Source organism: Variovorax sp. CF079, assembly GCF_900101545.1.
In the GTDB taxonomy this organism is placed as follows: Bacteria; Pseudomonadota; Gammaproteobacteria; order Burkholderiales; family Burkholderiaceae_C; genus Variovorax.
On the sequence record NZ_FMZU01000027.1, the window covers coordinates 1 to 56,979 of the forward strand.

At 68.4% G+C, this 56,979-nt stretch carries 51 protein-coding genes (1 of these 51 only partly in view); 41 read left to right on the forward strand and 10 right to left on the reverse strand.

Going from position 1 to position 56,979, the window contains the following annotated elements; translation table 11 throughout:
- The 4 genes from BLS74_RS29085 to BLS74_RS29100 all read left to right on the forward strand — a co-directional run.
- Positions 1-207 (forward strand): hemagglutinin repeat-containing protein (locus tag BLS74_RS29085; RefSeq protein WP_139191783.1); only part of this gene is annotated, 207 nt, incomplete at its 5' end.
- Positions 208-450: 243 nt separating this feature from the next.
- Complete coding sequence (locus tag BLS74_RS34110) at positions 451-1,149, forward strand: hypothetical protein (RefSeq protein WP_139191784.1); 699 nt, start codon at positions 451-453, stop codon at positions 1,147-1,149.
- A complete protein-coding gene (locus BLS74_RS29095) occupies positions 1,116-1,436 on the forward strand; it encodes a hypothetical protein (RefSeq protein ID WP_093110734.1) in 321 nt (106 codons plus the stop codon). The genes BLS74_RS34110 and BLS74_RS29095 overlap by 34 nt, the downstream gene beginning before the upstream one ends.
- Positions 1,437-1,447: 11 nt before the next feature.
- A complete protein-coding gene (locus tag BLS74_RS29100; protein ID WP_244504070.1) occupies positions 1,448-2,179 on the forward strand; it encodes a hypothetical protein in 732 nt (243 codons plus the stop codon).
- 22 nt (positions 2,180-2,201) lie between these two features.
- On the opposite strand, the gene BLS74_RS29105 is transcribed toward BLS74_RS29100, so the two are convergent.
- On the reverse strand, positions 2,202-2,576 hold the full coding sequence (locus BLS74_RS29105) for a VOC family protein (RefSeq protein WP_093110736.1): 375 nt from the start codon (positions 2,574-2,576) through the stop codon (positions 2,202-2,204).
- A 71-nt stretch (positions 2,577-2,647) separates the two neighbouring features.
- Between BLS74_RS29105 and BLS74_RS29110 the strand changes: the two genes are divergently transcribed.
- Positions 2,648-3,283 carry a LysE family translocator gene (locus tag BLS74_RS29110; RefSeq protein WP_093110738.1) on the forward strand — a complete coding sequence of 212 codons (636 nt, stop codon included), beginning with the start codon at positions 2,648-2,650 and terminating at the stop codon, positions 3,281-3,283.
- Positions 3,284-3,300: 17 nt separating this feature from the next.
- Here the strand turns inward: BLS74_RS29110 and BLS74_RS29115 are convergent, their stop codons facing one another.
- A complete protein-coding gene (locus BLS74_RS29115) occupies positions 3,301-3,576 on the reverse strand; it encodes a DUF4242 domain-containing protein (protein ID WP_093110740.1) in 276 nt (91 codons plus the stop codon).
- A gap of 177 nt (positions 3,577-3,753) precedes the next feature.
- On the opposite strand from BLS74_RS29115, the gene BLS74_RS29120 reads away from it, so the two are divergent.
- Both BLS74_RS29120 and BLS74_RS29125 read left to right on the forward strand, forming a co-directional pair.
- A complete protein-coding gene (locus BLS74_RS29120; RefSeq protein WP_093110742.1) occupies positions 3,754-4,839 on the forward strand; it encodes a CAP domain-containing protein in 1,086 nt (361 codons plus the stop codon).
- A gap of 68 nt (positions 4,840-4,907) precedes the next feature.
- On the forward strand, positions 4,908-5,927 hold the full coding sequence (locus BLS74_RS29125) for a Bug family tripartite tricarboxylate transporter substrate binding protein (protein ID WP_093110744.1): 1,020 nt from the start codon (positions 4,908-4,910) through the stop codon (positions 5,925-5,927).
- A 10-nt stretch (positions 5,928-5,937) separates the two neighbouring features.
- Here BLS74_RS29125 and BLS74_RS29130 read toward each other — a convergent pair whose 3' ends face one another.
- Entirely contained in the window at positions 5,938-7,410 is a 1,473-nt protein-coding gene (locus tag BLS74_RS29130) for a caspase family protein (RefSeq protein WP_093110746.1), read from the reverse strand.
- Positions 7,411-7,605: 195 nt separating this feature from the next.
- Between BLS74_RS29130 and tssK the strand changes: the two genes are divergently transcribed.
- The 24 genes from tssK to BLS74_RS29250 all read left to right on the forward strand — a co-directional run bounded on the left by tssK (position 7,606) and on the right by BLS74_RS29250 (position 41,659).
- Positions 7,606-8,937: a type VI secretion system baseplate subunit TssK gene (tssK, locus tag BLS74_RS29135; protein WP_093110748.1), complete on the forward strand. Its 1,332-nt coding sequence runs from the start codon at positions 7,606-7,608 to the stop codon at positions 8,935-8,937.
- Between the two features lie 33 nt (positions 8,938-8,970).
- On the forward strand, positions 8,971-10,299 hold the full coding sequence (locus BLS74_RS29140) for a DotU family type VI secretion system protein (protein WP_093110750.1): 1,329 nt from the start codon (positions 8,971-8,973) through the stop codon (positions 10,297-10,299).
- The gene (gene tssM / locus BLS74_RS29145) at positions 10,296-13,895 is read left to right on the forward strand and encodes a type VI secretion system membrane subunit TssM (protein WP_093110752.1); all 3,600 of its coding nucleotides are present in this window, start codon (positions 10,296-10,298) and stop codon (positions 13,893-13,895) included. Before BLS74_RS29140 ends, tssM begins: the two co-directional genes overlap by 4 nt.
- Positions 13,892-14,542 carry a type VI secretion system-associated protein TagF gene (gene tagF, locus BLS74_RS29150; protein ID WP_244504071.1) on the forward strand — a complete coding sequence of 217 codons (651 nt, stop codon included), beginning with the start codon at positions 13,892-13,894 and terminating at the stop codon, positions 14,540-14,542. The genes tssM and tagF overlap by 4 nt, the downstream gene beginning before the upstream one ends.
- Positions 14,543-14,597: 55 nt before the next feature.
- Entirely contained in the window at positions 14,598-16,472 is a 1,875-nt protein-coding gene (locus BLS74_RS29155; protein WP_093110754.1) for a serine/threonine-protein kinase, read from the forward strand.
- A 54-nt stretch (positions 16,473-16,526) separates the two neighbouring features.
- Positions 16,527-18,155 (forward strand): murein transglycosylase A, encoded by a 1,629-nt coding sequence (locus BLS74_RS29160; RefSeq protein WP_093110756.1) that lies wholly within the window; start codon positions 16,527-16,529, stop codon positions 18,153-18,155.
- A gap of 237 nt (positions 18,156-18,392) precedes the next feature.
- Entirely contained in the window at positions 18,393-19,157 is a 765-nt protein-coding gene (locus tag BLS74_RS29165; RefSeq protein WP_093110758.1) for a hypothetical protein, read from the forward strand.
- Between the two features lie 28 nt (positions 19,158-19,185).
- Positions 19,186-20,277 (forward strand): hypothetical protein, encoded by a 1,092-nt coding sequence (locus BLS74_RS29170; protein ID WP_093110760.1) that lies wholly within the window; start codon positions 19,186-19,188, stop codon positions 20,275-20,277.
- Complete coding sequence (locus BLS74_RS29175) at positions 20,274-22,244, forward strand: caspase family protein (RefSeq protein ID WP_244504072.1); 1,971 nt, start codon at positions 20,274-20,276, stop codon at positions 22,242-22,244. Before BLS74_RS29170 ends, BLS74_RS29175 begins: the two co-directional genes overlap by 4 nt.
- A 9-nt stretch (positions 22,245-22,253) precedes the next feature.
- Positions 22,254-22,808 (forward strand): type VI secretion system tube protein Hcp, encoded by a 555-nt coding sequence (locus BLS74_RS29180; RefSeq protein ID WP_093110762.1) that lies wholly within the window; start codon positions 22,254-22,256, stop codon positions 22,806-22,808.
- Positions 22,809-22,816: 8 nt separating this feature from the next.
- Positions 22,817-23,620: a type VI secretion system accessory protein TagJ gene (locus BLS74_RS29185; protein ID WP_093110764.1), complete on the forward strand. Its 804-nt coding sequence runs from the start codon at positions 22,817-22,819 to the stop codon at positions 23,618-23,620.
- The gene (gene tssE / locus BLS74_RS29190) at positions 23,613-24,128 is read left to right on the forward strand and encodes a type VI secretion system baseplate subunit TssE (protein WP_093110766.1); all 516 of its coding nucleotides are present in this window, start codon (positions 23,613-23,615) and stop codon (positions 24,126-24,128) included. Before BLS74_RS29185 ends, tssE begins: the two co-directional genes overlap by 8 nt.
- A gap of 7 nt (positions 24,129-24,135) precedes the next feature.
- Positions 24,136-26,040: a type VI secretion system baseplate subunit TssF gene (gene tssF / locus BLS74_RS29195; protein WP_093110768.1), complete on the forward strand. Its 1,905-nt coding sequence runs from the start codon at positions 24,136-24,138 to the stop codon at positions 26,038-26,040.
- The gene (gene tssG, locus BLS74_RS29200) at positions 26,004-27,095 is read left to right on the forward strand and encodes a type VI secretion system baseplate subunit TssG (RefSeq protein WP_093110770.1); all 1,092 of its coding nucleotides are present in this window, start codon (positions 26,004-26,006) and stop codon (positions 27,093-27,095) included. Before tssF ends, tssG begins: the two co-directional genes overlap by 37 nt.
- Before the next feature lie 43 nt (positions 27,096-27,138).
- A complete protein-coding gene (gene tssH, locus BLS74_RS29205; protein WP_093110772.1) occupies positions 27,139-29,811 on the forward strand; it encodes a type VI secretion system ATPase TssH in 2,673 nt (890 codons plus the stop codon).
- A 26-nt stretch (positions 29,812-29,837) separates the two neighbouring features.
- Positions 29,838-30,659, forward strand: coding sequence for a M35 family metalloendopeptidase (locus BLS74_RS29210; RefSeq protein ID WP_093110774.1), 822 nt, complete (start codon positions 29,838-29,840; stop codon positions 30,657-30,659).
- 28 nt (positions 30,660-30,687) lie between these two features.
- Entirely contained in the window at positions 30,688-32,055 is a 1,368-nt protein-coding gene (locus BLS74_RS29215; protein ID WP_093110776.1) for a tetratricopeptide repeat protein, read from the forward strand.
- 20 nt (positions 32,056-32,075) lie between these two features.
- A complete protein-coding gene (tssI, locus tag BLS74_RS29220; protein ID WP_093110778.1) occupies positions 32,076-34,448 on the forward strand; it encodes a type VI secretion system Vgr family protein in 2,373 nt (790 codons plus the stop codon).
- Positions 34,449-34,466: 18 nt separating this feature from the next.
- Entirely contained in the window at positions 34,467-37,118 is a 2,652-nt protein-coding gene (locus BLS74_RS29225) for a DUF2169 family type VI secretion system accessory protein (protein WP_093110780.1), read from the forward strand.
- Entirely contained in the window at positions 37,115-38,191 is a 1,077-nt protein-coding gene (locus BLS74_RS29230; protein ID WP_093110782.1) for a pentapeptide repeat-containing protein, read from the forward strand. The genes BLS74_RS29225 and BLS74_RS29230 overlap by 4 nt, the downstream gene beginning before the upstream one ends.
- A gap of 5 nt (positions 38,192-38,196) precedes the next feature.
- Entirely contained in the window at positions 38,197-38,835 is a 639-nt protein-coding gene (locus BLS74_RS29235; RefSeq protein WP_170855763.1) for a DUF3540 domain-containing protein, read from the forward strand.
- 10 nt (positions 38,836-38,845) lie between these two features.
- Positions 38,846-39,241: a DUF4150 domain-containing protein gene (locus BLS74_RS29240; RefSeq protein ID WP_093110786.1), complete on the forward strand. Its 396-nt coding sequence runs from the start codon at positions 38,846-38,848 to the stop codon at positions 39,239-39,241.
- Between the two features lie 23 nt (positions 39,242-39,264).
- The gene (tagH, locus tag BLS74_RS29245; RefSeq protein WP_093110788.1) at positions 39,265-40,860 is read left to right on the forward strand and encodes a type VI secretion system-associated FHA domain protein TagH; all 1,596 of its coding nucleotides are present in this window, start codon (positions 39,265-39,267) and stop codon (positions 40,858-40,860) included.
- A 22-nt stretch (positions 40,861-40,882) separates the two neighbouring features.
- A complete protein-coding gene (locus tag BLS74_RS29250; RefSeq protein WP_093110790.1) occupies positions 40,883-41,659 on the forward strand; it encodes a PP2C family protein-serine/threonine phosphatase in 777 nt (258 codons plus the stop codon).
- A gap of 45 nt (positions 41,660-41,704) precedes the next feature.
- On the opposite strand, the gene BLS74_RS29255 is transcribed toward BLS74_RS29250, so the two are convergent.
- The 4 genes from BLS74_RS29255 to tssA all read right to left on the reverse strand — a co-directional run bounded on the left by BLS74_RS29255 (position 41,705) and on the right by tssA (position 45,430).
- Positions 41,705-42,187 (reverse strand): Hcp family type VI secretion system effector, encoded by a 483-nt coding sequence (locus BLS74_RS29255; RefSeq protein WP_093110882.1) that lies wholly within the window; start codon positions 42,185-42,187, stop codon positions 41,705-41,707.
- A 126-nt stretch (positions 42,188-42,313) separates the two neighbouring features.
- Positions 42,314-43,810, reverse strand: coding sequence for a type VI secretion system contractile sheath large subunit (gene tssC / locus BLS74_RS29260; protein WP_093110792.1), 1,497 nt, complete (start codon positions 43,808-43,810; stop codon positions 42,314-42,316).
- 33 nt (positions 43,811-43,843) lie between these two features.
- Entirely contained in the window at positions 43,844-44,365 is a 522-nt protein-coding gene (gene tssB / locus BLS74_RS29265) for a type VI secretion system contractile sheath small subunit (protein WP_212733719.1), read from the reverse strand.
- A gap of 33 nt (positions 44,366-44,398) precedes the next feature.
- Entirely contained in the window at positions 44,399-45,430 is a 1,032-nt protein-coding gene (tssA, locus tag BLS74_RS29270) for a type VI secretion system protein TssA (RefSeq protein WP_093110796.1), read from the reverse strand.
- Between the two features lie 71 nt (positions 45,431-45,501).
- On the opposite strand from tssA, the gene tssJ reads away from it, so the two are divergent.
- Positions 45,502-46,059, forward strand: a complete 558-nt coding sequence (gene tssJ / locus BLS74_RS29275; protein WP_093110798.1) for a type VI secretion system lipoprotein TssJ — start codon at positions 45,502-45,504, stop codon at positions 46,057-46,059.
- A 6-nt stretch (positions 46,060-46,065) separates the two neighbouring features.
- Here tssJ and BLS74_RS29280 read toward each other — a convergent pair whose 3' ends face one another.
- On the reverse strand, positions 46,066-47,157 hold the full coding sequence (locus tag BLS74_RS29280) for a type VI secretion protein IcmF/TssM N-terminal domain-containing protein (protein WP_093110800.1): 1,092 nt from the start codon (positions 47,155-47,157) through the stop codon (positions 46,066-46,068).
- 24 nt (positions 47,158-47,181) lie between these two features.
- Positions 47,182-48,507 carry a DotU family type IV/VI secretion system protein gene (locus tag BLS74_RS29285; protein ID WP_093110802.1) on the reverse strand — a complete coding sequence of 442 codons (1,326 nt, stop codon included), beginning with the start codon at positions 48,505-48,507 and terminating at the stop codon, positions 47,182-47,184.
- Positions 48,508-48,744: 237 nt separating this feature from the next.
- On the opposite strand from BLS74_RS29285, the gene BLS74_RS29290 reads away from it, so the two are divergent.
- From BLS74_RS29290 to BLS74_RS29325, 8 genes are all read left to right on the forward strand, one after another.
- A complete protein-coding gene (locus BLS74_RS29290; protein ID WP_093110804.1) occupies positions 48,745-49,419 on the forward strand; it encodes a response regulator transcription factor in 675 nt (224 codons plus the stop codon).
- Between the two features lie 150 nt (positions 49,420-49,569).
- Entirely contained in the window at positions 49,570-50,268 is a 699-nt protein-coding gene (locus BLS74_RS34115; protein WP_139191785.1) for a hypothetical protein, read from the forward strand.
- Positions 50,269-50,451: 183 nt separating this feature from the next.
- The gene (locus tag BLS74_RS29300; RefSeq protein ID WP_093110808.1) at positions 50,452-51,042 is read left to right on the forward strand and encodes a DUF1266 domain-containing protein; all 591 of its coding nucleotides are present in this window, start codon (positions 50,452-50,454) and stop codon (positions 51,040-51,042) included.
- Between the two features lie 91 nt (positions 51,043-51,133).
- The gene (locus BLS74_RS29305) at positions 51,134-51,811 is read left to right on the forward strand and encodes a phosphoglycolate phosphatase (protein WP_093110810.1); all 678 of its coding nucleotides are present in this window, start codon (positions 51,134-51,136) and stop codon (positions 51,809-51,811) included.
- Positions 51,812-51,895: 84 nt separating this feature from the next.
- Positions 51,896-52,969: an NAD/NADP-dependent octopine/nopaline dehydrogenase family protein gene (locus tag BLS74_RS29310; RefSeq protein WP_093110886.1), complete on the forward strand. Its 1,074-nt coding sequence runs from the start codon at positions 51,896-51,898 to the stop codon at positions 52,967-52,969.
- Positions 52,959-53,963 (forward strand): 3-hydroxybutyryl-CoA dehydrogenase, encoded by a 1,005-nt coding sequence (locus tag BLS74_RS29315; RefSeq protein WP_093110884.1) that lies wholly within the window; start codon positions 52,959-52,961, stop codon positions 53,961-53,963. Before BLS74_RS29310 ends, BLS74_RS29315 begins: the two co-directional genes overlap by 11 nt.
- Entirely contained in the window at positions 53,963-54,763 is an 801-nt protein-coding gene (locus BLS74_RS29320) for an alpha/beta fold hydrolase (RefSeq protein ID WP_093110812.1), read from the forward strand. Before BLS74_RS29315 ends, BLS74_RS29320 begins: the two co-directional genes overlap by 1 nt.
- Positions 54,760-55,617 (forward strand): quinone oxidoreductase family protein, encoded by an 858-nt coding sequence (locus tag BLS74_RS29325; RefSeq protein WP_093110814.1) that lies wholly within the window; start codon positions 54,760-54,762, stop codon positions 55,615-55,617. The genes BLS74_RS29320 and BLS74_RS29325 overlap by 4 nt, the downstream gene beginning before the upstream one ends.
- A 91-nt stretch (positions 55,618-55,708) precedes the next feature.
- Here the strand turns inward: BLS74_RS29325 and BLS74_RS29330 are convergent, their stop codons facing one another.
- Entirely contained in the window at positions 55,709-56,188 is a 480-nt protein-coding gene (locus BLS74_RS29330) for a MarR family winged helix-turn-helix transcriptional regulator (RefSeq protein WP_093110816.1), read from the reverse strand.
- 137 nt (positions 56,189-56,325) lie between these two features.
- Here BLS74_RS29330 and BLS74_RS29335 point away from each other — a divergent pair, with 137 nt between their 5' ends.
- A protein-coding gene (locus tag BLS74_RS29335; RefSeq protein WP_093110818.1) for a thiamine pyrophosphate-dependent enzyme crosses the window boundary here: on the forward strand, positions 56,326-56,979 show its beginning. 1,530 nt of this gene lie beyond the right edge of the window; the window shows 654 of its 2,184 coding nt (coding positions 1-654); it begins with the start codon at positions 56,326-56,328; its stop codon lies off the right edge, out of view.

Genomic DNA, 56,979 nt, shown 5'->3' on the forward strand with positions numbered 1-56,979 from the left:
GACATCGGCGGCAACCTGAACATCGAGAGCCTGCAGGACATCACCAACTACGCGAGCCAGCAAAGCAGCGGCGGCGTCAACGTCAGCCTGTGCATCCCGCCCATCTGCTTCGGCGAGTACGTCTCGGCCACGGTCGACTACTCCAAGCAGAAGGTCGCACCGCCGGAGTACCAGCAACTCGATCGTGCCGGCAAGTCATTGCGTTAGCACGAATGACTTAAGACAGCCAGCGGCACCCCTCGCACGGCCGCGCATTCAATCACGAAAATCCGGAGATTCTTCGGGCGCGTCCGCAAACAGCAGGCGCGCGCACCAGAATGCGCGGCTTGAAGAAGGGGCGCTGGGGCAGGAATCACGTAGTGAAAGACCAGTGGTTCAGTCAACCGATTCGCGCGGCCAGCGCCGCGATACGCACAAACAGAGGGAGGCGCCGTTGCACGGCGCAAGTACATGAAGCCATTCCGCGCCGTCTTTTGCGCTGCAATCGCGCTCGCGCTTGCAGCTTGCGCATCCCGGAGTCCTGAGTCCGCAGGCTTCAGCAGCGAACCTTTGGTCGATGGCAACAGGCTCGAACGTCACAGCATCCTGCGGGCGGGCAATGAAGCCGCCTTCTCGACGCAGCAAGGGCGGCTCTCCAGCAACTTTGCAGTGTCTTGCGACGCGACCCAGGCATGGCTGCTGTTCGCATCATTGGGTGAACGACGTTACCCAGGCGGCAGCAAGCAGTACGCGGAGCGCCGCGAGTTAAAGGAAGAGACTGCACGTCAGCTCAAGGCCATCCCCGCAGTCCAGAGCGCATGCCGAACGGCGCCCGATTGGCGCGAAGTGCGCCGAAGCAGTGACGGCATCGTCACCTTGATCGACCTGAAAGGCATCCAGAGCGAGGATGGCGAGTTCACCTTCTGGGGTGCGTTCGACTATCTCCGAGTCGAATTCGATCCACCGTACCAGGCACCCTTTGGTCAGAAGCACGAGCGCTTTGGGCTCTCATGTGCCGAGGGGTCTTACCTCCAACTTAGGTTAGCGGCTACGACGTCGACGATCGAAACCGAATCACGGATGGCCTGCTCTTCAACACCAGAGCGCCGCGCACGTTCAGCGGCGACTGGAGCCGGATGGCGGTCGGCTCGCAGATCACCTACAGCGTGACGACCAAGTACTTCTATACCGCCGCTGGCGGTGGAGATTCAGACAACAAGTCCACCACCCAATGCAAGGTCATCTCAGAGACGGCTGCGACAGCACTGCATCCGGCGCTCGCAGGGCAAGCGAAGCAACTCGAATGCCGTGTCGTTGACGACAAGTACAAACAGGTTCAAACGGCCTACTACCTGCAGGACTATGGCTATGTCGTGCGGATGGAATCCAGCAAGACGGCGTTCTCCTACTACTCTCAAAAAATCACGGGGGTCGAAGACCTCACCAGCCTGCCTTGATCAAAGCCACCATGCGATTTTTCTCTTTCGTCACACCCGTCCTCGCGCTCTGCCTGCTTGCAGGCTGCGCCCGATCCCCCGTCACGCCCGACGAGCCCGTCCAGCCGCCAACGGTGAGGCGCATCCTGGTGATCCCGGTGACGCCCATCGCCAAGCTGCACACCGAGAACAAGGGCATCCCGATCGGCGTTCTGTGGCAGTCGATCGCCGACCGCATCAAGAGCTCGAACTTCAACGATCGCATGGAGGCCATGCGCAAGGACATGGGGCCGAGGATGACGGCTGCGCTGATCAGGCAACTGCGTACGCAGGGCTACGAAGCAGAAGTGATCGAGGGTATCCGCCGGCCGGCATCCTCACCTGACAGCATCGACTACACGCGCCTGCCGGTCACCGACCCGGTGCTGCACATCTACTTCAACGAAGTCGGCATTTATTCGTCTCGGTTTTCGATGGACTACGTGCCGCGCGTCAATTTGAGCGCCTATCTGATTCGTCCGCAGGATGCAGACACGCTCTATGGGGAGACCATCTACTACGGCGCCGATTCGAGAGGCACCGCATCCTGGAGCGTTCCAGCAGACGCCCGTCATCGCTGGGCGAGTTTCGACGAGATGGTCGGCAAGCCGCAGGAAGTGGCGGGGAGCTATGACGATGCGCTTGATGCACTGGCATCGAGGATCGCGCAGAACATTCGCGAGCAGTTCGAGCCGGCGCCTGCGCGGGTGTCTTCCGCGCCATGAACGGCGAGGTGATCGGCGACCCTCAAACGCCCTGTATCACCGCCATGATGTTCCCCTCCGTATCCGTGAACCACGCAGCCTTCGCCCCGCCCTGGTTCACGATGCCGTTCTCGTCCTTCCCCGGCATGTCGTAGTCCTCGAACACGACGCCGCGCGTCTTCAGTTCGGCCACTTCGCTTTCGATGTCCTCGACCTGCCAGAAGGCCTGGCTGGCCTGGGAGGTGCCGGCGTTGGGCGTGGGGTACAGGAAGCAGCTGGTGCCGCCCGCGCAGTCGTAGACGACACCGCCGTCCACTTCCGCCGTGGGCTTGAAGCCGAGCTTCTGTTCGTAGAACTGCCTCGCACGGGCAACGTCTTGCGCCGGGATGTACGCGTACATCGGTGACTTCTGAAGCATGGCTTTCTCCTGTGATCCGCGAGCCTGAAGACAAGCACCTACCATCGCGCTTTTGGAGCGAAAGCACAACCATGGGCATCACCCTCCCGCTGCTCGGCATCGCCGGCGCCATGATCGTCGGCGCCATGAGCCCCGGCCCGAGCTTCGTCATGGTCGCGCGCACGGCCGTTGCGTCGCGCAGCGACGGGCTGGCCGCGGCACTGGGCATGGGGCTCGGCGGCATCGCCTTCGCGGTCGCCGCCCTGGTCGGGTTGCAGGCGGCCTTTCTGGCGGTGCCGGCGCTCTACCTCGCGATCAAGCTGCTCGGCGGGCTCTACCTGGTGTATCTCGGCATCCGCATCTGGCGCGGCGCCAAGCAGCCGCTGGACGTCGCCGAGGCGCAGGCGCCAAGCGGCAACCGGCAGCACGGCCGGCGCGCGCTGTTGCTGGGCCTGGCCACGCAGATCAGCAACCCGAAGACGGCCGTGGTCTACGCCAGCATCTTCGCGGCCTTCCTGCCGCGCGACGTGCCCCTGTCGCTGGCGCTCGCGCTGCCCGTCGTCATCTTCTGCATCGAGACCGGCTGGTACGCCATCGTGGCCTTGGCGCTGTCATCGGCCGCGCCGCGCTCGGCCTACCTGCGCTACAAGACCTGGATCGACCGCGCCGCCGGCGGCATCATGGCGCTGCTCGGCGCCAAGCTCCTGTCTGCCGCGCGGGAGGTTTGAATCAAGAGAGTGCGCGCCTAGGCCCGATAGAAGTAGGGGTCGAGCACGGTGACTTCCGTGATGGTGTCCACCGGCAGGCTGTTGTCGCCCGCCGTCTCGCGGATCGCCTCCGGGTTCGGGCTGTCGTAGACGCAGAAGGACTTGCGATGGTCCTTGCTCACGTAGGAGTGGACCCAGGTCACGCCTCTCTTGGCGTTGTTGGCGATCACCATGCCGCAGGCTCGCGCGCCGACATCGGTCACCGGAATCTCCAGGCCTTCGGGAAAGGTGCGTTCGACCAGATAGCGAGGCATGTCTGCTCCTTGGTTGAGTGGCTACGGATGCGCCGTCGGTCTCAGCTTAGTCGGCCATGCCTTTCGCGTCTGCCCGGGACTTGCCTAGCGTCGGCATCGCTCCGAGTTCCGCCTACCTACGTCAACGATGGCCGCGCTCTGACAGGAAGGTTCGCGATTTCGTGACGTCATGGCGCCATGACGCATTCGCTTTCCTTTTCCATATCCGCTTACGGCTGGCGCCATGCGCTCGCAGCCATCTTCTGTGCGTTGATCGCAGCCTGCGGCGGGGGCGGCGGCGGAGGTGGGGGCGTGGCGGTGCTGCCGCCGGGCTCTACAGCGTCGACCCAGACCCCGCCGAGCGCACCGGCCGACGGAGCGCTGCCCTCGACGCTGGTGACTTCCGTCCCCCCCGACACCTACGGCGCTTCTTCGGAGGGCCACCAGGCCTTTGCACTGCTGAACGCGGAGCGCGAGCGCTGCGGATTCGGCCTTCTCGCGCAGAACGCCCAGCTCGATGCCGCTGCCAAAGCGCACGCGGACTGGCAGATCGTGAACAACCAGTTGACCCACCAGGAGACGCCGGGCACGTCCGGCTTCACGGGCGTGAACCCGGTGGACAGGGTCTCGGCCGCGGGCTATTCGGCCGGCGGCGTAGGCGACGAAATCTCCAGCCTGTACTACTCCGGCTCGATCGCGGGCACGGGCGTCTTCGGCGTGCGGGCGCTGCTCGCGCTGCCGTACCACCAGGTCGGCATGCTGGGCGGCTTTCGCGACATCGGGATCGCGCTGCGCGGCAGCGATGAACTCGGCACCACTGCCATCTTCGGCCCGCGCACCGTGCAGCAGTTCAACCTGGGCTTCACGCCGGCCGCCGGCCGCCAGGAGCCTGCCAGCGACCAGGTGCTCACCTATCCCTGCGAAGGGACCAGCGGCGTCTTTTTCGAGATCACCAACGAGACCCCCAATCCGGTGCCGGGCCGCGACCTGCGGGCCAGCCCGCTTGGCCACGGCCTGCTGGTGGCCGTGCGAACCGGACAGACGCTCGCGATCTCCTCGGCATCGATGCAGACGCTGTCGGGGAACGTGCCCGTGGTGCTCCGGCCGGCCATGACCAGTGACAACGATCCGAACGGCGTGCTGGCTGCCAACAAGGCGCTGATCATTCCCGACGCCTCCTTGATGCCGAACACGGCCTACGCGGTGAGGATCGCCGGCACCAACGACGGCGTGTCCTTCGCCAGGAGCTTCAACTTTTCGACCGGCGCCGGCGCGGCCCGGTGAGGCTTGTGAGGCACCCGGCACGCTCCTAAGATGGGCCGGGTCGAATTTGCCAACGTCTGGAGAAGACCATGATGCCGATCGAGTCGAACGTCTCTCTTTCGCGGCGCACCGCGTTGCAGCTCGGGCTGGGTGGCCTCGGCGCGAGCATGCTGCCCGGATTCGCCGCCGCCCAGGGCGCCTGGCCCGCCAAGCCGGTCACGCTGGTGGTGGGTTATCCGCCTGGCGGGCAGACGGATTTCGCGGGGCGCATCCTCATCGCCGGCATGCAGAGCAGCCTGGGCCAGAGCGTGGTGATCGACAACAAGCCCGGCGTCAACGGCAACATTGCCACCGACTTCATCTCGAAGGCAGCGCCCGACGGCTACAGGCTGCTGGTGGGCAACGGCAGCAACATGGTGCTCAACCCGCACACCTACCGCAACACGCCGGTGGCGGATCCGCTCAAGCTCACGCCCATCGGCCTCACGCTGACCTCGTCGCTGATGCTGGTGGTGCCGGCCAGCCTGCCGGTCAAGAACCTCGAGGAATTCATCGCCTGGGTCAAGGCGCAGGACAAGGAGGGCAAGACCGTCGATTACGCGTCCGGCGGGCCCGGCAGCCTAGTGCAGACGGCGATGGAGCTGTTCCGCGAGCGCATCGGCAAGCCAAAGATGAGCCATGTGCCGTACAAGGGCAGCAGCCCGGCAATGACCGACCTGATCGCGGGGCGCGTCCCCTGCATGTTCGATGCCTCGTCCGTGGTCGCGCCCTTCCTCAAGTCCGGCCAGCTCAAGGCACTGATGGCGACCGGCCCCAAGCGCGTGCCGGCCTTCCCGGACGTGCCCACGGCCGCGGAGCGAGGCATCAAGGACTTCCAGGTCATCTCCTTCATCGGCCTGTACGGCCCGGCCGGCCTGAATGCCGACATCGTGAAGAAGGTCAACGCGGCGATGAACAGCGCCCTCAAGGACCCGGGCGTGCAGAAGACCGTTGCCGACCGCGGCGACGAAGCCGGCGGCGGCACGCCCGAGCAGCTGGGGGCGCTGACGCGCGACTACTACAAGCTGCTGGGCGAGGTGGTCAAGGCCAACGACATTCGCGCCGAGTGAGGCGCCGGGCTTACTGGATCTTCACGATCTCCGCCTGCGGCTGCGCCTCGGGCGCCGCCGCGCCGGCGCGCATGAGCTTCTCGCCGTCGCGGAAGAAATACCAGCAGCCGTCGTCGGGCCTGCGCGCGTCGGTCAGCCGGCTCGGCGGCACGGGGTTGAACCTGGCGCAGAGGCTCCCGTCGCTCTTCAGCTCCCAGCGGCCCGAGCCGTTGCTGCTCGCGTTGCCGATGCTCTGGCTGTTGTAATAAATAAGGCCGCCGCTTCGCATGTCCCAGCGCATCAGGTAGCCCGCTGTGCTGTCCTTGAGGGTGTGCGTCTTGCCGACGAGGAGCTGCTCCACCTCGGCGCGGTCCAGGAACTTGCGCGCTGCCGAGGCGGGCGTGGTGCTGCTCGCGGGGGGCGATAGCGCGGCCACCTGTGGGGCCGGAAGTGCTGGCGGCTGTGCGGCCGGCTTTGCGGCCGGCTGTGGCGGCGGCGCCGGTGGCGGGATGGATGGCGGCGCCGTTGCGCGCCCAGCGTCGAGTTCGCGTTGCGCGCGCTCGAGCTGCTTCTCGAGTTCGTTCGGCTCGAAGCGCCGACCCGCGGGCTCGCGAACCTGAGGCTGCCGCGCCGCCTCGCGGCCCGGCTGCTCTTGGGCCGGCGGCGGGTTGCGTTGCGGGTTGAAGCTGAAGTTCGAGGTCAGCGAGGTGTTGACCCAGGGCAGCTGGCGCTCACGGGTGTCGCGCAGCACCTTGACGCGCACGTTCTTGAACATCTGCTCGACCTCGAGGCCGGGGACCATCATCTCCACGGCCAGGTGCTTGGTGTAGACGCTGTTGCGGCCGCTCGGGCCGTCTTCGGCCGGTGCGCCGGGCGCCGAGGCGAACGCGATCAAGGTGCCGCGCGCACCCATCTCCGCCAGCCCGCCGGCGGAGCGGATGTTGCGCGTCTTGCCGGCGAAAGGATTGTCCCGGCATGCGTCGAGGATCACGATGCGCGGGTGCGAGCGTGCCTTCTCGATGCGACTCAGGAACAGCTCCTCGATGTCGACCGACTCGTCCTTGACCTCCTCCTGGTCGCGCAGGTTGATGTCGACCGGCAGCAGGTAGTTGCGGCCGTCGATCTGCACCCCGTGGCCGGCGTAGTACAGCACCGCGATGGCATCGTCCTCCTGCACCCGGCGCGCGAACTCGCGCAGCGCGCGCCTGAACTGCAGCACGTTGACATTGAGCTGCTCGTTGACATCGAAGCCCAGCTTGCGCAGGTTGTTCGCGATCAGCCGCGCGTCGTTCTCCGGGTTGTCCAGCGGCACCTTCGGATAGCGCGCATTGCCGATCACCAGCGCGATGCGCTTGTCGGCCGGCTGGGCCTGCGCAGGGGCGGCCGCCGTCAGTGCAGTCAGTGCAAATAGGACAAACCCCAGCACCAGCACCAGCATCCCGAGCAGCCGGCACACGACCGCGCCCATGTCGGCTGGATCGTCGGCGGCACGTGGGGCGGACATGCCAACGAATATCCGCCCGCGCTATCGCCATGGCAATTCGTATTTCTGCAGGGGCTCGTGCTTCATTGCGCCTAGCCCCTTAGCACTATCCCGGTCGCTGCGCCTAGGCCATTAGCCAGATTTGCCTCGCCTCCGGCGCGCCGGAAACTAGATGTTTCCACCCAGGCGGGAGCCCCCGCCGTCGACGGAGCGCGGATGAGTTGGCGAACTAAAGTGGTTTGGAGCGAGGGGATGCTGCTGCAGCCTCAGCACCTGCAGCAAAGCGAGCGCCATGCCGATCATGCGCGGCATCTTCTGTTGCGAAGCACCACGCCATATGCCTGGGGTTTTGCCGAGCTCGAGATCGACCAGGCTGCGCTCTCGCTGGGCAAGCTGGCGCTGGTGCGCGCAGTCGGCGTGTTCGGCGACGGCACCGTGTTCGACATGCCGGCGGTCGATCCGCTGCCCGAACCCATCGACATCTCGAGCACGATGCGCGACGAGGCCGTCGTGCTGGCCCTGCCGCTGCGCCGCGCGGGCGCGCGCGAGGCCGATGCCGAGGCGTACGACGACCTGGTGCGCCATCGCGTGCTGGAGTCCGACGTGCCCGATTCCAACACCGCCGGCGAACGCACCGCGATGTTGCAACTAGGCCAGCTGCACACCCGCCTGATGCGCGCCGGCGACGCGACCGATGCCTGGACCACGCTCAATGTCTCGCGTGTGGTCGAGCGGCGCGTCGACAACCAGGTGCAGCTCGATCGCGTGCTGCTGCCGCCGCTGCTCGACGTGGCGGGTCATGCCGTCATCCGCGCGTGGCTCGACGAGCTGCTGGGCCTGTTGCGCCAGCGCGGCGAGGCGCTGGCCGGGCGCATGAGCCAGGGCGGCACCGGCGGCGTGGCCGAGATCGCGGACTTCATGTTGCTGCAGACGGTCAATCGCAACGAGGCCGTGTTCGCGCACCTGGCCAAGAGCGCCATGCTGCACCCGCAGCGTTTCTACGAACACGCGCTGGCGCTGGCCGGCGACCTGGCGAGCTTTCGCGATTCGCGCCGCGTCGCGCGCTTCGGCCCCTACATCCACGACGACCTGGCGATGAGCTTCAAGCCGGTGATGGACGACCTGCGGCGCAGCCTGTCGATGGTGCTGGAGCAATCGGCCATCCGCATCGAGCTGCACGACCGTAAGCACGGCGTGCGCGTGGCCGTGATTCCCGATGTCGAGCTGCAGCGCAACGCCACCTTCGTGCTCGCGGTCAACGCGCAGATGCCGAGCGAGGCGCTGCGCGCGCGCTTCCCCACGCAGGTGAAAATCGCGCCGGTGGAGCGCATCCGCGACCTGGTCAACCTCGCGCTGCCGGGGGTCACGCTGATGCCGCTGCCGGTGGCGCCGCGGCAGATCCCCTTTCATTCGGGCGCCAACTACTTCGAACTCGACACGCGCAACAGCGATCTCTGGCGCCAGCTCGAACAGTCGGGCGGCGTCGCAATGCATATCGCAGGCGACTTCCCCGGCCTCGACCTCGCGTTCTGGGCCATTCGCTCGTAATCGTCTCGCCCGCGCCCCTGCCGGAGCACCACCATGACAACCCCGGACCCCTTCGCCGCCTTCGAGTCGGAGCGCACGGTCATCAAGCCCAAGCCGCGCGCGCCCGGGGGCAACACGCCGGCCGTGCCGCCCACGTCGATGGGCGGTGGCGCCGATCCGCTGCCGGCCGAAGTGGGCGAGCTGGGCTTGCTCAATCCGCTGGTGTCGGCCGCGGCGAAGCTGCTGGTGCTGATAGGCAAGCTGCGCAATCTGGCGCAAGCGCCCAACGTGCAGTCGCTACGGGCATCGACCGCGGATGCGGTGAACCAGTTCGACGCCGCCGCGCGCCGCGCCGGCATCTCCAACGAAACGGTGCTGGCCGCGCGCTACATCCTGTGCACCGCTCTCGACGAGGCGGTGGCCAACACGCCCTGGGGCGTGCAGGGCGGCTGGAACAAGCAGAGCCTCCTGGTGCAGTTCCACAACGAGACCTGGGGCGGCGAAAAGATCTTCCAGCTCCTGGCCAAGCTCGCGCAGGACGTGCCCACGCATCGGCAACTGCTCGAGTTGATCTACAGCGTGCTCGCGCTCGGCTTCGAGGGCCGCTACCGCGTGATCGACAACGGCCGCGCGCAGCTCGACACCGTGCGCCAGCGCCTGGCCGACCTGATCGCGAAAGACCGCCCGCCGGTCGAAGCCGAGCTCTCGCCGCACTGGCGCGGGCAGGGCACGGGCTCGGCGCGGCTGCGCGAGTCGCTGCCGATGTGGGTGTTCGCGGCCGGCTTCGCGCTCTTGCTGGCGCTCGCATGGTTCGGCCTGCGGCTCACGCTCAACCACCGCTCTGACACCACCTACGCGGCGGTCTCCAGCCTGCGCGTGCCCAACCTGCAGATCGCGCCGCCCGCCATCCTGGCCAAGTCGCCGCGGCTCGCGAAGTTCCTCGAGCCCGAGATCAAGCAGGGCCTGGTCACCGTCACCGACGAGGCCGACCGCAGCACCGTGCGGCTGCGCGGCGACAGCTTCTTCGGCTCCGGCAGCGCCGACCCGATGGCGCAGTCGCTGCCGGTGCTGAAGCGCATCGGCGAAGCGCTGGCCGAGGTCAAGGGCGAGGTGCTGATCACCGGCCATTCGGACAACCAGCCGATCCGCTCGATGCGCTATCCGTCCAACTGGCATCTCTCGGCCGCGCGCGCCGATGCGGTGAAGGGCGCGCTCTCCAGCTTCATCGAGCCGGCCCGCATGCGCTCCGACGGCAAGGCCGATGCGGAGCCGGTCGCGGCCAACGACACGCCGGCCAACCGCGCGCGCAACCGTCGCGTCGACATCGTGCTCCTGAGCCCGCCGGACCAGGTGGCCGCCGAACTCGCGGGAGCGAAGCGATGAAAAAGCTTTTCGGATGGCTCTTCCATCCCCTCCTGTTGACCGCGCTGGCCCTCGTCGTCGTCGCACTGCTGATCTGGTGGATCGGCCCGCTGATCAAGATCGGCGCGCTGGCCCCGCTCGAAAGCGAGCTCGCGCGCGCGGTGTTGATCGGCATCATCGTGCTGCTGGTGGTGCTGCGCGCCGTCTACCGCCGCTGGCGCACCCGCAAGGCCAGCCAGCATCTGACCGACGGCCTCATGAAGGCGCCCACCGCGCAGCCCGCGGCGGCCGCCGACAACGGCGAGCAGAAGGTGCTCAACACGCGCTTCACCGAGGCCGTGGCCACCTTGAAGCAGATGCGCCTGCACGCGGCCGGCAAGAAGCCTGGCTGGCGTGACTGGCTCTCGCTCTCGGGCGGCAGCTACCTCTACGACCTGCCGTGGTACGTGTTCATCGGCGCGCCCGGCGCCGGCAAGACCACGGCGCTGATCAACTCCGGCCTCTCGTTCCCTCTGGCCGACAAGTTCGGCCCCGGCGCCATCCGCGGCGTCGGCGGCACGCGCAACTGCGACTGGTGGTTCACCGACGACGCGGTGCTGATTGACACCGCCGGCCGCTACACCACGCAAGACAGTCACCAGACGGAAGACAAGAGCGCATGGGAAGGCTTCCTCGGCCTGCTCAAGAAGGTGCGGCCGCGGCGCCCGCTCAACGGCGTGTTCCTCACCGTCAGCGTGGCCGACCTGCTGAGCCAGGGCACCGAGGCGCGCAGCACGCTCGCGGCCTCGATCCGCGCGCGGCTGCTGGAGCTCGACGCCAAGCTCACGACGCGCCTGCCCGTCTACGTGTTCGTGACCAAGAGCGACCTGCTCTACGGCTTCAGCGAATACTTCGCCGATCTGGGCAAGGAACAGCGCGCGCAGGTCTTCGGATTCACGCTGCCGGCCGAGGAGGGCGCGCAGGTCGACGAGAAGGGGCTCGCCACCGCCTTCCAGCGCGAGTTCGGCTTGCTGCACGATCGCGTCAACGACGCCTTGATCCAGCGCATGCAGCGCGAGACCGACGGCACGCGGCGCGCCGCGATCTTCGGTTTTCCGGCGCAGTTCGGCTCCATCGGGCCGCTGTTGTCCGACCTGCTCGAGCAGGTCTTCACCGGCTCGCGCTTCGCGCAGCCGCCGTGGGTGCGCGGCGTCTACTTCACCAGCGGCACGCAGGAAGGCAGCCCGATCGACCGTGTGATGGGCAGCCTCGCGCGCAGCTTCGGGCTCGAGCGCGCCATGCTGCCGCCGCAGAAGAGCAGCGGGCGCAGCTACTTCCTCACCTCGCTGCTGCGCGACGTGGTGTTTCCCGAGCAGCGCCTCGCGGGCGCCGACGTCAAGCTCGAACGACGCCGAAACACGCTGCGTCTGGCCGGCGTGGCCGCGATGACGCTGATCACCGTCGCCCTGCTCGCGGGCTGGGGCTACAGCACCTGGCAGAACATGAATTACCTGAAGGCCGTCGAGGCGCGCGTCGAGCCGGCGCGGCAGACGCTGGCGGCGCTGCCTTCGCGCGTGTCGAACCTGGTCGAGGTCGCGCCGGTGCTGCAGGCGCTGCGCAACATCTGGAAGGCGCCCGAGAACCGCGAAGGCGAGGAGCCGCTGTCGATGACGCTCGGCCTCTACCAGGGCGACAAGCTCGATGCCGCCGCGATGCTGGCGCACCAGCGCGCGCTCAACGAGGCCTTCCTGCCGCAGCTCGCCAAGCGCATCGAGGACCAGCTGCGCACCGCGCAGAAGGACAACCTCGAGTTCAGCTACGAGGCGCTCAAGACCTACCTGATGCTGCACCAGCCCGAGCGCTTCGATGCCGATGCGCTCAAGGCCTGGATCACGCTCGACTGGGCGCGCAGCCTCGACCGCGGCATTCCCGAAGAACAGCGCAAGCTGCTCGAGGACCAGCTGGACGTGCTGATCGCCCAGGGCCCGCCGCGCTCGCCGCTCAAGATGGACGAGAACCTGGTGCGCAACGTGCGCGCGGTGCTCGCGAGCTATCCGCTGGAGCAGCGCGTGTTCAGCCGCTTGAAGCGCCAGCGCCTCGGCAAGGACATCCCGCCCTTCAGCGTCGCGACCGCCGCCGGCCCCGCGGGCCCGCTGGTGTTCGAGCGCATCAGCGGCAAGCCGCTCGCCGACGGCGTGCCGGGCATGTTCACCCACGACGGCTACCACAAGCGCTTCCAGAACGAGGTCACGGTGCTCACCGGCCTGCTCGCCAACGAGGACCCGTGGGTGCTCGGCCAGGAGCGCGGCACGGCCGACCGCCTGCGTGACGCCGCCGCGCTCGGCGCGCTGACCGACCGCGTGCGCAGGCTCTACCTCGAGGAGTACGTCAAGGTGTGGGAGGCGCTCCTGTCCGACGTGCGCCTGGTGCGCGCCACCGGCCTGGAGAAGAACATCGAGACCGCGCGCATCCTCTCGGGCACCGGCTCGCCGCTCGCCAGCTTCCTGCGCGCGGTGGTCAAGGAGACCACGCTGACGCCGGCCGAGACCAGCAGGGACGTGGTGAGCAAGGCCACCGAGACCGTGCGCAACACGCGCAAGGGACTGGAAGACCTGTTCGGCGGCGACCCCAGCAAGCCGGCGGCCGCGCCCAGGCGCATCGAGAGCATCGTCGACGACCGCTTCGAGCCGCTGCGCCGCCTCGTCACCTCGCCCACGCCGAACGGGCCGGCGCCGATCGACGATGCGCTCAAGCTCTTCAACGAGGTCTACGTCTACCTCAACGCAGTCGACACCGCGGTCAAGAGCCGCAGCTCGCCGCCGCCCGGCGACGTGGCCGGCAAGCTCAAGTCCGATGCCGGGCGCCTGCCGGAACCAGTGCGCACCATGGTCGAGAACCTGAGCCAGGCCGGCGCCACGCAGGCGCGCGTGGCCGAGCGCGGCAGCCTGAGCCAGGACCTGCGTCCGGTGACCGAGTTCTGCACCCGCGCGATCGCCGGGCGCTATCCCTTCGTCACCAGCAGCAAGCGCGACGTGCTGCCCGAGGACTTCGGCCAGATGTTCGGTCCCGGCGGCCTGATGGACGACTTCTTCCAGAAGCGGCTGGCTGCGCTGGTCGACACCAGCACGCGGCCCTGGCGCTACAAGCCGGTGGCGGAGCAGGGCGCGATCACGGCGCAGGCGATCGCGCAGTTCGAGCGCGCGGCGCGCATCAAGGACATCTTCTTCCGCGCCGCCGGCCGCACGCCCGCCATGCGGCTGGACTTCAAGCCGGTCGAGATGGATGCCGGCATCACGCAGTTCATCCTCGATGTCGACGGCCAGCTCGTGAAATACGCGCACGGCCCGGTGGTGCCGATGGCGGTGCAATGGCCCGGCCCCAAGGGCAGCAACCAGGTGCGCGTGCAGGTCAGCCCGCCGTCGACCAGCGGCAGCTCGGGCATGGCGGTCGACGGGCCGTGGGCCCTGTTCCGCGTGCTCGACGACGGCCAGCTCGAAGCCGGCGACGCGCCCGAGAAATTCTTCATCACCTTCCAGATCGGTGCCCGCAAAACGCGCTTCGAGGTGACGACCAACAGCGTGCAGCATCCGATCCGCTTGCGCGAGCTGCGGGAGTTCGCGTGTCCGGAGGGCTTGTGAATTCGCAACAGGATGCCGCTTCGAACATGGCGCCGGGCTGGTTCGGCAAGCTGCCCGGCATGGGCGACTTTGCGAGCCGCCGTCTGCCCGAGCCCTTCCGCAACGCCTGGGACCGCTGGCTGCAGCATGGGCTCACGCGGCTGCGCGCGCGGCGCGAAGACTGGACCGAGCGCTATCTCCAGGCGCCGCTCTGGTGCTTCGTGCTCGGCGAGGGCGTGATCGGCGCCGGCGGCTGGCTCGGCGTGATGATGCCCTCGGTCGACGGCGTGGGGCGCTACTTTCCCTTCACAATCGCAGCCGAGCTGGTGTCCTCGCGCCCCGAGCTGCATGGCGCTGTGCTGGCGCGCACGCAGCACTGGTGGACGCTGGCCGCGCAGGCCGCGCTCGAAGGGCTGGAGCACGATCTCGATGCGCAGCGCTTCGATGCGCGCCTGCAGGAATTGTTTGCGGGCTTTTCGGTCGAGGCGGGCGAGGGCGACGGGCCGTCGCTGGCGCTGCCGGTGACGCGCCACTCGCTGTGGTTCACCGATCCGGTGGCCGAACGAGGCCCGGGCATGACCAGCCAGGGCCTGCCGCAGGATGACCAGTTCGATGCGCTGTTCGGCTTCGGACCCGATGCCGCTGCGCAGGAAGGGGAGGCAGCATGAGCCGCCGGGCCGCTCCCAAGGCGAATACCGCAGTGCGTAGCACGGAGCTTAGCCAATGAGCCCCGACGACGACCGGCCGCCAGGCACACCGCCGCAAGAAGGCGACGACCGCACGCAGGTCGTCACCGGCCGGCCTGCTGCGCCCACGCCGGACGAGGGCGCGACCGTCATCTCCGGCGGCACCGCGCTGCCGGCGAGCGAGATGCCCACCGTGGCCGGCATCACGCGCGCCGAGAAAGCGCCGAGCAACGCCGAGGCTGGGTTGCTTCCGGTGGGCAGCCGGCTCGCCGAATTCGAGGTCACGCGCATCGTCGGGCAGGGCGGCTTCGGCGTCGTCTACGAGGCCTGGGACCCGACGCTCGAACGCGTGGTCGCGATCAAGGAATACCTGCCGACCTCGCTCTCGACGCGCCAGCTCGACGGCACGGTCGCGCCCTTGTCCGAACGGCACCGCGAGACCTTCGAGCTCGGCATGCGCAGCTTCATCAACGAGGCGCGCCTCCTGGCCCAGTTCGACCATCCCTCGCTGCTCAAGGTCTACCGCTTCTGGCAGGAGCGCGGCACCACCTACATGGTGATGCCCTTCTACCGCGGCGACACGCTGCGCCAGGCGCTGGCTGCCATGACGGGAGGCGTCGACGAAGCCTGGCTGATGCGCATCATGGACGGCGTGACGCAGGCGCTCGCGGTGATGCACCACGCCCACTGCTACCACCGCGACATCGCGCCCGACAACATCATCCTGCTCGAAGGCTCGGGCCGTCCCGTGGTGCTGGACTTCGGCGCCGCGCGGCGCGTGATCACCGACAAGACGCAGGCGATCACGGTCATCCTCAAGCCCGGCTACGCGCCGATCGAGCAGTACGCCGAGATGCCCGACATGTCGCAGGGCGCGTGGACCGATGTCTATGCGCTCGCGGCCGTGATGCACGTGGCCGTCTGCGGCCGCGCGCCGCCGCCCTCGGTCGCGCGCCTCCTGGCCGACAGCTATGTGCCGCTGGCAGGCAACGAGGCGCTGCTGCAGCGCTACAGCCCCGGGCTGCTCGCGGCCATCGATGCCGGCCTGGGCGTGCGGCCCGAATCGAGGCCGCAGTCGATGGAAGCGCTGCGTGCGGCGCTGGGTCTGGATGGCGACCGGACGGTGATCCGTGCGCCGGCGCCGGCACCCGCGGCGGCACCGGGTGGACGTACCGGCAGCGCGAGTCCTGCGGCACCCGCGCCCGCGCCGGCTCCCAAGGGCAAGGGCGCGGCCATCGCCGCCGTGGCCTCCGTGGCCGTCATTGCCGCCGCGGGCGGATGGTGGTGGTTCCAGGGCAAGCCGGCCGACACGACGCCGGCCGGCGCAGCGCCGCCGCCGTCCACCGACGTCGCGCAGACGCCGGCGCCTCCACCTCCACCGCCCCCGCCACCACCCAAGGTGCGCACGCCGGGCGAGTCATTGCAGTCGCTGGCCGAAGGCGCCGCGCCGGGCTTCGAGGTGACGGCGAACCCACGCAAGGCCGAGGTCGCGATCGGCAAGGACAGGCTGGGCTTCGAGGTGCGCAGCAAGCGCGAAGGCTTCGTCTACGTCTACCTGCTGTCCAGCGGCGGCGAGCTGTTCCTGCTGTTCCCGAACCTGCTCGACAAGTACAACAAGATCGGCGCCGGTGCTGCGTTGTCGCTGCCGCGCGCTTCGTGGCCGATGGACGCGGGCGGGCCGGCCGGCATCAACCAGTTCGCGGTGCTGGTCAGCGAGCACGAGCGCGACTTCAGCGCCTCGGGCATCCAGAACGACGGCGTGTTCCCACAGTTCCCGCTGCCCGTGCTGGCAGCGCTCGAGGCCGCGCGCGGCAGCGGGCCGCCGCCGCTCGCGGGCAAGCCGGTGTGCGCGCCCAACACACCGTGCAACGACGTCTATGGCAGCGCGTTTTTCAAAATCACCGAGAAGTAATCGTCTGTGGGGCAGCGGCCCGTCAGGCCCCGCCCCCCAGACCAGGAGTTCTTCATGAACAAGCCTTCCTCACTGCCCTTCGCTTCACCCGCCCGCTGGGGTGCCGCCGCCATCGCGATGGCCGCGCTGGCGGCCTGCGGCACGATGCCGGGGGTCAGCTCCACAAGCTCCACACCGGCCACGGCCAGTGCCCCCGCCGCCGCGCCCGCGGCAGCCGCGGCTGCGCAGGTCACGCCCGCGCCCTCCGCCTCGCGCCCGGCTTCGACCAGCGCCGGCGCCAGCGTGGCCGGCCAGTCGCGCACCTTCTCGACCCAGCTTGCCACCTACACCTCGGTGGGCTTCGACGCCGTGCCGGGCTGGGGCCGCGACGATTTCGCCGAAAGCTGGCCTGCCTTCCTCGGCAGCTGCAAGGTGCTGACCGGCCGCGGCACCGAATGGCGGCAGGTCTGCGATCGCGCGCGCGCCGTCGACGACAAGAGCAATCCGGCCATCCGCGGCTTCTTCGAGCGCGAGTTCTCGGCCTACCAGATCCGCGACGACGACCGCCGGCCCGACGGCGTGGTCACCGGTTACTTCGAGCCCGAGATCACCGGCAGCCGGCAGTACGCGCCGCCCTTCATCTATCCGGTGTACGGCCAGCCCGAAGACATGCTGTTCGCCGATGCGCGCAAGCTGCCGGCCGGCAGCGGCACGGTGGCGGCGCGCGTCGAAGGCCGCAACGTGGTGGTGCAGAGCGGCCTCAGCACGCGCGACATGGGCGCGCCGGGCCTCTATGCGCTCGACCTCTCGGCCATCACGCGCGACACGCTGGACCGCAAGGTACGCCTGCGCATCGAGGGCAGGCGCCTGCTGCCCTACTACACGCGCGAAGAGATCGAGACCAAGGGCGCGCCCAACGCGCGCGTGCTGGCCTTCGTGAGCAGCGCCACCGCGCTCTACGAGATGCAGATCCAGGGCTCGGGCCGAATCCGGCTGCCCAACGGCGACGTGATCCGCGTCGCCTATGCCGAACAGAACGGCCAGCCCTTCCGGCCGACGCTGGCGCAGTCCTCCTCGGGCAAGACGCGCAGTCCCGTCAAGGTGCGCGGCGGCGCGATCGAGCTCGAACTCGACGACGGCGATGACGACGAGGACAGCAACGACACCTCGGTGATCCGCACCCGCGGCTTCACGCTCGCGCGTCCCGTCAACAGCGGCGCGGTCATGGTGCCGGGGCGGCGCGTGGCCGGGCCGGTGATCGGCACCGGCATCAAGGACCCGAGCTATGTGTTCTTCAAGGAGTCGCCGGGCAGCGGCGGCGGGCCGGTCGGTGCCTTCGGCGTGCCGCTGTCGGCCGGCCGCTCGATCGCAGTCGATCCGCGCAGCACGCCGCTGGGCTATCCGGTCTTCGTCTCCACGCGTGCGCCCGGCACCGGCACGCCGATGCAGCGCCTCACCATCGCGCAGGACACCGGCGGCGCGATCCGCGGCGCGGTGCGGGCCGACTATTTCTTCGGCAACGGCCAGCAGGCCGCGACCCAGGCCCGGCGCATGAAGGAGCGCGGCCAGCTGTGGATCCTGCTGCCGCGCGGCCTCGCGGTGGCGGCGGCCGCGACCTCGACCATTCGCACGCGTGGCGCGGCGGTCGGTGCTGACTTGCCGCAATGCCTTGTGCCTGAAGAAGGCGCGTGCGTCGATGACTAGGAACGCCGCAAGGCTGATGGGCGCGTCGGCGGGCGGTATGCCCTGTGCCGGCCGACCCCTCACCCTAGCCCTCTCCCGGAGGGAGAGGGAACAAGGAACGCTTCACGCGCAGGTCTTACTCCCTCTCCCTCCGGGAGAGGGCGGGGGTGAGGGCGCCGGGCCTTCGAAGCGCACGCAGCCGCCGAATACCGGGCGGACAGCCCAACGGGCAAAGACACCGTAGTCGCGAAACACACCATGCAAGAGACCCTGTCTTCGGAGCAAAGCGTCGAACTCATCCGCCTCTGGCGGCGCAGGCAGACGCTGTCCCCCGACGAGATGGGCGAGATGTACCGCATCGTCGGCGGCGCGCTGCGCAGCTGCAACCCGCCCGAGCTGCGCGTGCTCGGCGAGGGTCGTCAGGAACTGGTGGCGCAGTTCATCTATGTCAAGGTGCTGCGGCTCGATGCCGATCCGGACGAAGCGGACGATGCCGCGCGCGGCGAGGCCGCGAGCCACAGCGCGCCGTCGAGCGCCTTCGCGCTGTGTGCCTACTTCCGGCGCTACCTGATCGACTGCACGCGCGCGAGCGCCTTCCGCCGCAAGCTCTCGATCGGCGACCAGATCACCGAGAGCCAGCTCGAGGTGCAGGTTGGCGCGGCCGACAACGCGCAGGACGAACTGGCCGAGCACGGCCTCAACGCGCCCTCGGTGCATGCCGCGGCGCGCGCCTTCATCGCGGGTCTGCCCGAGCCCGAGCGCATCCTTTTGTGCGAAGGCTTCGGCCGCGAGGCGGCGGGCGGGCTGTCGGGCGTGGCCTCGCGCCACGCCATCGCCTCCTACCACTACCGCGCCGGCCGGCTCGGCCTCGTGCACAAGCGCGAAGGCCTGCCGGCCGACTATGCGCGCACCACGCTGGGCCAGTGGATCACGCAGACCCTGGGCATCGCGATCGAGGCCGGCAACATGGGCGCGATCCTGCAGGTTTTCAAAATCCTGGGCGCTGAAGCGTCTTATGCCTGAAGACATAAGACTTTCAGGAACACGCACCATGCCCATCGATCTCTGGCCCCCGCTCAGCCTCATCCGCGGCACCCTGGGACGCGGCGGCGATCTCGCCCCTGCGGGCGAAGGCGCGGCAACGCTGGCCGAGTCCGCCGCGATCCCGGCCCGCCGATTCGACGAGACCCTTCTGCTGCCCTTGACCGAGCTCGCCCGCCGCCGCGAGGCCGTGGCCCAGCGCGCCTTTCCGGCCCGCTGGGCGCCGGGCCGCCTTGTGAGCGTGCTGCACGAAGGCCGGCTGCTCGGCGTGCTGCTCGACAAGTGCCTGCACGGCACGCTGTGGCGCGGCTGGATGGCCGCCAGCGAAGCCGACTGGGCCAGCGCCTACGACGTGCTGCTCGAGCCCGGCGACGAACCCTTCGAGCCGATGTTCGGTCTGATCCAGACCTGGAACGTGCTCACGCTCGAACAGACGCCGCAGCTCTGCGCCCGCGTGCTCGGCGAGGTGTCGGCCACGCGGCTGGCCGCGATCCGTGCGGTGCACGACGAATGGGCCGTGCAGCAGCCGCTGGCCATCGAGCCCGAGCCCGGCCGCATCGCGCTGCGCACGGCCGGCGGCGTGTTCTCCGTGCTCTCGGGCACGCCGCTGGGCGTGGCCGATCCGCGTGCCGACTACCAGAGCCTCTATCTCGAAGCCGCCGCCCGGCTCGCCACGCCGCTGCAGGCCACGCCGAAGCCGGGCAGCCTGTCCGTCGCGGCGCCGGCCGGGGAGGGCTGGTGGTCGCGTGTGAAGGCCTGGTTCGGCGCCGACCGGGTGGTGCGGCCCGCGCTGGCGCTGCTGGCACTGGTGGTCGTGGTGCAGAACGCGACCCTGATGCGGCCCGGCGCCGGAGACGATGAGGTCCGGTTCCGTTCGGTGCAGGGCCCCGTCACTTCCGCCGCGCCGGCCGAGCTGAGCCTGCGCTGGAAGGCCGGCGTCGGCATGGACGATGCGAACGCGCTGCTGCGCTCGGCCGGCGCCGAGCTGGTGGGCGGACCGGATGCCGAGGGCCGCTGGCGCCTGCGCTTCCTGGCCGATGCGGCGCAGGGCCGCGCCATGCTGGCGGGTTCGCCGCTGGTCGAATCGGTGGGGCCGCCGTGACGAGGCGCCGCCTGCGCACCGTGCTGCTGTTGGCCATGCTGGCCGCAGCCACCTGCGCGGGTGCGGCGCAGCGCGCCTTGCTGGTGGGCGTGTCGGAACTGGTCAACCAGCCTGCGTCGCTGTGGCTGCAGGCGCCGCGCAACGACGTGATGCTGATGCGCGAGGCCCTGCTGAAGCAGGGCTTCGCGGCCACCGACATCACGGTCGTGGCCGACGGCGTGAGCGGCGCCGCGCTGCCCGAGGCGCAGCGCATCCACGAGGCGCTGGGGCGGCTGCTGGAGCAGTCGCAAAGCGGCGACTTCGTGCTGCTCTATTTCTCGGGCCACGGCACGCGTTGGCGCGATGCGAGCAAGCGCTACCAGGAGCCGGACGGCTTGGCCGAGAACTTTCTCGCGCGCGACGTGCGCGGCGCGGTGGGCGGCAGCGGCGCCTTGCCGGGCGGCCTGCGCGACGTCGATTTCGACGGCTGGGTGCAGGCTTTCCTGGCGCGCAACGTGTTCGTCTGGTCGGTGTTCGACACCTGCTCGGCCGCCTCGATGACGCGCGGCCGCGCGCCCGCGAGCGCCGAGGTTGTTGTGGGTCCGCCGGACGACGAGGTGCGCTTTCGCGGCATCCGCGCCGACCTGCTCGCGCAAGGCGCGGCCGGCGCCTCCGCCGCCGCACCGACGGCACCCGCGGCCCCGGCCGTGCCTCGAGCCCGCTACGTGGCCTTCTTCGCATCCGAAAGCCACCAGGTCACGCCCGAGCTGCGGCTGCCGCGCAAGGGCCGCGACGCGCAGCCGCAGGGCCTGCTGACCTGGGCCGTGGCCGAGGCGCTGCAGCGCCGGCCCGCGACCTGGCGCGAGCTCTTCGACGGCGTGCTTGCGCTCTACCCGCCGGTGATCTCCGAACTCGAAGCGCGCTTTCCGCAACGCGAGCTGCCATCGCCCGTGGCCGAGGGCAATCTCGATGCGCCGCTGTTCGCCAACGGCCCTCAGCCGCTCGGCACGCGTCCGGTGTGGCGTGCGCAGCGCAGCGGCGCGAGCCTCGCGATCCAGGCCGGCCAGCTCGACGGGCTGGTGCCGCGGCAGGAGATGCGCGTGCTCGCGAGCCTGGAAGACGGCACCCGGCGCAGCGCGGCCGCTGTGCTGGCGCAACTCGATCCGGCCGGCGCGCAGCTGCCGGTGCCGGCCGCGCTGCGCGATGTGCCGGGCAGCGCGCTGTGGAGCGTGACGCCGCTGGCCGAGCCGGCCGCCTTCGCGTTGCGCGTGCGCGCCGACAAGCCCTTGCCCGCGGGACTGAGCTTCGACTACCCCGCCTCCATTCGCCTGGCGCGCGCGGGCGAGGACGGGAGCGAAGCCGATCTGCGCTGGACCGATCTCGGCCCCGCCGGCCATCGGCTGGAGCTGCTCTCGCCCGCGCTCGGAACCGGCACGGGCCAGGTCGCGGCCGACCCCGCAGCCTTGCGCGAGCGGCTGCAGGGCTTCGCGCGTCTCAAGTGGCTCGGCGAGCTGAACCGGCTGGCCGGCGGCGCGCGACTCGACGGCTTCGAGGCCGCGCTGGAAACCTGGCGTGCCGACCGCATGCTGCGCAGCGAGCCCCTCGCCCGCAGCGCCACGCCGGGCCCGCTGCTCGCGGGCGAGCGACGCGTGCTGCGCGTGCGCAATACCGGCGGGACTTCGCTCGACATGGTGATCGTCGGCATCGACCCGGAAGGCGGCCTGCGACCGGTGTACCCCGATGCCTCCGGCGCGAGCAACCGTTTCGAACGCGGCACGCGCGAGCTGCCGGCGGCCAAGCATTTCGAACTGCCCTGGCTGGCGGGCCCGGGTGCGCGCCTCTTCGTGCTGGCGACGCCGGCCGCGCCGCACAGCGCGCCGCGCCTGTTCGGCGCGGGCGTCGATCCGGCCCTGGCCGATCTGCGCGTGCGCGGGCAACTCGGTGCACCGAAAGAGCGGCAGGTCTTTGCCGCGATGATTTTTTTCTAGGAGATCGACATGGGCTGGACTTCTGATGGCTCGGTGGACCCGGACGAGGGCCTGCGCCTGCTCGACCTGGTCTCCGAAGAGGCGGGCGACGACTACTGGATGCTGCTCGAATCCAAGGGCAAGGCGATCGAAGGCGATTCGACGCGCCCCTTCGCGGACGGCAAGTCGCGCCTGGAGGTCGGTGGCTTCCGCTACCAGCTGGATGTGTTCTCGCCGCCGGGTTCCACCAAGGGGCAGCTGCGCGCAGCTGCGGTCTTCGTCGTTCGCGATTGCGATGCCGCGAGCGCTTCGATCTCGAGCCTGCTGCGCGACCAGGTGAACGACCTGAAGGTGGTGATCTCGGTGTACAAGGCCGGCGGCGATACCTCCAAAGACCTCCAGCCGCACCTGGAGCTGGAGCTGACCCAGGCGCGCCTGCTGAACCACACGATGCTGACCGCCGCCAGGTCGGCGCGGCCGCGCGAAATCATCCAGATCGAATACCAGGGGCTCGAGATCCGCTCCGCGCCGCAGAGCGAGACGGGCCTGCGCGGCGCCGTACGCACTTGCACCATCAAAAAGTGAGGCCGGACATGACGAACTCTGCCGAATTCCTCCAGGCCGCCGACCCCGCGGCCGCGCTCAAGGCACTGACGGATGAAGTGCGCGCCAAGCCCGCCGACAGCAAGCTGCGCGTCTTCCTGGCCCAGCTGCTGTGCGTGCTCGGCCAGTGGGAGCGTGCGCTCAACCAGCTCAACGTCGCGGCCGAGCTCGATGCGATGGCCATTCCGATGAAGCAGGTCTACGGCGAGGCCGTGCGCTGCGAGGGCCTGCGCGCCGACGTGTTCGCCGGCACGCGCACGCCGATGGTCTTCGGCCAGCCCGACGAATGGCTGGCGCTCCTGATCGAATCGCTGCTGCGCCAGGGTGCGGGCGACGCGCAGCTCGCCGAAGACCTGCGCGAGCGCGCCTTCGACGCCGCGCCCGCCACGCCGGGCACGCTCGACGGCAAGCCCTTCGAATGGCTGGCCGACGCCGACATGCGCCTGGGCCCGGTGCTCGAGGCCTTCGTGAACGGCCGCTACTACTGGATTCCCTATGCCCGGCTGGCACACGTGAAGCTCGATCCGCCCGAAGACCTGCGCGACTGCGTGTGGCTGCCGGCGCATCTGCAGTTCGAGAACGGCGGCGAGACGCTGGCGCTGGTGCCCGTGCGCTACGAAGGCACCGAGAAGAGCGGCGACGGCGCATTGCAGCTCGCGCGCAAGACCGAGTGGCGCGAGCTGCAGCCCGAGGTCTGGGCCGGGCTCGGCCAGCGCATGCTGAGCAGCAGCGATGGCGCCGAGCATGCGCTGATGGACGTGCGCGAGATCCTGTTCTCGACCGGCGATGCCTGAACTCACCGCACAGGAACGCTTGCAGCCCTCGCTGCTCGATCGCCTGGTCGACCATGCGCCCGGCGAGCAGCGCGAGAGCGACGACAAGCGCACGCTGACCCGGCAGGCGCTGCGCCAGGCCGTGCTGCGCGACCTGAGCTGGCTCTTCAATGCCACCGGCCATGGCCTGGCCTTCGACGACAAGCGTTTTCCGAATGCGGCGCGCTCGGTGCTCAACTACGGATTGCCTATGCTGTCCGGCCAGTTCACGTCCTCCGTTCAGCGTGTCAGCATGGAACAGGCTCTGAAGAACGCCATCCTGCAGTTCGAGCCCCGCATCCTGCCTCGCACACTCGAAGTTGAACTCGTCATGGAAGGCTCGGCACTTGATTCCCACAACCGCATTGGCCTTCGGATCCGCGGCATGCTCTGGGCCCAGCCCGTGCCGCTGGAGTTTTTGATGCGCAGCCGAATCGACCTGGAGGAGGGCCGGATCGAAATTGAGGACATGACAAGCCCTCAGCGGTAGCCCAGCCATGGACCCGCGCCTGCTGACCCTGTACGAACAGGAACTGCGCTACTTCCGCGAGAGCTCGGCGGAGTTCGCGCGCGCCTTCCCGAAGATCGCGAACCGGCTGGGCATCGAGGGCCAGGAGGTCGCCGACCCCTACGTCGAACGGCTGATCGAAGCCACCGCCTTCCTGTCGGCGCGCGTTGCCCTGAAGCTCGATGCCGAATACCCGCGCTTCACCGGGCATCTGCTCGACATCGTCTATCCGCACTTCATGGCGCCCACGCCATCGATGGCCGTGGTGTCCATGGCGGTCGACCCCGACGATGCCAATCTCGCGACCGGGCCCGCGCTGCCGCGCGGCAGCGGCCTGCGCGCGCGCCAGGCCGTGGGGCAGAACACGCACTGCGAGTTCCGCACCGCGCGCGCGGTGCGCCTCTGGCCGGTCGAAGTGCTGCGGGCGCAGTACTTCAGCTACGCGCCCGACCTGCCGCTCGCCCAGCATGCGCAGTCGCGCGAGATCCGCGGCGGCCTGCGCATCGCGCTGCGCGCCACCGCCGGCCTCAAGTTCGACCAGATTCCGCTCGACGAACTGCTGATTCACTTCGGCGGCGCCGAGGATGTGGCCTGGCAGCTGCACGAGTGCATGCTCGGCAAAGCCATCGGCGTGATGGTGCAGCCGCTGGCCGCCGGCGGCGCGGCCACGGGTGCGGCCGGCAGCGCGGTGCGCCACCTGCCCGCGAGCGCGGTGCAGCCCGCGGGATTCGAGGACGACGAGGCCTTGCTGCCCGTCACCGCCACCGGCTTCTCCGGCCATCGGCTGGTGCAGGAGTACTTCGCCTTTCCGCAGCGCTTCCAGTTCGCGCGCATCACCGGCTTGCAGCGCGTGCTCGCGTCGATGGCCGTGACCGAGGTGGAGATCGTGGTGCTGTTCTCGCGCGGCGATGCGGCGCTCGAAAAACTGGTCAGCGCCGAGAACGTGCAACTGCATTGTGTGCCGGTCGTCAATCTCTTCAGCAAGCGGCTCGACCGCGTGGCCGTGAATGAGGGCGTGAGCCAGTTCCACCTGGTGCCCGACCGCACGCGCCCGCAGGACTTCGAGGTGCACACCGTGACCGAGGTGGTCGGCCACGGCAACTCGGGCACAGCCGGCGCGGCGCTGGAACAGCCCTTCCTGCCCTTCTATGCGGCCTTCCACGGCGCGCGCCACAGCCACCCGGCCTACTTCACCACCACGCGCGAGCCGCGCATGCTGTCGGTCAAGCAGCGCACCGAAGGGCATCGCAGCAGCCACATCGGCTCCGAGCTCTACATGCAGATCGTCGATCCGCAACAGGCGCCTTACTCCGGTGCGCTGCGGCAGCTGGCCGTCACCGCGCTGGTGACCAACCGCGACCTGCCGCTCCTGATGCCGCTGGGCCGCGAGTGCGACTTCGACTGCATCGACTCGTCCCCGGTGCAGCGCGTGCGCATGGTTCGCGGCCCCTCGCGGCCGGTCTCGCCGGTGGTGGGCCAGGGCCTGGGCTGGCGGGTGGTCGACCACCTGGCTCTCAACTACCTGTCGCTCGCCGACAGTTCGCGCGAAGAAGGCGCGGCCGCGCTGCGCGAGATGCTGATGCTCTATGCCACGCATGCCGACGAGGTGCGTCAGAGCCAGGTGCGTGGGCTGCTGTCGGTGCGCGCCAGGCCGGTGGCGCGCCGGCTGCCGCTGGCCGGGCCGATCGCCTTCGGCCGCGGGCTCGAGGTCACGCTCGAGGTCGACCGCAATGCCTTCCACGGCCACAGTGCCTTCCTGTTCGGGGCCGTCATGGCGCGCTACCTGGCGCGCCACGTGGAGGTCAACCACTTCATCGAGACCGTGCTCACGGCCTCGGGCAAGGGCGAGATCATGCGATGGAGGCCGCTGTGCGGGGCACGCCCGATCCTGTAGCCGTGCCGGCGGCGCGGCCCGAGAGCGTGGCCGAGCGCCTGCAGGCCTGCGCGGACCAGCCCTGGGCCTACGACTACTTCGCCCTCATGCGGCGGCTGGAGGCGCTCGCGGCGCCGTCGCCGCGCTGGGGCCGCGCGTTGCTGCCCGGCGCCGAGCCGGTGCGCGTGGGGCAGGAGCCATCGCTGTCCTTCGCGCCCGCGAGCTTCAGCCGCTTCGAGCCGGCCGGCGCGCATTCGCCGCCGCGGCTGCGCCAGCATTTCTTCGGCTACCTCGGGCCCAACGGCCCGCTGCCGGTGCACCTGAGCGATTTCATCCGCGAGCGCACGATCAACCATGGCGATCCGACCTGGCTCGCTTTTCTCGACAGCTTCGCGCACCGCTTCAGCCTGTTCTTCTACCGCGCCTGGGCCCAGGCCAGGCCGGCGGTGGGGCTGGACCGGCCGAAGGAGGACGCCTTCCGCCGCCAGGTGGGCGCGCTGGTCGGCATCGGCACCGCCGCGCGGCAGGAGCGCGACGAGATCCACGACGACGCGCGGCTGCACTTCTCGGGCTGGCTCGCACGTCGCGTGCACAACTCCGAGGGCGTGGAGGCGGTGCTGCAGAGCTACTTCGGCGTGCCGGTGCGGCTCGAGCCCTGGGTCGGGCACTGGATGACGCTGCCCGTGGAGGAACTCACGCGCCTGGGCCGCGGCGAAGCTTCGCGCTCGCTGGGCATGGGCGCGATGCTCGGCCGGCGCGCCTGGGATCGCCAGCACCGCGTGCGGCTGCACCTCGGTCCGCTCAGCTTCGAGCGCTACCGCATGTTCCTCCCGATCGGCTCGGCACGGCCCGCGCTGCAGCGCTGGATGCAGCAGCTCTTGGGCGACGAGCTGTACTGGGATGCAGAGCTGATTCTCGAAAAACATGAAGTGCCGCCCACGCGCCTGGGCCGGCAGCGGGGCAACGCGCCCCGGCTGGGCTGGTCCTCGTGGCTCGGCGAGTGCAAGCGCAAGCGCGATGCGCCCGATGTCCGCATCGATGGCGATGCCGCTCTTTCGCGCGCAGCACTTCAATAAAAAAACCCAGGGCCGTTCGTCTTGACTACATACGGAGAAGCTCATGAGTGAAATCAGCCGCACTGCCTTGTTCGGCAAGCTCAATTCGCTGGCCTACAAGGCGATCGAGGGCGCCACGGTGTTCTGCAAGATGCGCGGAAACCCGTATGTGGAGCTGGAGCACTGGTTCGCCCAGCTGCTGCAGTCGCAGGACTCCGACCTGCACCGCGTGATCCAGCACTACCAGCTGGACATCTCCGTTATCGCCAAGGACATGACGGCCGCGCTCGACCGCCTGCCGCGCGGCGCCACCGCGATCAGCGATTTCTCGCCGCACATCGAGAACGCGATCGAGCGCGCCTGGACCTACGCCACCCTGCAGTTCGGCGAGGCGCAGGTGCGCACCGGCTACCTGCTGGTCGGCATGCTGAAAACGCCGAGCCTGCGCAATCCCTTGCTCGGCCTCTCGAAGCAGTTCGACAAGGTCAAGGTCGAAGACCTGGCCGACAACTTCGCCAAGATCTGCGATGCCTCGCCCGAATCGAAGATGCGCGCGCAGGACGGCACCGGCATGGGCAGCGGCGCCCCCGGCGAAGAAAGCGGTGCGATGGCGCCGGCCGCCATGGGCAAGGGCGATGCGCTGAAGAAGTTTGCTGTCGACCTCACGGAGAAGGCGAAGAAGGGAGAGATGGATCCGGTGACCGGGCGGGACGAGGAAATCCGCCAGATCGTCGACATCCTGATGCGGCGCCGCCAGAACAACCCGCTGCTCACGGGTGAGGCGGGCGTCGGCAAGACGGCGGTGGTGGAAGGCTTCGCCCAGCGCCTGGCGCGCGGCGACGTGCCGCCGCAGCTCAAGGACGTGAAGCTGCTCACGCTCGACATCGGCCTCCTGCAGGCCGGCGCCAGCATGAAGGGCGAGTTCGAGCAACGCCTGCGGCAGGTGATCGACGAGGTGCAGGCTTCGCCCACGCCGATCATCCTGTTCATCGACGAGATCCACACGTTGGTGGGTGCGGGCGGCGCGGCTGGCACCGGCGATGCGGCCAACCTGCTCAAGCCCGCGCTCGCGCGCGGTAACCTGCGCACCATCGGCGCCACCACCTGGGCCGAGTACAAGAAGTACATCGAGAAGGACCCGGCGCTGACGCGGCGCTTCCAGGTCGTGCAGGTGCCGGAGCCCGACGAGACCAAGGCCATCCTGATGCTGCGCGGCGTGGCCAGCGTGCTCGAGAAGCACCACCGCGTGCAACTGCTCGACGAGGCGATCGAGGCGGCGGTGAAGCTGTCGCACCGCTACATTCCCGCGCGCCAGCTGCCCGACAAGGCCGTGAGCCTGCTCGACACCGCCTGCGCGCGCGTCGCGGTGTCGCAGCATGCGATGCCGCCCGAGGTGGAAGACTGCCAGCGCCGCATCGAGGCGCTCACGGTCGAGAGCGAGATCATCGGCCGCGAAGAGGCGATCGGCATCGACGTGAGCAAGCGCGCGCCGCAGGTGCAGGCGCTGCTTGCCGAATCCAATGCCGAGCTCGAAAAGCTCAATGCGCGCTGGAAGGAGGAGAAGGGGCTGGTCGACCGGCTGCTCGAACTGCGCGGCAAGCTGCGGGCGGGGAACAAGCCGGTGGATGCGTCGACGCCAGGGGACGGAGACCGCGCCGCGCTGCTCGCGGAGTTGCACGAGCTGCAAACCCAGATCAGCAGCGTGCAAGGCGAGTCCCCTCTGATCCTGCCCTCGGTCGATTCGCAGGCCGTGTCCTCGGTGGTCGCCGACTGGACCGGCATCCCGGTCGGGCGCATGCAGCGCAACGAGATCGAGACCGTGCTCAACTTGCCCAAGCTGCTGGGGCAGCGCGTGATCGGCCAGGACCACGCGATGGAGATGATCGCCAAGCGCATCCAGACCTCGCGCGCCGGGCTGGACAACCCGAGCAAGCCGATCGGCGTCTTCATGCTGGCGGGCACCTCCGGCGTCGGCAAGACCGAGACCGCGATCGCGCTGGCCGAGGCGCTGTACGGCGGCGAGCAGAACATGATCGTCATCAACATGAGCGAGTACCAGGAGGCGCACACCGTGAGCTCGCTCAAGGGTGCGCCGCCCGGCTACGTGGGCTACGGTGAGGGCGGCGTGCTGACCGAGGCCGTGCGCCGCAGGCCCTACAGCGTGGTGCTGCTCGACGAGGTGGAGAAGGCCCACTCCGACGTGCACGAACTGTTCTTCCAGGTTTTCGACAAGGGTTTCATGGAAGACGGCGAGGGCCGCAGCATCGACTTCAAGAACACGCTGATCTTGCTCACCACCAACGCCGGCACCGACATGATCGCGAGCATGTGCAAGGACCCGGAGCTGATGCCCGAGCCCGAGGGCATGGCCAAGGCGCTGCGCGAGCCGCTCTTGAAGATCTTCCCGCCCGCGCTGCTGGGCCGGCTGGTGACCATCCCGTACTACCCGCTCTCCGACGAGATGCTCGGCAAGATCGTCGAGCTGCAGTTGAAGCGCATCAAGAAGCGGGTCGAGGCGCGCTACCAGATCCCCTTCGACTATTCGGACGAGGTGGTCAAGCTGGTGGTGAGCCGCTGCACCGAGAGCGAATCGGGCGGCCGGATGATCGATGCCATCCTCACCAACACCATGCTGCCCGACATCAGCCGCGAGTTCCTGAACCGGATGATGGAAGGCAAGCCGATCGAGCGGGTGCAAGTCACGGTCGACAACGGCGCATTCGATTATCGGTTCTGAAGACCGAACCAATGAGGTGAACAGCCATGCCGCACTACACCAACAAAGTGAAAGTTCTGAGTCCGCTGCTTGCCATTGCGTACTCCGACAACAAGGGGGCTCGACTCAACTATCCGACAAAGGCCCAGACGGATCTTCTCCTCAACGGCGCGGCAGCCGCGAGAAGGATCATGAGGGCCGCCGTCGCCGAGTTGGACCGCGTCGTGTATCTGAGACGGCCGGAGGGCGAACCGTTCACGAGCATCATGAACTACCACTTCGGCCTGGCCGCCAATCGCCTGAATCCGATGCTCAAGAGCAACGCCGTGGACAAGTCGTTGGGGCTGAAGGCGATCGGGCAGAAGGATCGCCGCTGGATACTCAACAAGATCCGGATGGGCATGCTGAGCATTTCGTTCCATCTCAACACTGGTGTCTACCTGATCGATGTCGACATCGGTACGAGAAACATCATCGGAGGCGTTGCGGATACGCCGGGCGCCGGCGAAGAGGGTTACGTTGTCGGCGGTGCGAACAATCCCGCCACCGGCAAGTTCACTCCTCACTGCGGGCTGCTGTCCGGCTTCAAGAACGGCGAAATTCATGTGGCGTTCGCCTTCATGCAACAACACGGCTATACGGCGGAGGCGGTTGCTCGCGTCATCATTCACGAGGCATCGCATAAATACTGGGGAGTTGCAGACTACTACTACGCGCATCAGACAGCGGGTTACCGGCAGCTCAACTGCGTGGAGGCGGTCGACAACGCCGACAGTTTTGCCTGGGCCGCTGTCTCGCTGGATCAAGGGGCGCTCGTCCACGGCACGGATTCCAACGACCTGCACCATCAGGCAGCCCTTGTGCCTTGAGCGTCCGCGCTTCACTACCGTGAGCCGCATGAAGATCCCCCCAGGCTACAAGCCCGCCACCCATCTGCGCCTCGACGAGGCCTTGGCGCTGGCGATGGCCATGCACCGCGCCAATCGCCTCGACGATGCTGAAGAGCTCTACGCACGCATCCTGGAGGTGGCTCCGGACAACGCCGATGCACTGCACTTCAGGGGCGTGCTGCGGCACCAGCGCGGTGGCAGCGAGGAGGCGCTCGGATTGATCCGCCGCTCGATCGCGCTGAATGCCGCGGTGCCCGACTGGCACAACAACCTGGGCAACGTGCTGCTCGAAACCGGCCAGGTCGATGCCGCCGCGGATGCCTATGAAGAGGCCGCGCGCCTGGCGCCTGCGCGCACCGACATCCACAACAACCTCGGCGTGCTGCGGCGCGAGCAGGGGCGGCCCGAAGAATCGGAGAGCGCTTACCGGCGCGCCATCGAACTGGATCCGAAGAACGTCGAGACCCACACCAATCTCGGCCGCCTGCTCAATAGCCTGGGACGCGAAGAGGAATCGATGCGCTGCTTCTGCGAAGCATTGCTGCTGAAGCCCGGCCATGCGCCGGCGCGCGAGGCGCTCGGCCTGGCCTACTACACGCTCGGGCGCTTCGAGGAGGCGGCGCAGGTGTACCGCGACTGGCTGAAGGACGAGCCCGGTAACCCGGCGGCGCGCCATCATCTCGCGGCCTGCTCGGGCGAAGGCGTGCCGGCGCGCGCCGCCGACGACTATGTGGAGAAGGTGTTCGACGGCTTCGCCGACAGCTTCGATGCCAAGCTGGCGCACCTGCACTACCGCGCGCCGGAGCTGATTGCGCAGACCGTGGCCGGGCTGCTGGGCGCACCCCGGCGCGAGCTCGCCGTGCTCGACGCCGGCTGCGGCACCGGCTTGTGCGGCCCGCTGCTCGCACCCTACGCGCGGCGCCTGGAAGGCGTCGATCTGTCCGAGCGGATGCTGGCGCGGGCCCGGGTGCGCCAGGTCTATGACGCGCTGGCCAAGGCCGAACTCACGGCCTTCATCGAAGGCGCGGCGCCGGCCTCCTACGACCTCGTCATCTCGGCGGACACCCTGTGCTATTTCGGCGATCTGCGTGGGGTGGCCCAGGCCACGGCCAGGGCGCTGCGGCCGGGCGGCTGGCTGGTGTTCACCGTCGAAGCACTCGATGCGCCGGAGGATGTGAAGGAGGCGGGCTTCCATTTGCACCACCACGGCCGCTACAGCCATCGCGACAGCTACCTGCGCGAGGTGCTCGCGGAAGCGGGGCTGGCCGTCGGTGCAGTGACGGCCGCGCACCTGCGCATCGAAGGCGGCAAGCCGGTCGACGGCTGGATCGTGTCGGCGCAGGCCTGCGAAGCGGCGGCCTCCCATTTGTCCTAGAAAACACAGAAAGAAAACGCATGGCCGATACGCAATTCATCATCAAGAGCGATTCGCCCGTCAACGACGACCTGATGTTCTGGAGCGTGGTGGGCCAGGAAAGCCTGTCGCGTCCGGCGGCCTACGAGCTGACCGTGCTGTCGGCGAACGAGAAGATCGACGCCAAGGACATTCTCGGCCGCGCCTTCGACGTGGTGTTCGAGTTCCTCGATGCCGACGGCGCCAAGCACGAGCGCCATTGTCAGGGGCATGCGGTGCGCTTCATGCGCAAGGGCAGCGTGGGGCGCTATTTCGAATACCGCTTCACGCTGCGCTCGTGGTTCTGGCTGCTCACCAAGCGCAGCAACTCGCGCATCCTGCAGGACAAGCCGGTGCTGGACCTGCTCGATGCCGTGTTCGAGGACAGCCCGATCAAGCGCTTCAAGAAGATCAAGACCGACAAGGTCATCGGCACGCACGATGCGCGGCGCTACAGCGTGCAGCACCAGGAGAGCGACTACCAGTACCTCTCGCGGCTGCTCGAGGACGAAGGCGTCTACTACTGGTTCGACGCGCACGACGCGCCGGGCACGATGCACCTCGCCGACGCGAGCGACGTGGCGCACAAGAAGCTGCCGGTGACCGACACGCTGAACTACGTGGCCCCGGGCGCGAGCGAAGCGCGCTTCAACGAGATCAGCCTGTGGGTGGATTCGCGCCGCCTCGACACCGGCAATTTCGCCTCGCGCGACAGCGACTTCAAGGCCATCCGCAAGAAGCTCAGCGCCGACAAGGGGGATCCCGACGTGCACGAGCTGGCCGATTTCGAGGCCTTCGAGTTTCCCGGCGGCTACTTTCGCGAAGCCGATACCGAAGACGCCGCCAAGGTGCGCGCCGAAGAGCTGGTCGCGCGCCGTCGCCTGAACTGGGCCATCACGCGCTGGCCCGACGTGGCCGCCGGCATGAACTTCAGCTTCAAGGGCCACCCGGCCGGCGGCGCCGACGGCGACTACCTGATCGCGAGCTGTGCCTTCGTCGTGACGCATCCGGGCTACGAGAGCATGAGCGAGAGCGAAAGCCAGGTCGACCGGCAGGGCCAGCTGCTGCTCGAGCTGCTGCGCGAGGACCCGATCAATGCCAACTGGATCGAAGCGTTGCAGGACATCGTGCGCGGGACGCCGGAGCTGCACCAGCCGGTGCGCGGCAATGGCGTCTTCCTGCTCACCGTGCTGCCGGCCGAAACCCTGTTCCGCCCACCGCGGCTGACGCCGCGCGTGACCATGCCCGGCCCGCAGAGCGCGATCGTGGTCGGCCCGAAGGGCGAGGAGATCCATGCCGACGACTTCGGCCGCGTGAAGGTGCATTTCCACTGGGACCGCTACGACGAGAGCGACGAGAAGTCCACTTGCTGGGTGCGCGTGTCGCAGCCCTGGGCCGGCAAGGGCTGGGGTGGCTATTTCATTCCGCGCATCGGGCAGGAGGTGATCGTCGATTTCCTGAACGGCGACCCGGACCGGCCGATCATCGTCGGGCGCGTCTACAACGACGACCAGCCGAAGCCCTTCGATTCGCACACGCAAAGCGGCTTTCGCACGCGCTCCACGCCCAAGGGCAGCGCCTCGAACTGCAACGAGCTGCGCTTCGAGGACAAGAAGGGCTCGGAGCAGGTCTTCCTGCACGCCGAGAAGAACCAGGACATCGAGGTCGAGAGCGACGAGACGCACTGGGTGGGCCACGACCGCAAGAAGACGGTGGACAACGACGAGACCAACCATATCAAGAACAACCGGACCGAGACGGTCGGTGTGGACGAGAAGATCGACATCGGCGCCAACCGCACCGAGACCGTCGGCGCGAACGAAGACATCACCATCGCGTCGAACCGGACCGAATCGGTCGGCGCCAGCGAGACCGTCTCGATCGGCGCGGCGCGGGATCACACCATCGGCGCCGACGACACGAAGACGGTGGGCGCCAGCGAGAGCGTCACCATCGGCGCCTCGCGCACCGACACGGTCGGCGGGTCGATGACCCAGACGATCGGCGGCTCGCTCTCGCAGACCGTGGCCGGCGGCATCACCACGACCACGGCCGGCGCCTACACCATCACCGCGACCGGCGGTTTGACGGTCTGCGCGCCGGGCGGCGTGAAATACATCGACAGCTTCTTCAGCCGCCTGGGCGGCAACCTGCTCGAGAACTACAACAACATCGTCAAGCTGACGCCGATGAGCATCGAGGGGACGGGTTTCAAGGCCGAGGCCTGCGGCATCAAGATCGACGAGGGCGGCCTCTTCAACAAGAAGGCCGGGGTGGCGCTGCTGCACCTGGGCAGCTTTCTCGAGAACGCCGGCCCGGTGCTGAAGAAGGCCGCCGTGGTGGTGGACAAGGCCGGCCTGCACCTGATCGGGTGAGCGGGCCGCCCGAGCGTCATGAGAATCGTCAAGCCCAACTGCCTCAGCGTGCTCCCACGATGCATCGAGCACAGGCGGGAGCTGTTCCTTTGCGTGTCGACCTTCGCGATGGTTCCGCTGCGCGAGGCAGCCATGCTGTGCTCCGAGCAGAAGCTGTGGACTGTGCTGCCGCAGGCCTTTCCGGAATTCGTCGAGGCGGGCGCGCCGAAGAAGGGCGGCGAGTTCCTGCTGGCGGGCGCGGTGCATGCGCCGCCAGGCTCGCAGGCGGCGAGCATCTCCTTCGGCATCCGTTTCGCCGGCATCGAGAAGATCGCGCTGGCGCACGGGCGGCGGTTCACCGACGGCCAGGCGATCGTCCGTCAGGAGCCGCTCACCCGCGTCGCTCTCGATTGGGCGAATGCCTATGGCGGCAAGGAGTTCCCGCTCAACGTGCGCGGCTGCGGGCATCCCTCGTCCGTGCGGCCCGATGGCTATCTGCCCTTGCCGTGCATCGAGGCGGCGGACAAGCCCTGGCATCGGGATCCGGCGCGCAACCGGCCGATGGCCTTCGGCGTGCTCGACCTCGCGCATCCGGAACGCCTCGCCTGCGCCGGCACCTACGACGAGGCTTGGCTGAAGACCGAGTTCCCCGGCTTGGCGCTCGATGCGGACCTGTGCATCCACAACATCGCGCCCGCCGACCAGCGCAGCGCCTCGCCTTTCGCAGGCAACGAAGGCTACGAACTGGCTCATCTCTCGGCCTCGGAGCCCTTGCTGCGCGGTGCCTTGCCGGGCGTCGCGGTGCGCGCCTTCATCCAGCGCAAGAGCGCGGCGCACGAAATGGAAGAGCTGAGCACCGCGTTGCGCACGGTGGTCTTCCTGCCGGAGGCGGACCGGGTCGTGCTGGTCTGGCAAGGCCTGTGCAAGGTGGCGGAGGACGATGCCGGCGACATCCAGACCGTGATGGTGGCCGCCGAACACATCGGCCGCCTGCGCGCGCGCGGGCACTACAAGCAGGTGCTGCTGGACCGCGTCGAGTCCGAGGACGCAGCATTGCTGTCCTTGATGGACGAGCAGCTGCTGCCCGAGGACTTGCCCTTCGAAGGCCTGCTGCCGGCCGATTTCGATCTCAACCGCAAGCCGGCCGCCGACAGCTACGGCGAGCGCCTGCGCCGGCGTGCGGAAGTGCAGCTGAAGGCGGGCCGCGACGAGGTGATCGCCCTGGGACTCGATCCCGACGCGCATGCGCCCGCGGCCACGCTCGGGGCGCTTCCGCCCATGCCGCCGCTGCCCCAGCTCGGCGAGTTCATGCGCCAGCTCGCGGTGGACGGGCAGAAGCGGATCGAGCAGGGCAAGAAGGCGGCCGCCGCGATGCTGCAGGCCTCGGAGACGGCGTACACGCAACAGGGTCTTTCGTTCGACGTCGTTCGCGACGAGCTGGCGGGCGTCGGGCAGGGCGGGCCACCCAAGCCGCTGAAGCCACAGACGATGGCCACGCTGAACGAGCTCCAGGGCGTGGCGAAGCGCAGCAACACGCCGCTGGACGAAGTGGACGAGATGCTGGTCGACGAGAAGCTGCACGCACGCTGGGACCGGCAGGATCGCGAGTTGCGCGACATCTATGTCCGCCATGCCCAGCACATGCATCCCGCGCCCGCCGCGACCGGCAGGTTCGCCGAGCGGCAGCATCGCTGGGTGGAAGAGCGGCTCGCGGCCGGCCACGGCCTGCGCGGCCTCGATCTCACGGGCGCCGATCTGCGCCGCTTCGATCTGCGCGGCGTCGACTGCACCGGCGCCATGCTCGAAGCGGCGAATCTCCATGGCATGCAACTCGCCGGCGCCAGCTTCGACGGGGCCGTGCTGGTGCGCGCCGACCTGGGCGAAGCCCTCGCGGCCGGCTGCGACTTCAGCAATGCCAATCTGGGGAAGGCGAACCTGCACAGCGTGGACGCCGCCGGCGCGGTGTTCGCCGGAGCGAACCTGTGGGAGGCGCGCCTCGAGCAAGCCGGGCTGGCACGCGCGATCGTGGGGGCTGCCCAGTTCTATCGCGCATCGTTGATCGGCATCGACCTCTCGCATGCGGAGCTCGCCGAGGCCCAGTTCCTCGAGTGCGACCTGTCGTCGGCCGACTTCAGCCACGCCAACTTCGGCGGCGCCCAGTTCATCAGTTGCAAGGCCGAGGGCGCGCGGTGGCTGCAGTGCACCGGCGGCACTGCCGTGTTCTACAAGTTCGCCTGCCGCGGCGCCGATTTCTCGAATGCCAGCCTGCCAGGCGCTCGTTTCGTCGAGGCGATCGATCTCGCCGGTGCCGTCTTCGCCGGCGCCACGCTGGCCGGCGCCTATTTCGGCCAGGGCAGCGACCTGAGCGGCAGCTGCCTCGACCGCGTGCAGGCGCGCCAGGCGGACTTCACCGGCTGCAACCTTGCCGGTGCCACCTTCAGGCACGCGGACCTGCGCGAGGCCAGCTTCCGCAAGGCGCTGCTGGGGCGCGCCGACCTGAGCGGTGCGAACCTGATGGACGCCATCCTGAGCAACGCCGAAGCCTTCTCGGCACAGCTGTGCGACTGCAACCTGTACGCGGCAGACCTGGCGCGCATCCGCGCCGATGAGCACACCTCCTTCGAGGGCTCGCTCACGAAGCGAGCCCGCATCTATCCGCGCTGGCGCCCACCTGTGCCTTCATCGCCATGACGCCGATGCAGAAGAGCGAACTCATGGCAAAGATCGAGAATGCCGACCCGGTGCAAGGCGCTTCGCTGCAAGGCGTCGATCTGTCCGGCGCCAGGCTGAGCGGCGCCGTGTTCGAGAACGTCGATTTCCGCGGCTGCGCGATGGCCGGTGCCAGCTTTGCCGACAGCATCCTGAGCAAGTGCCGCTTCGACGGCGCCAGCCTCCAGGGCGCGGTGATGACGGGCGCAACCTTCCATGAGTCGAGCGCGTGCGATGTGGATCTGTCGGAATCCGCCTGCGTGGGATTCAATGCGGTCCAGAGCCGCTTCGACGGCAGCAGCTTCAGCAAGGCCGACCTGACGGAAGCGAACTTCATCAAGTCGTCGCTGGCTGGCGCCCGGCTCGCGGGCGCAAGGGCGGTGCAACTGTCGCTGGTCGAAACGCGCACCGAGGCGATCGACCTCTCGGACCTGCTGTTCTTCAAGTCCGTGGTGGTGGAGGCCGATCTCTCGGCCGCCGACCTGAGGGGCTGCCGCATCGATCAATCGGTCATGAGCAAGGTGCGCCTCGCGGGCCAGCGCCTGGCGGGCGCCGACTGGCAGCGCAGCCAGTTCATGGAGGCCGATCTGGACGGCGTCGACCTGTCGGGCGCGCAGCTGCAGCAATGCAACTTCAAGGGCGCCAAGTTGACGGACGCGAACCTGGTCAAGGCCAAGGCCGCCAACACGCTGTTCATCGAATCGCGCTGCGAGCGCATGGACGGCAGCGGTGCGGATTTCTTCCAGAGCATCTGGAGCGATGCGCTGCTCGAAGACGCCCGCTTTGCCGGCACGCGGCTCGAGCAGGCGATGCTCCATCGCGCCAGGTGCCTGCGCGCCAGCTTCGCACGCGCCAACCTGGTCTACGCCGACTTTTCCCATGCCGACGTGTCCGGCGCCGACTTCGACGGCGCCAGCTGGGAACGCACGAAATTCCATCAGGCGCGGCGCATCGGCGTGCGCCTGCCTGCCGGCGCCAGCATCCTGTACGAGGATCCCGAGCTCGCCGCGGCCGAAGCATGGAGCCCCCTCGATCCGCCATCGCAAAAAAGGTGAACACCATGGAAGTCATCGATCAACGCGAGCCCAAGCTCGCAGCGCCGTCCGCCGCCGCGGCCTACATGGTCGGCAGCGTCGTGGAGACCGCCGCCGACGTGGTGTACGTCAGCTTCGACCGGCGCGTGCATGAAGCAACGCGCGCATTCAGCTGCATGGTGGTTCCGGAGCCGGGCGACGAGGTCGGCCTGTTTCGCGCGCCGGACGGTCGCCTCTTCATGACCGCGGTGCTCAGCCGGGCCTGCGATGCCCCCTTGACGCTCCATGCCCCGGAAGGCTTCGCGCTGAAGTCGGACAAGGACATCCGGATCGAAGCGCAGCAGGCCGTGCATCTGCAGGGCGCGACTTTCACCGGGCGGTTCGACAGCGCGCACTGGGCCGCGCGCCTGATGCGCGTGACCGGCGTCGAGTTCGTGCTGCGTTCCGCGGCGGCGCGGCTCTTCGCAGAGGCCGCGGAGGCAGTGTTGTCGCGCTTGCAGGTGTCGGCCGATCGCAGCTATCGTCATATTGCGCAGGCGGAGCATGTGCGCACCGGCATCCTCGACGTGAAGGCCGAGCACGTGGCGAACATCCGGGCCGGAACGATGCTGCTTTCCTCGCGCGAGTTGACCAAGGTCGACGGCGCCCAGATTCACGTTGGATGAAAGGATCGCCATGTTCGCGAACACCCAGATGGGCGGCCAGGACACCGGCTTCCCGGATGTCTGCCTGACGCCGACGCCAGGCGGGCCGGTGCCCACGCCCTATCCGAACATCGCCACGCGGCCGATGGCGGTCAATGCGGTCTACACGGTGCTGCTCAGCAACGCGCCGGCACACAACCTGGGAACCACCATCCCCATGACCAACGGCGACAACGCCGGCGTCGCCACCGGCGTGGCCTCCGGCACCGTCATGGGCCCGGCGCGCAACCTGACCGGCGCGTTCACGGTGCTGATCGGCGGCAAGCCGGCCACGCGGCTCAGCAGCGTGGCCTTGCAGAACAGCACGAACTGTCCTGGTGTGTCGATCGCGCCGAGCCAGGTCAAGGTGCTGCTGCTCGCGCCCTAGACAGAGAGTAAAGAGGCCACCAGGTGATACGGATCGCTGTTCTCAACGTCCGGGGCGCGCCGCCCGGGCAGCCGCTCGCCGCCAGCTTCGGTCCGGCCGGCGGCACCATCGGCCGTGCCGACACCAACACGCTGGTGCTGCAGGATCCAGACCGGACGGTATCTCGCATGCATGCGCAGATCTCGTTTCGCAACGGCGACTTCTACATCGCCGATCACGGCAGCAATCCCATGCAGCGCAACGGCCAGCCGCTGGGCTCGGGCAGCGAGGTGAAGCTGGCGGACGGCGATCGGCTGGTGATCGGCAGTTTCGAACTCTCGGTGCAGCACGCGGCGGCCGGCGCGCCTGGCGCTGCCTCGCGGCCGGCGCCGCTGCACGTGCCGGCGGCCAGCGACGACGACCCCTTTGCCGACCTGCTCGCGGGGCTGGCGCCTGCAACGCCTGCCGCGCCCGCAGGCCGCGCGGCGCCGGCGGCGAGTGCGCCGGTGCCGCTTCCCGACCCCTTCGGCCCCGGCGCTGCCGGCGGCCGGGCCGCGGACACGGATCCTTTTGCCGACCTGCTGGCGCCCGCACCCTCCGGCGCACCAGCCAAGGCCGCGGCGGGCCTGGGCGCGCTCGACGACTTTTCGGACCTGGCCGCGCCGCCGGCGGGCAAGGCCGCCGGCATCGACGCGCTGTTCGGCGGCAGCGCAGGCCCCAGCGGCCTGGGCGGCGATCCGCTGGCGCTCTCGCCGCTTGCGGATCCGTTGCTGCAGCCGAACACGGCGGGCGGACTCGATCCGCTCGCCGCATTGAAGGGCCGCGCGCCCGCGACGCCGGCACCGCGCAGCGATCACGTGCCGATCGGGCAGTTCGGCTATGTGCCGCCGGTGGCGATCGCGCCGCCGGCAGCCTCGTCGCTGCTGGACGATCTGGATGCGCCGCTCGGCTCGCCGAGCTTCGACGACATGACGGGCGCGCGGATCGAAGCGCCCGTACCCCCGCCGCTGGCCGCGAAAGCGCCGGGCTTCGCGCCATCGCCGCCGGCCGATGCGCTGCTGGCCGCCTTCCTGCGCGGCCTGGGCAGCATGCACCCGATGCCCGAGGCGCTCACGCCCGGACTGATGGAACGCGTCGGCGTCCTGCTGCGTTCGGCGACCGAAGGCACGCTGCAACTGCTGCTCACGCGCCAGGAGTTCAAGCGCGAGGTGCGCGCCGAGGTCACGATGATCGCGGCGGAGGCCAACAACCCGCTGAAGTTCTCGCCCACCGTCGAGGTCGCGCTCGCGCATCTGCTGGGGCCCGGCGTGCGCGGCTTCATGCCGGCCGAGGCGGCCATGCGCGATGCCTTCGACGATCTGCGCGCGCACCAGTTCGGCGTGATGGTCGGCATGCGGGCCGCGCTGGCCCACGTGATCGAGCGCTTCGGACCGGAAGAGCTCGAAAAGAAGATCGCAGCCAAGTCGGCACTCGACAGCCTGTTCGCCGCCAACCGCAAGGCCAAGCTGTGGGACCAGTTCATCGCGCTCTATGCCGGCATCGCGAGCGAGGCAGAGGACGACTTCCACACCCTGTTCGGCAAGGCCTTCCTCGAGGCCTACGAAGAGCAGATGGCGCGCCTCAAATCCGGCGGCGGTTGAAGAGAACGAAAGAGGAGGGGCCGTGGACATAGAAATCGTCACCTTGTCGAGGCAAGGCGGCCGCAGCTACAACGAAGACGTGTTCGGCCACTGGAACGACGGCCGCTTCGTCGCCTGCCTGGTGGCCGACGGCGCGGGCGGCCACGGCGGAGGCGACGTCGCGGCGGCCATCGCGCGCAGCAGCGTGCTGGAGGGCTTCGCGGCAAATCCGGGGCTCGATGCCGAGCTGCTGCGCCAGCTCATCGCGCGCGCCAACCTCGACATCGTGGCGCGCCAGGCCGAGGGCGGCAAGCTGGCGGCGATGCGCTCGACCGTGGTGCTGGCCGCGGTCGACCTGCACGAGAACCAGATTGCCTGGGCCCACAGCGGCGACAGCCGCGCCTACCTGTTTCGCGCCGGCGCGCCGGTGGCGCGCACCGTCGACCACAGCCTGGTCCAGCAGATGGTGGCTGGCGGCATGCTCGACGAGGAGGGCGCTCGCCTTCATCCTCAGCGCAACATGCTGTTGTCGGCGCTGGGCTCGGTCGAAGAGCAGCCGGAGATCGCGGTCTCCGCGCCCATGCCCTTGATGGCGGGCGACGTGCTGCTGCTTTGTACCGACGGGGTCTGGGAGCCGCTCGGAGACGAGCGCCTGCTCGAGATGCTGCGCGCGGCGAAGGACGCGAGCCGATGGGTGGAGGAGATCGACCAGCAGGTCAGGGCCAACGCCAAGCCGGGCTACGACAACTACACCGCGTTGACGCTGTGGGCCCACGCCGATGGCATGGATGACGAGGTCACGCAGCCGCTGCCGCCCTAACCGCATGCGGGACGCTCTCCGAGCGCCCCGCCTCGATCCGGCCGCTCAAGCTTTGACGTTGGCGCGGATATCCCAGGCCGCCGTCTTGGCCGCATCGAGCGTACCGTCGGCCTTCTGCGGCTTGTACTCGTACTTGAACTTCGCGAAGTTGAGCGTGATGTTCTCGGTGAGGCGGTCTTCGCCGCCGCTGCCGCCGGTGGAGACGGCCGACACGAGCACTTCGTTCAGCGTGATCGTGAGGTACTCCTGTGCGTCCTCGCCCGCCTTGCGCACCACGAGCGTCGCATCGGCAAAGTGCTTGCCGTTGCAGCAGGCAAGCAGCAACGCATTGGAAGAGGAGTCGACGTACTTGGTGAAGGACAGGTCCTGGACGCTGACCTTGCCCGCGCCACCGCCGCTCCCCAGGTGCATGCTGCCCGACTGGCTGGCACCCCAGCTCCAGGCCAGCAAGTCGATCTCCTCCTTGTGCTTGCTGTCTTTCGACTCGCCCTTGACGTCGGCGATCTTGATAAACATGTCTACGGCCATGATGCCCACCTTTCAGTTTGTGTGAACCAAGAAAAATCAGCTTCCTCGCAGTGCGCCCCGCGGGCCAGCTCGGCAGCTGTAGAGAGAACGAACGGGTCGCTGCGTTTGCAACGATTTCGCGGAAATTTATTTGCCGCCCTTCGCCGACGGCAGCTTCGAGACCAGGCGCAGCGACACCGTCAGGCCTTCGAGCTGATAGTGCGGGCGCAGGAAGAACTTGGAGCTGTAGTAGCCGGGATTTCCTTCGACTTCCTCGACCACCACCTGCGCCGCGGCCAGCGGCTTGCGGGCCTTGGTCTCCTCGGAGGAGTTGGCGGGGTCGCCGTCCACGTAGTTCATGATCCAGTTGTTGAGCCAGCGCTCCATGTCGGCTCTTTCCTTGAAGCTGCCGACCTTGTCGCGCACGATGCACTTGAGGTAGTGCGCGAAGCGGTTGCAGGCAAAGAGGTAGGGCAGCCGCGCCGCGAGGTTGGCATTGGCCGTCGCGTCAGGGTCGTCGTACTCGGCCGGCTTGTTGAGCGACTGGGCGCCGATGAAGGCGGCGAAGTCGGAGTTCTTGCGGTGGATCAGCGAGAGCAGGCCGGCCTTGGAGAGCTCGGCCTCGCGCCGATCGCTGATCGCGATCTCGGTCGGGCACTTCTGGTCGACGCCGCCGTCGTCGCTCGGGAAGGTGTGCAGCGGCAGGTTCTCGACCGCGCCGCCCGACTCGATGCCGCGGATGCGCGAGCCCCAGCCGTAGAGCTTGTACGAACGGTTGATGTTGGTGGCCATGGCGTAGGCCGCGTTGGCCCAGCTGTACTTGCCGTGGTCGGAGCCCGACACCTCTTCCTCGAAGTCGAACTCCTCGACCGGATTCGTCTTCGCGCCGTAGGGCGTGCGGGCCAGGAAGCGCGGCATGCACAGGCCGATGTATTTGGAATCGTCGGACTCGCGCAGGCTGCGCCAGCCGGCGTACTCGGGCGTGCCGAAGATCTTGGTCAGGTCGCGCGGGTTGGCGAGCTCCTGCCACGACTCCATCTGCATCAGGTTGGGGCTCGCGCCGGTGATGAAGGGCGCATGCGCCGAGGCCGCGAGCTTGGCCATCTCGCCCAGCAGTTCGACGTCGGGCGGGCTCTGGTCGAAGTGGTAGTCGCCGACGATGGCGCCGAAGGGCTCGCCGCCGAACTGGCCGTATTCCTGCTCGTAGACCTTCTTGAACAGCGGGCTCTGGTCCCAGGCGGCGCCCTTGAACTTCTTCAAGGTCTTGTGCAGCTCCTTCTTGGAGATGTCCATCACCCGGATCTTGAGGTTCTCGTCCGATTCGGTGTTGTTCACCATGTAGTGCAGGCCGCGCCAGGCGCTCTCGAGCTTCTGGAACTCCTCGTTGTGCAGGATCTTGTTGATCTGCTCGGTGAGCTTCGCATCGATCGCGGCGATCATGGCCTGGATCGACTTGGTCACATCCTTGCCGATGACCTGCGTGTTGGCCAGCGCCTGCTGCGCCAGCGTGAGTACGGCCGCCTCGACGGCGCTCTTGGCCTCGTCGCTGCGCGGTTTGAACTCCTTCTGCAGGAGCGACGAGAAGTCGCTTCCTTCGTAGGCAACGTCTTTCAGAGGGCTCTGCTGCTCGAGTGCTTCAGCCATGTCGGGTTCTCCTCGTGTGCAAAAAATGGGGCATCAGGCGGCCGGCGCGGCGCCTTCTTCGGGCTTCTTGCTGGCGGCCAGCGTCTGCAGCAGCGCCGGGTCTTCCAGCACCTTGGCCAGCAGGTCTTCGGCGCCGCCCTTGCCGTCCATGTAGGTGACCAGGTTCGACAACTGGGTGCGGGCCTCGAGCAGCTTGTTGAGCGCATCGACCTTCTTGGCCACGGCGGCGGGCGAGAAGTCCTCCATGTTCTCGAAGGTGATGTCGACCTTGAGATCTCCTTCGCCGGTCAGCGTGTTCGACACCGAGAAGGCAGCGCGCGGCTTCATGGCCTTCATGCGCACGTCGAAGTTGTCGGTGTCGAACTCGAGGAACTTGCGGTCGCCCACCGGCGCCAGCGGATCGGCTGGCTTGCCCGAGAGGTCGGCCAGTACGCCCATCACGAAGGGCAGCTGGACCTTTTTCTCCGCGCCGTAGAGCTCCACGTCGTACTCGATCTGGACCCGCGGCGCCCGGTTCCGGGCGATGAATTTCTGGCTGCTCTTGGACATGGACATGCTCCTTGGGGAGGGTGGATGTTGCGATGGGACTTACTCGACCGACTGCTTGCCGGTCACGGTCTCGATGGTGTCGAGCGCGTTCGGAGCGAGATCGGCCATGATTTCGAAGAAGCTGACGCCGATGAGCTTCTTGGCGCGTGCGATCAAAAGCGGTGCCGGGTTGCCCGGCTCGGCCTGTTCGAGATAGCGGATCACGCGGTCGAGGGTCTGGAGCGCGTCCTGCCGGGTCCGGATTTCGCCGGGTGCCGCGGCGCGCGCGGCGGGGGCGCTGCCGGTGCCTGCATCTGCGGCAGCTTCGGCCTCTGCCTCGGCCTGCGCCGTGGTGCCGGCCACGGCGGCGCTGGCCTTGCTCAATACGGTGGCAATCGCGCGCAGCGGCCCGAGATCGATCAGGTCCGTGCGGCCGGTGCGCTCGACGATCAGCGTCTGCAAGTGCGTGACGAGCGTGGGCATTTCCATCAGCGTCTGCAGCACCTCGGGCGTTTCGCCGTGGATGGCCTCGAGCCCGCCGTGGATCTGCGCGGCGGAGTAGCCGGCTTCGGCGCCGGCCGGCGCCAGCGCGTTGTGCGCGATCGCGACGTCGCGCACGCGGATCGGACCGACCCCGCGCGCCACGCCGACGTTGGCTTCGTACAGGTCGCGCAGCACCATGTCTTCGTCGGTCAGCGGCGCGAGCGCATTGAGGCGCATCGTGGGGTCGTTGTCGTCGTCGGCATCCAGCTTTGGATGTATGCCTTCCCAGTGGCGGTCGAGCAAGCCGGTCAGCAGCCGCAGGCTCATGACGAAGCCGGCGATGCCTTGCATCCGGGTGCTGGCGCGCAGCAGCAGCACGGCGACCCGGGCATCCTTGGTCCGGCCCAGCAGGGCCTGCGCCTGTTCGGCCACGGAGCGCCACTCGGGCTCCACCGCGGGGATCACGGTGTCCCCGAACTGTTGCTCGGGCTTGCCTTGCGCGGCCGCGGCCAATGCGGTGAATGCAGGGTCGTACTCGAGGTCGTCACCGCATGGCGAGGCTTCGCTGATGGGAGCCTGCAGGGCTTCGACAAGTTCGGGAGTCAGCATGTTGCCTGTTCGAGTTCACTAGGGATAATCAAAGATGCTCCCTGACCGGTCAATGCAACGAAGGAAATAGCATGAGAGACCCTGGTACACGCCGTTCGCCCTATGGACGTCTTCAGGATGCGGGGCTTCGGCGCGTACGGGCGGGCCTGGGCATGCTGCTGGCGATCGCGTTCGTTGCCGGTTGTTCGAGCCCTCCGCCGCCGCCGAAGCCCGTGGTCACGCCGATAGCGATGACGCTGGCGGCAGGTGCCGATGCCAACCCCGATGCGCGCGGACGGGCCTCGCCGCTCACGGTGCGCGTCTATGCGCTCAAGACCAGCGGCGCCTTCGAGGCGGCGGATTTCTTCTCGCTGTTCGAGAAAGACCAGGCCACGCTCGGCGCCGAGATGGCCCAGCGCGAAGAACTGCTGCTGCGGCCCGGCGACAGCAAGAAGCTCGAGATGACGCTGGCCGCCGACATCAAGGCGATCGGCGTGATGGCGGCCTACCGTGACCTCGACCGCGCGCGCTGGCGCGAGGTGCGCGCGATCGAGCCGGGCAAGCCGCTCTTGGTCGGCGTCAACTTCGGCGCGCGCCAGATCCAGATCCGCATCGAACCGGCACCGCCGCCACCGCCGCCGGCGAAGTAGCCTTTTCTATCCGCGCGCCAGCGGCTGGTCGGCCGGCAGGAAGCGCTGGAACAGGTCCGCGACGAAGGCGTCGTCCTCGCCGTCCGCGGGAGCGGCCACGACATAGAGGCCGCGCCAGTGCGCCGGCGCGAGCGTGCGGCCGAGGCCGTTGTCGAACATGCGCTCCACCAGCGTGCGCAACCCCGGCTGAAATGCGCGCAGCTGCTCCACGAAGCTGTGAATCGCCAGCCGGCGCGCCGGCTCCGGCTGACTGCGCAGCAAGCCCATGCGCAAGGCATGCAGTCGGTCGGCCATCGGACCAAAGGGATCGTCCGGCCGCGCACCGGCTGTCGCGTTGTCGGGCAGGCGGTAGCCGAGCGCCTGGACCAGCGCCTCCGGCGGCAAGGCGGAGCGCAGCACGCCGTAGCCGGCGAGCCGCTCCAGGCCGGTCACGACCAGGTAGACCGGCAGGTGCAGCCGCAGATGCTCGGCCGCTTCGTCGACGCGCTGCCGCAGCCGCGTCGCATCGGATGCCAGTGCCTTTGTGTCGCCGAGCAGGCCTGCGGCACTCACGCAGACCACGATGCCGTTGAGTGGCTGGCGCTCGCGTTGATGGGCGAGCGCCAGCAAGGCGTGATACCAAAGGCCTCGCTCATGCCGCGAGGCCGGCTCGCGCACCGCGGCCGGGCTGGTTTCGATCGCGATCATCGAGCGCAGGAAGTGCCAGCGCCAGAAGACATCGCCGGCGGTATCGGGTCCCGTCTGCAGCGGCGGTGGCGAGGCGCGGCGGGCCGCGGCCAGCAGCCCGGGCAGTCCGGCCGATTCGTCGCCGATGAACAGGAACCAGGGCTGGTCGTAGAGCGGATTGCGCACCGCGCGCTGCGCCGGCGAACGAAGAAGCAGCTCGCGCGCCTGCGCGATGGCCTGCCGCAGGGCGGCGAGCGCCGCCTGCTCCGAAGGGTTCGACGGCGTGCCGAGGACTGCGATGCGCCGCCGCAGCATCCGCCGCCGCGCGAAGTAGCGCGAGCCCAGCATGAACCACCAGAGAGCGAGAAGCCCCAGCAGGCACAGCGCGAGCAGGGGCCAGTAGTAAGTGGGCAACGGGTGCAGGGCGTTCATGGAAGAAGCTGGTCGCGGCGCTGTTCAGCGCGAGACGGTTTCGAGGAACACGAAATCGGCGATCGGCCGCCCGCCCGCTTCGTTGGCGGCCAGCGATTCGCGCAGCCGTTGAAGATAGGGTGAGGCCAGTTCGAAAGGAGGTCTGTCCGCGGTTTCGTTGAAGGGCACGGGCGAGGAAAGGGCCGTGACCAGCACGGTGCCGAAGGGCGGACTTACAAGCCAGCTCGATGGGATGTCGCGGCCCAGCTCGACGCTTTCGCCGGCGCGCAGGCGGGCCTGGCCGCGGCCCGCGTTGAGATGCATCACGGCGCCGTCGGCGGTGAAGTAGTCGACCCAGAGATAGCCGTCGTAGTCGGCGTTCGTGGCCTGCACCAGCACCAGGTCGCCCTCGCGCAGCCGGCCGTTCTGCGCGCTGAGTGCGGCGACCTTCAGGCCGTACCGCTTGTCGCGATTGCGCGCCTGGTAGGGCTTGAGGATGGCGACGACTTCGCAATGCGGCCAAACGCGCAGCTGGAGCTGGAAGCTCGCCGCGCTCACGCCCGGCATGGCACGCACTTCGCGCTCCACGCGCGCCATGTCTTCCGGCAGCGAAACGAAGCCGCTCACGCGCGTCGCGCCGTCCGCGCCCGCCGTGGCGGCGAGGTCGGCGCAGGCGTAGGTCTGGAGCTGCTGCTCGACTCGCTGGGCCAGCGTGGGCGGCGCTTCGCGCGGGCCGTTCAGCATCGAGCCCAGCAGGTACACCAGCGGAATCAGCAGCGCGAGTGCGCCGGCGGCGCGCAGCAGTGCCCGCTCGCGCCGCTCCGGGATGCGCGGACCCGGCGGGTCGGGCACACTGTAGGGCTGGGGCGTGATGCGCTCTACGGCCAGGGTGCCCGGTGCAAGAGGCTGCACCGGCAGTTGCTGACCATGCAGCTCCTTGAGCTTGCCGAGCTCGCCGCTGTCGCCGTTCTCGAAGTAGTACTGGCCCTTGAAGCCGTGGACCAGCGCGTGCCAGTAGATCTCGCGCACCGCGCCGTCGTCGGCCTGCAGCGCCGACAGGTGATGGAAGAACTCGCTGTGCGCGTTGTTGGAATTGAAGAGCTGCACCTGCAGCGGCGTCACGCCGGTGCTCCAGCCGGGATTGCGCGCGACGATCTCGTCGAGCCAGGCGACCATGGCGAAGGACGCCGATTCGATGCGCTGGGCCGGGATGCCCGCGGCACGGGCCGTGACCCGGGCCTCCTCGAGCAGGTACAGGGCGCGGCGCTGCACCCCGTCGGGCGTCCGGCCCATGCGCCCGGCGGCGATCGCCGCGTCGAGTTCGAGGCCGAATGAGAACAGGGGACAGAAGCAGTCGAACAGGCGAGCCATGAAACGCTCGCGCTATTCTTCGGTGGCGGTGGGAGCCTTGGGTTTGCGCCTGCATCGATGGCACATGCCGATCTCCCTGTTCTTCGTTGGATGTGGAATTCATTCTTTCAACGCCCCCCAGGGCCCGCCATATCGCTTGGGGACTATGTCGTTCGTGGAGCGGGCGAGTCTTGCCGCGCGCCGCGATCGCCGTTATCTTTGGTATTCGTTGAGTTCATTCACTACGTTGGGGCCGCCATGAAAATCCTGATCGCCGACGACCACCGGCTCGTCATCGAGGCGGTCAAAGCCAAACTGTCGGAAATCGAGCCCGACATCGAGTTCGTTCTGGCGATGAGCGTCGACGAGCTGCTCGCGGGCGCCTCCGACGACATAGACTTGGCCGTGATCGACCTGAACATGCCCGGCGCCGACGGCCAGGCCCACGTGGACGAGATCCGGCGCCGCCACCCGGCCGTGCCCGTCATCGTGCTCTCGGGCTACGAAGACCCCAACATCATGCGCACTGCGCTCGAGCGCGGCGTGCTGGGTTTCATCCCGAAGGCCTACTCGCCCGAGGTCATGCTGTCGGCCGTGCGGCTGGTGCTGGCCGGCGGCGTCTACGTGCCGCCGATGATGCTGTCGGCCGTGCCGCCCGGCATCGTGGCCGGCGTGCCGACCGCGGACGCCATGCAACGCGGATCGGCCGCCGCGGCGGCGCAGACCCTCGAACACCTGCGCAGCGTGCTGACCGAGCGCCAGGTCGAGGTGCTGCAGCTGCTGTCGCAGGGCAAGCCCAACAAGCTGATCGGGCGCGCGCTCGGCATCAGCGAGGGCACGGTGAAGATCCACCTGGCGGCGATCTTCCGCGCGCTCAACGTGCGCAACCGCACCGAGGCGGTGGTGGCGGCCCAGTCGCTCACCGAAGCCTGAGCCTTCGTCCGGCGGTCGCGCCGGAGTCATTCGCTGGTCATTTCCTGGTCGCTGTTTGGTCAGCACGGCAAGGGCGCGCGTCACGCAGACTGTTTCCAGAGCGCGTTCGCGCGGCAGCTGCCCTCACGGCAAACCAACCATCGAGAGACCGTGCCCTCCACCATTCGCTACGATCCGTCGCTGACGCTGGGCGCTATCGTCGACCCCGCCGCCTTCGCTACGCTGAGCGAGATCGCCGAACTCGACGCCGAGATCGACGCTGCGCAGGACATCCTGAACTCGTTCATCTCGATGAAGCGCAGCATCGACATGACGGTTCACGAGCTGATCGCCATGGAAGTCGATCCGCACGACGTCAAGGCAAAGAGCGAGCAGATCAAGAAGGAAATCTCCAAGGCGGCGGCGGACTACGCCGCCATCCGGCTGGAGAACGAGGCCAAGATCCGGCCTTTGAAGGCGAAGGTGCACAGCGTGCATCAAGGCCCTCGAAAGCCCCATCGACTTCGAGAAAACGACGCTCAAGATGATGGAAATTTCAACGGATTCTCTCAAGATGGAGCCGCAGTACTTCTCGTTCGAGCAGAACGACGAAGGAATGGCAGCAAGCTTGTCCGCCATCAAGGGTCTCATCGCCGGTTCGTCCAGCCATCTCGGCGTCGACGCTGCGACGGAGATGGCGAGCGCCGGCGTCAGCCAGGTCGCCAAGCAGCGCAAGGAGCACAACATTGCCGGGACGCTGGTGATTACGGCTGCTTGCACGCACAAGAAGGCCAACGTTCTTGCGCCATGGTCATCGAGCCGACAAGGCGGCCAGGATCTGGAATCAGGCATTTCCATCAGACAAGCTGAAGCTCGCCGAACCGGCCTGCATGGTGGCGGCGGCAATCTCCGAGGAAGATGGGAAGAGCAAGGCACTCAACCTGCTCACGGGCGCGACCTATGGGTCCAGCTTCGTCGGCATGGTGCATATTCTGCGGAAGGACGCGACAGGTATCGGGGAGGCTGCAGGTTCGGACCTGAGCTTGACGGCAATTGCCGAGAGCATGCAGGAGAAGCTCAAGGTCGCGGCCTGGCGCGAGGGAGAGAGCGGCCGCCTCGGCGTCGATCCTGGGAACAGGTTTTCCCGCGGAGAGAGCCGCCTATGCGGCCTGGCGCAGCGGTCACGTCGTCGACTCCGCCGCGTATGCGGCCTTGCAGGAGGTCTGCAGATTCCTGGTGCAGGATGCGCGCGTGGTCGAGGCCAAGCAGATCCAGGATGTTCACCTGAATCCGGTGGCCTGGAAGATCCAGCAGGCGTCCTACCTGGTGCGCCTGGGTTTTTCGGCCGGATATGTATCCAGACTGAACGCGCAAGCTGCGCTCAAGCGGCTGCAGGAGATAGCCCGCGCGCACTACACGTCCTGGGAGGACTTCTCGCTGTCGGGGTTGATCGCCCTGGGCGTGCGCAGCCCGATCGATAGCTTCGATCTGGTTGACTGGCGCAAGATAGCGCGCAGCCACGAGGTGTTGCTTCGAGTGCAGTACAGCACGCTCGCGCATGCCGCGCGCTGGAAGGTTTTCACCCCGGTCTCTGTGCCTTCGAACCGCTGGCTCGAATCGAGCGCGCAGCTGGCCGAGGCCTGAGGCCTGCCGTCGCCGCCGCGAGCCCTGATTGCGACGCGGCAGAATCAAGGCGATTCCGGGCTTCCCACCGCGCGCTTTGACCACCACTCGTTTGCACCTTTCAAACTTCGACGCCGCGATCATCGACCTCGACGGCACCATGGTCGACACCCTCGGCGACTTCGTCGTTGCCTTGAACTGCATGCTCGACGGGCTCGAATTGCGCCAAGTCGCGGCCGAAGCCGTCGCGACCATGGTCGGCAAGGGCTCGGAGCACCTGATCCATTCGGTGCTGCGCCACGTGCGCGACGGCCGCGCCGCCGACAACGCGCTCTTCGACGAGGCTTGGCGCCGCTACCAGCATCACTATCTCGCCATCAACGGCCGGCATTCGGATGTCTATCCCGGCGTCGTCGAGGGGTTGGCGGTGCTGCGTGCTCATGGCCTGCGCCTGGCCTGCCTGACCAACAAGCCCACTGCCTTCGCACGCCCGCTGCTCGCCGCCAAGGGACTTGACGGCTACTTCGACGTGATGTTCGGCGGCGACGCCTTCGAGCGCAAGAAGCCCGATCCGCTGCCGCTCGTCAAGACCTGCGAGGCGCTCGCCAGCGCACCGGAGCGCACTCTGATGGTGGGCGATTCGAGCAACGACGCGCGCGCGGCCCGGGCGGCGGGCTGCACGGTGGTGCTGGTGAGCTATGGCTACAACCACGGCGAGCCAGTGCGCGGCGTGGATGCCGACGGCTTCGTCGATTCGCTGGCAGAGCTGGGTCGGGTTCTTGATAGTTGACAATTGAATGGTTGAAAAGTAATGTATCTGCGAGCCCGTTGATTTGCGGATCGGCGGCCCGTGGCCTACAACTTCTTCTCGACCATGAAAATCGCCATCCTGGGCGGCGGCCACGGCTGTTACGCCGCCGCTGCCGACCTGTCCGAAGCCGGCCACGAAGTGCGGCTCTGGCGCCGCGACGCCGATGCGCTCGCCGCCGTGCGGCTGGCCGGTTCGATCACGCTGAAGGACGCGCGCGGCGCGCGCGAAGTACCGATCGCGCTGGCGACCGCCGACATCGGCGAGGCTTTGCGTGGAGCGATTCTGATCGTGATCCCGACGCCGGCCGTGGCGCAGGAAGACATCGCCCGCGCCATGGCGCCGCATCTGGTCGATGGCCAGGTGGTGTTCCTGCCGCCCGGCACCTTCGGCAGCTTCGTGATGGCGCGCATCGCCAAGGAAGCCGGCAGCCGCGCCGATGTCGCCTGGGCTGAGACCGGCACGCTGCCTTACCTGGCGCGCAAGCACGGCGAGCGCGAGGTCAACGTCACGATTCGCGCCATTCGCCTGCCGACCGGCGTGTACCCGGCGCGCAACGCGCAGCAGGCGCTGGAAGTGATCCGCCAGGCCTATCCGAGCGTGCATGGCTGCGGCGATGCGCTGTCGGGCGCGCTGATGAACGCCGGGCCGGTCATTCATCCGCCCCTGATGGTGATGAACGCCGCGCCGCTGCAGCACTTCGAGCGCTGGGACATCCACAACGAGGGCACGCAGCGCGCGGTGCGCGACGTGACCGATCGGCTCGACCAGGAGCGCATCGCCGTGCGCGAGGCCTTCGGGCAGGGCGCGCCGCACTATCCGCTGGCCGACCACTACAACAACGACCAGTGGATGTACGGCGACGCCCACAAGCAGCTGGTCAAGTCGGGCGACTGGCGCGAGAACATCGACCTCTACGCCCACCGCTACATCACCGAAGACACCGAGCTGGGCCTGGCCTTCCTCGCCTCGGCGGCGCGCTATGCAGGCGTCGATGCGCCGATTGCGCACGGCCTGCTGGCCATCGTCGGCGGCTTCCTCGGCCGCGATCTGCGCCGGGGCCCGCGCACCTTCGAGCGACTGGGCCTTGCCGTCCTCGACAAGGCCGAGCTGAAGAAGAGGCTGCATGATGGCGAATGAGACGCCGGCGCCGCGCTTTGCCGCCGTCGGCGCGGGCCGCATGGGCCGCGGCATCGCGATCGCCTTCGCCTATGCGGGCCATCGCATCGCATTGGTCGACCTGCGCCCGCGCAGCGACGAGGCCTGGCAGAAGCTGCGCGCCGAAGCGCGGGCCGAGATCGAGGCCAGTCTCAGGGGGCTCGCACAACTTGGCGTCGTCGAGGCTGCGCAGGTGAGTGCGATTGCCGACCGCGTCGAACTCGTGCCGGCCGCCGACGCGCCGCGCGCGTTGGGCCAGGCCGAGCTGGTCTTCGAAGGCGTGCCCGAGACGCTGGAGGCCAAGCGCGAGGCCTTCGAGCAGCTCAACCGGCATTGCCGCGGCGACGCGATCCTGACCTCCACCACCAGCAGCATCCTGGTCACGCAGCTCGCGGCGCTGGTGAAGAGGCCGGAGCGCTTCCTGAACATGCACTGGCTCAATCCGGCCTACGTGATCCCTGTGGTGGAGCTGAGCTGTCACCCGGGCACCGATGCCGCGGTGCTGGCGCGCACCAAGCACCTGATGGAGCAGATCGGCAAGCTGCCGGTGGTCTGCGGCGCTTCGCCCGGCTACATCGTGCCGCGGCTGCAGGCGCTGGTGATGAACGAGGCGGCGCGGATGATCGAGGAGGGCGCGGCCACCGCCGAGGAGATCGACAAGGCCACGCGCTACGGCCTGGGCCTGCGCTTCGCGGCGCTCGGCGTGGTGGAGTTCATCGACTTCGGCGGCTGCGACATCCTGCACCATGCGAGCCGCGAGATGTCGGCATCGATCGACAAGGGGCGCTACGCCGCGCCGGCCATCGTCGATCGCATGGTGGCCGAAGGCCGGCTGGGCCTGAAGACCGGCAGCGGCTTTTACGACTACGACGGCCGCGATGTCGCGGCCTACCGGCGCGACGTGCTTGCGCGCACGCTGGGCATGCTCCGGCATGCGGGGCTCTGGCAGCCTCCGGCCGACAAGACACAGCCATGATGAAGGTCCGCCGCGCGTTCGCAGATCTGTCGGTCGGGCAGGTGCACTACGCGAGCTGCGGCGATCCGCGCGCCGAGACGGTGCTGCTGCTGCACCAGTCCCCGCGCAGCTGGGCCGAGTACCGGCACGTGCTGCCCTTGGTCGGAGAGCGCTTCCGGGCAGTGGCGATGGACACCGCGGGCTTCGGCGACTCCGACGCCGGACCGGCGCCCGCGAGCATCGAGCAGTGGGCGCGCGTCGCGGTCGAGCTGCTCGATGCCCTGGGCATTGCACGCGCGCACGTGGTGGGCCACCACACGGGCGGCGTCATCGCAGTCGAGCTGGCTGCCTCCTTCGCGGACCGGGTGCATGGGCTGGTGTTGTCTTCCACGCCCTACACCGATGCGGCCTTCCGCCGCGCCCGCGCCGAGCGGCCGCCGATCGACGAGGTTGCGCCGAGCACCGACGGCAGCCATCTCGCGGCGCTGTGGCAGAAGCGGCAGTCCTTCTACCCGCCGAACCGGCCCGAGCTGCTGGAAGCCTTCGTGCGCGATGCGCTCAGCGTCGGCGAGCGGCTGGAGGAGGGGCACCGGGCCGTCGCGTCCTATCGGATGGAGGATCGCATCGCGAAGATCGCGCAGCCGACGCTGATCCTGCGCGCCACCGAGGATCCTTTCGCTGCGCCGCACGCAGCCGAACTGCAGGCGCATCTGCCGCATGCGCGCCTCGTCGACATCGCCGGCGGCATGGTGCCCCTGCCCGACCAGATGCCCGAAGCCTTCGCCGCGGCGGTGCTCGATTTCCTGGAGACGCTGCCATGAAGGCCGTGCGCATCCACGGCTTCGGTGCGGCGCCGGTGCTCGAAGAGATGGAAGACCCGCAGCCCCGCGCCGGCCGCACGATCGTCCGCATGGCCGCGGCCACTGTGGGGCATATCGATCGCACGGTCTGGAGCGGCGGCTTTCTCCGGCATCCGCCGCTGCCTTACGTCCCGGGCGTCGAGGCCGCGGGGACCGTGGTGGCGAGCGAATGCTACACGGCGGGCCAGCGCGTCTGGCTGCGCGGCGCAGGCCTCGGCACCAACGCCGACGGCACCTGGTGCGAGCTGATCGATGCGCCCGATGAGGCGCTGGGCCTTCTTCCCGACGAGGTCGACATGGCCCTCGGTTCGGCCTTCTTCTCGCCCTCCACCTCGGCCTGGGTCGCGCTGCATGAGATCGCGAAGCTCCAAGCTGGCGAGCGCGTGCTGGTGACGGGTGCCACCGGCGCCGTCGGATCGATGGTGTTGCAGCTGGCGCGCGATGCGGGCGCCGAAGTGATCACCGAGGCCGGCGCGCCGGTGACGCTCCTGGTCGATACCGTCGGCGGGCCGGTGCTCGAAGCGGCTTTGCCCGGCGTGGCGCCCGGCGGCCGCGCGGTGCTGGTCGGCTACACGGCCGGCAACACGCTGGCGCTGGACATCGCGCATTTCCTGCAGCGCGACGTGGCGCTGCTGCCGCTCAACATGTTCAGGCGCGAGGCTGCGGGACGGGCCGCTGCGCCCGAACTGCTGGCGCGCCTGGGCGATGGGCGGCTGAAGCTCGATGTGAAGCGCTTCCGGCTCGACGAGGCGGCCACGGCGCTCGAATGGATCACGCAGCGCGGGCATCGTGGCAGAGCGGTCCTGGTGCCGTGAAGTTCACCATCACCACCCGTTCGGGCTGAGCTTGTCGAAGCCGCGCACAAGGCTTCGACAAGCTCAGCCCGAACGGTCAGGGGAGATGGGGCTACTCGTCGTCCGTATCCGTCTCCAGCGGCGCGCGCGCATGCAGCTCGATCATCTGCCGCAAGGTGGTCTTCAGCTCCTCGGCGCGCAGCAGGCCGAAGGGCTCCAGCACCCGCAGCTCATGCTCCCTGGCGAGCTCCATCAGGTGCTCCACCGTCTTGGCGCCCTTGCGCGTGATGCGCACCAGCGTGACGCGGCGATCACTCTCATGGGGCAGGCGTTCGACCTGGCCCTTGGATTCCATGCGGTCCAGAAGACGCGTCACCGTCGGCTGCTTGGTCACCGTGACCTGCGCCAGCTGCCCAATGCTGATCGGCTCGCCGCCCGCCAGCGAGGCCATCACCCGCCACTCGGAGACCGAGAAACCGTGCTGGCGCGCGACCACGTGGAACTCCGTAGAGATCAGCTGGCTGGCCTGCGCCAGCAGCGCCGGCAGGTAGTCGTCGACGAAGCGCAGCGGCTTAGCGGGCTTCGTCGCCATGAAGGGCCCCCGGGTCTGCGGCAGGCACGCAGCTTGCATGTCTAGGGTAATTCATGATTGTGGATACATTCAGTTGTCAACATTATATGGACTGCACGATGAGGCGGCCAATGCCGTCATGAGGAACAAGGCACATCATGGCTGAACGATCGTTCGTCGAGGAGGTTAAGAAACTCCGACTTTCGGAGGGGGAGCTGTTCCGGGGCGAAGGCATTCTGGCCGTCACCAAGGCGCTGCTCGAATCGGGTGTTTCCTATGTCGCGGGCTACCAGGGTGCACCCATTTCGCACCTGATGGACGTGCTGGCCGACGCCCAGGACATCCTGGCCGAGCAGGGCATCCGCTTCGAGAACAGCGCGAGCGAGGCCACGGCCGCCGCCACGCTGGCCGCCTCGGTCAACTACCCGCTGCGCGGCGCCGTGACCTTCAAGGCGACGGTGGGCACCAATGTGGCCTCCGACGCGCTGGCCAACCTGGCTTCGGGCGGCGTGACCGGCGGCGCGCTGGTCATCGTGGGCGAGGACTACGGCGAGGGCTCCTCGATCATGCAGGAGCGCAGCCACGCCTTCGCGATGAAGTCGCAGATCTGGCTGCTCGATCCGCGGCCCAACCTGCCCTGCATCGTCGATGCCGTGAAGAAGGGCTTCGAGCTTTCGGAGGCCAGCCACACGCCGGTGATGCTGCAGCTGCGCATCCGCGCCTGCCATGTGCACGGGCAGTTCGTGGCCGGCGCCAACCGGCGGCCCGCCTTCACGATCAAGGATGCGCTCGAGAACCCGCAGCGCGACGTC

Coding starts and splice junctions, on each gene's coding strand:
- BLS74_RS29165 (WP_093110758.1), top strand. CDS start 18,393: ATGCAAGAGACCCTGTCTTCGGAGCAAAGCGTCGAACTCATCCGCCTC.
- BLS74_RS29280 (WP_093110800.1), bottom strand. CDS start 47,157: ATGAACGCCCTGCACCCGTTGCCCACTTACTACTGGCCCCTGCTCGCG.
- BLS74_RS29130 (WP_093110746.1), bottom strand. CDS start 7,410: ATGTCCGCCCCACGTGCCGCCGACGATCCAGCCGACATGGGCGCGGTC.
- BLS74_RS29315 (WP_093110884.1), top strand. CDS start 52,959: ATGGCGAATGAGACGCCGGCGCCGCGCTTTGCCGCCGTCGGCGCGGGC.
- BLS74_RS29285 (WP_093110802.1), bottom strand. CDS start 48,507: ATGGCTCGCCTGTTCGACTGCTTCTGTCCCCTGTTCTCATTCGGCCTC.
- BLS74_RS29100 (WP_244504070.1), top strand. CDS start 1,448: ATGCGATTTTTCTCTTTCGTCACACCCGTCCTCGCGCTCTGCCTGCTT.
- BLS74_RS29310 (WP_093110886.1), top strand. CDS start 51,896: ATGAAAATCGCCATCCTGGGCGGCGGCCACGGCTGTTACGCCGCCGCT.
- BLS74_RS29210 (WP_093110774.1), top strand. CDS start 29,838: ATGCCGCACTACACCAACAAAGTGAAAGTTCTGAGTCCGCTGCTTGCC.
- BLS74_RS29240 (WP_093110786.1), top strand. CDS start 38,846: ATGTTCGCGAACACCCAGATGGGCGGCCAGGACACCGGCTTCCCGGAT.
- BLS74_RS29140 (WP_093110750.1), top strand. CDS start 8,971: ATGACAACCCCGGACCCCTTCGCCGCCTTCGAGTCGGAGCGCACGGTC.
- tssB (WP_212733719.1), bottom strand. CDS start 44,365: ATGTCCATGTCCAAGAGCAGCCAGAAATTCATCGCCCGGAACCGGGCG.
- BLS74_RS29225 (WP_093110780.1), top strand. CDS start 34,467: ATGAGAATCGTCAAGCCCAACTGCCTCAGCGTGCTCCCACGATGCATC.
- BLS74_RS29125 (WP_093110744.1), top strand. CDS start 4,908: ATGATGCCGATCGAGTCGAACGTCTCTCTTTCGCGGCGCACCGCGTTG.
- BLS74_RS34110 (WP_139191784.1), top strand. CDS start 451: ATGAAGCCATTCCGCGCCGTCTTTTGCGCTGCAATCGCGCTCGCGCTT.
- tssM (WP_093110752.1), top strand. CDS start 10,296: ATGAAAAAGCTTTTCGGATGGCTCTTCCATCCCCTCCTGTTGACCGCG.
- tssH (WP_093110772.1), top strand. CDS start 27,139: ATGAGTGAAATCAGCCGCACTGCCTTGTTCGGCAAGCTCAATTCGCTG.
- BLS74_RS29105 (WP_093110736.1), bottom strand. CDS start 2,576: ATGCTTCAGAAGTCACCGATGTACGCGTACATCCCGGCGCAAGACGTT.
- BLS74_RS29110 (WP_093110738.1), top strand. CDS start 2,648: ATGGGCATCACCCTCCCGCTGCTCGGCATCGCCGGCGCCATGATCGTC.
- tssK (WP_093110748.1), top strand. CDS start 7,606: ATGAGTTGGCGAACTAAAGTGGTTTGGAGCGAGGGGATGCTGCTGCAG.
- tssF (WP_093110768.1), top strand. CDS start 24,136: ATGGACCCGCGCCTGCTGACCCTGTACGAACAGGAACTGCGCTACTTC.
- BLS74_RS29160 (WP_093110756.1), top strand. CDS start 16,527: ATGAACAAGCCTTCCTCACTGCCCTTCGCTTCACCCGCCCGCTGGGGT.
- BLS74_RS29330 (WP_093110816.1), bottom strand. CDS start 56,188: ATGGCGACGAAGCCCGCTAAGCCGCTGCGCTTCGTCGACGACTACCTG.
- BLS74_RS29325 (WP_093110814.1), top strand. CDS start 54,760: ATGAAGGCCGTGCGCATCCACGGCTTCGGTGCGGCGCCGGTGCTCGAA.
- tssJ (WP_093110798.1), top strand. CDS start 45,502: ATGAGAGACCCTGGTACACGCCGTTCGCCCTATGGACGTCTTCAGGAT.
- BLS74_RS29170 (WP_093110760.1), top strand. CDS start 19,186: ATGCCCATCGATCTCTGGCCCCCGCTCAGCCTCATCCGCGGCACCCTG.
- BLS74_RS29155 (WP_093110754.1), top strand. CDS start 14,598: ATGAGCCCCGACGACGACCGGCCGCCAGGCACACCGCCGCAAGAAGGC.
- BLS74_RS29095 (WP_093110734.1), top strand. CDS start 1,116: ATGGCGGTCGGCTCGCAGATCACCTACAGCGTGACGACCAAGTACTTC.
- tssI (WP_093110778.1), top strand. CDS start 32,076: ATGGCCGATACGCAATTCATCATCAAGAGCGATTCGCCCGTCAACGAC.
- BLS74_RS29115 (WP_093110740.1), bottom strand. CDS start 3,576: ATGCCTCGCTATCTGGTCGAACGCACCTTTCCCGAAGGCCTGGAGATT.
- BLS74_RS29120 (WP_093110742.1), top strand. CDS start 3,754: ATGACGCATTCGCTTTCCTTTTCCATATCCGCTTACGGCTGGCGCCAT.
- tssG (WP_093110770.1), top strand. CDS start 26,004: ATGGAGGCCGCTGTGCGGGGCACGCCCGATCCTGTAGCCGTGCCGGCG.
- tssA (WP_093110796.1), bottom strand. CDS start 45,430: ATGCTGACTCCCGAACTTGTCGAAGCCCTGCAGGCTCCCATCAGCGAA.
- BLS74_RS29215 (WP_093110776.1), top strand. CDS start 30,688: ATGAAGATCCCCCCAGGCTACAAGCCCGCCACCCATCTGCGCCTCGAC.
- BLS74_RS29230 (WP_093110782.1), top strand. CDS start 37,115: ATGACGCCGATGCAGAAGAGCGAACTCATGGCAAAGATCGAGAATGCC.
- BLS74_RS29255 (WP_093110882.1), bottom strand. CDS start 42,187: ATGGCCGTAGACATGTTTATCAAGATCGCCGACGTCAAGGGCGAGTCG.
- tssC (WP_093110792.1), bottom strand. CDS start 43,810: ATGGCTGAAGCACTCGAGCAGCAGAGCCCTCTGAAAGACGTTGCCTAC.
- BLS74_RS29235 (WP_170855763.1), top strand. CDS start 38,197: ATGGAAGTCATCGATCAACGCGAGCCCAAGCTCGCAGCGCCGTCCGCC.
- BLS74_RS29185 (WP_093110764.1), top strand. CDS start 22,817: ATGACGAACTCTGCCGAATTCCTCCAGGCCGCCGACCCCGCGGCCGCG.
- tssE (WP_093110766.1), top strand. CDS start 23,613: ATGCCTGAACTCACCGCACAGGAACGCTTGCAGCCCTCGCTGCTCGAT.
- BLS74_RS29320 (WP_093110812.1), top strand. CDS start 53,963: ATGAAGGTCCGCCGCGCGTTCGCAGATCTGTCGGTCGGGCAGGTGCAC.
- BLS74_RS29180 (WP_093110762.1), top strand. CDS start 22,254: ATGGGCTGGACTTCTGATGGCTCGGTGGACCCGGACGAGGGCCTGCGC.
- BLS74_RS29290 (WP_093110804.1), top strand. CDS start 48,745: ATGAAAATCCTGATCGCCGACGACCACCGGCTCGTCATCGAGGCGGTC.